The 54,112-nt window shown below is 70.8% G+C and carries 52 protein-coding genes; 24 read left to right on the top strand and 28 right to left on the bottom strand.

All coding sequences use genetic code 11. From position 1 onward, the window contains the following. The first annotated feature begins 371 nt into the window (after positions 1–371). On the top strand, positions 372–1,334 hold the full coding sequence (locus tag ACFV2X_RS47340; protein ID WP_385628557.1) for a zinc-binding dehydrogenase: 963 nt from the start codon (positions 372–374) through the stop codon (positions 1,332–1,334). Positions 1,335–1,358: 24 nt separating this feature from the next. Here the strand turns inward: ACFV2X_RS47340 and ACFV2X_RS47335 are convergent, their stop codons facing one another. The 4 genes from ACFV2X_RS47335 to ACFV2X_RS47320 all read right to left on the bottom strand — a co-directional run bounded on the left by ACFV2X_RS47335 (position 1,359) and on the right by ACFV2X_RS47320 (position 5,198). Further along, a complete protein-coding gene (locus ACFV2X_RS47335) occupies positions 1,359–2,084 on the bottom strand; it encodes an antibiotic biosynthesis monooxygenase (RefSeq protein ID WP_385628554.1) in 726 nt (241 codons plus the stop codon). A 170-nt stretch (positions 2,085–2,254) separates the two neighbouring features. Continuing rightward, complete coding sequence (locus tag ACFV2X_RS47330) at positions 2,255–3,136, bottom strand: hypothetical protein (RefSeq protein WP_385628551.1); 882 nt, start codon at positions 3,134–3,136, stop codon at positions 2,255–2,257. Positions 3,137–3,237: 101 nt separating this feature from the next. After that, a complete protein-coding gene (locus ACFV2X_RS47325; RefSeq protein ID WP_385628549.1) occupies positions 3,238–4,323 on the bottom strand; it encodes a helix-turn-helix transcriptional regulator in 1,086 nt (361 codons plus the stop codon). Continuing rightward, on the bottom strand, positions 4,323–5,198 hold the full coding sequence (locus ACFV2X_RS47320) for a DUF4097 domain-containing protein (RefSeq protein WP_385628548.1): 876 nt from the start codon (positions 5,196–5,198) through the stop codon (positions 4,323–4,325). The genes ACFV2X_RS47325 and ACFV2X_RS47320 overlap by 1 nt, the downstream gene beginning before the upstream one ends. A 279-nt stretch (positions 5,199–5,477) precedes the next feature. Here ACFV2X_RS47320 and ACFV2X_RS47315 point away from each other — a divergent pair, with 279 nt between their 5' ends. The 3 genes from ACFV2X_RS47315 (at position 5,478) to ACFV2X_RS47305 (ending at position 9,725) form a co-directional block, all read left to right on the top strand. After that, on the top strand, positions 5,478–8,276 hold the full coding sequence (locus ACFV2X_RS47315; RefSeq protein WP_385628546.1) for an AMP-binding protein: 2,799 nt from the start codon (positions 5,478–5,480) through the stop codon (positions 8,274–8,276). Between the two features lie 73 nt (positions 8,277–8,349). After that, positions 8,350–9,294: an NAD-dependent epimerase/dehydratase family protein gene (locus tag ACFV2X_RS47310; RefSeq protein ID WP_385628544.1), complete on the top strand. Its 945-nt coding sequence runs from the start codon at positions 8,350–8,352 to the stop codon at positions 9,292–9,294. A 32-nt stretch (positions 9,295–9,326) separates the two neighbouring features. Continuing rightward, positions 9,327–9,725 (top strand): nuclear transport factor 2 family protein, encoded by a 399-nt coding sequence (locus tag ACFV2X_RS47305; protein WP_358627806.1) that lies wholly within the window; start codon positions 9,327–9,329, stop codon positions 9,723–9,725. Positions 9,726–9,820: 95 nt separating this feature from the next. On the opposite strand, the gene ACFV2X_RS47300 is transcribed toward ACFV2X_RS47305, so the two are convergent. Then, positions 9,821–10,441, bottom strand: coding sequence for a malonic semialdehyde reductase (locus ACFV2X_RS47300; RefSeq protein ID WP_385628540.1), 621 nt, complete (start codon positions 10,439–10,441; stop codon positions 9,821–9,823). Positions 10,442–10,580: 139 nt separating this feature from the next. Here ACFV2X_RS47300 and ACFV2X_RS47295 point away from each other — a divergent pair, with 139 nt between their 5' ends. The 4 genes from ACFV2X_RS47295 to ACFV2X_RS47280 all read left to right on the top strand — a co-directional run bounded on the left by ACFV2X_RS47295 (position 10,581) and on the right by ACFV2X_RS47280 (position 15,670). Beyond that, positions 10,581–11,297, top strand: coding sequence for a TetR/AcrR family transcriptional regulator (locus ACFV2X_RS47295; RefSeq protein WP_385628537.1), 717 nt, complete (start codon positions 10,581–10,583; stop codon positions 11,295–11,297). A gap of 23 nt (positions 11,298–11,320) precedes the next feature. Beyond that, complete coding sequence (locus ACFV2X_RS47290; RefSeq protein WP_385628534.1) at positions 11,321–12,136, top strand: BTAD domain-containing putative transcriptional regulator; 816 nt, start codon at positions 11,321–11,323, stop codon at positions 12,134–12,136. Between the two features lie 28 nt (positions 12,137–12,164). Continuing rightward, the gene (locus tag ACFV2X_RS47285; protein WP_385628532.1) at positions 12,165–13,313 is read left to right on the top strand and encodes a hypothetical protein; all 1,149 of its coding nucleotides are present in this window, start codon (positions 12,165–12,167) and stop codon (positions 13,311–13,313) included. A 188-nt stretch (positions 13,314–13,501) separates the two neighbouring features. After that, positions 13,502–15,670, top strand: a complete 2,169-nt coding sequence (locus ACFV2X_RS47280) for a hypothetical protein (protein ID WP_385628529.1) — start codon at positions 13,502–13,504, stop codon at positions 15,668–15,670. Here the strand turns inward: ACFV2X_RS47280 and ACFV2X_RS47275 are convergent. Further along, on the bottom strand, positions 15,658–16,323 hold the full coding sequence (locus tag ACFV2X_RS47275) for a TetR/AcrR family transcriptional regulator (protein ID WP_385628526.1): 666 nt from the start codon (positions 16,321–16,323) through the stop codon (positions 15,658–15,660). The two genes, ACFV2X_RS47280 and ACFV2X_RS47275, sit on opposite strands and share 13 nt — an antisense overlap. A gap of 112 nt (positions 16,324–16,435) precedes the next feature. On the opposite strand from ACFV2X_RS47275, the gene ACFV2X_RS47270 reads away from it, so the two are divergent. Continuing rightward, positions 16,436–17,188, top strand: coding sequence for a 3-oxoacyl-ACP reductase family protein (locus ACFV2X_RS47270; protein WP_385628524.1), 753 nt, complete (start codon positions 16,436–16,438; stop codon positions 17,186–17,188). A gap of 26 nt (positions 17,189–17,214) precedes the next feature. Here ACFV2X_RS47270 and ACFV2X_RS47265 read toward each other — a convergent pair whose 3' ends face one another. Then, a complete protein-coding gene (locus ACFV2X_RS47265) occupies positions 17,215–17,397 on the bottom strand; it encodes a DUF6104 family protein (RefSeq protein WP_385628522.1) in 183 nt (60 codons plus the stop codon). 156 nt (positions 17,398–17,553) lie between these two features. On the opposite strand from ACFV2X_RS47265, the gene ACFV2X_RS47260 reads away from it, so the two are divergent. Then, the gene (locus ACFV2X_RS47260) at positions 17,554–18,615 is read left to right on the top strand and encodes a methyltransferase domain-containing protein (protein WP_385628520.1); all 1,062 of its coding nucleotides are present in this window, start codon (positions 17,554–17,556) and stop codon (positions 18,613–18,615) included. A 77-nt stretch (positions 18,616–18,692) separates the two neighbouring features. Beyond that, positions 18,693–19,694, top strand: coding sequence for a helix-turn-helix transcriptional regulator (locus tag ACFV2X_RS47255; RefSeq protein ID WP_385628518.1), 1,002 nt, complete (start codon positions 18,693–18,695; stop codon positions 19,692–19,694). Between the two features lie 16 nt (positions 19,695–19,710). Here the strand turns inward: ACFV2X_RS47255 and ACFV2X_RS47250 are convergent, their stop codons facing one another. Then, positions 19,711–20,124: a hypothetical protein gene (locus tag ACFV2X_RS47250; protein ID WP_385628515.1), complete on the bottom strand. Its 414-nt coding sequence runs from the start codon at positions 20,122–20,124 to the stop codon at positions 19,711–19,713. Positions 20,125–20,478: 354 nt separating this feature from the next. On the opposite strand from ACFV2X_RS47250, the gene ACFV2X_RS47245 reads away from it, so the two are divergent. Further along, entirely contained in the window at positions 20,479–20,946 is a 468-nt protein-coding gene (locus ACFV2X_RS47245; protein ID WP_385628513.1) for a Pycsar system effector family protein, read from the top strand. A gap of 16 nt (positions 20,947–20,962) precedes the next feature. Here the strand turns inward: ACFV2X_RS47245 and ACFV2X_RS47240 are convergent, their stop codons facing one another. Genes ACFV2X_RS47240 through ACFV2X_RS47225 form a run of 4 tightly spaced genes read right to left on the bottom strand, consistent with a single transcriptional unit; the run spans position 20,963 to position 22,976 of the window. Beyond that, entirely contained in the window at positions 20,963–21,634 is a 672-nt protein-coding gene (locus tag ACFV2X_RS47240) for an SDR family oxidoreductase (RefSeq protein ID WP_385628562.1), read from the bottom strand. Continuing rightward, positions 21,519–21,770 (bottom strand): SDR family NAD(P)-dependent oxidoreductase, encoded by a 252-nt coding sequence (locus ACFV2X_RS47235; RefSeq protein WP_385628510.1) that lies wholly within the window; start codon positions 21,768–21,770, stop codon positions 21,519–21,521. The genes ACFV2X_RS47240 and ACFV2X_RS47235 overlap by 116 nt, the downstream gene beginning before the upstream one ends. Positions 21,771–21,801: 31 nt before the next feature. Continuing rightward, positions 21,802–22,605, bottom strand: coding sequence for an NAD-dependent epimerase/dehydratase family protein (locus ACFV2X_RS47230; protein WP_385628509.1), 804 nt, complete (start codon positions 22,603–22,605; stop codon positions 21,802–21,804). Further along, positions 22,605–22,976 carry a DUF6204 family protein gene (locus ACFV2X_RS47225; RefSeq protein ID WP_385628507.1) on the bottom strand — a complete coding sequence of 124 codons (372 nt, stop codon included), beginning with the start codon at positions 22,974–22,976 and terminating at the stop codon, positions 22,605–22,607. The genes ACFV2X_RS47230 and ACFV2X_RS47225 overlap by 1 nt, the downstream gene beginning before the upstream one ends. 64 nt (positions 22,977–23,040) lie before the next feature. Here ACFV2X_RS47225 and ACFV2X_RS47220 point away from each other — a divergent pair, with 64 nt between their 5' ends. Further along, complete coding sequence (locus ACFV2X_RS47220; protein WP_385628506.1) at positions 23,041–23,877, top strand: DUF4037 domain-containing protein; 837 nt, start codon at positions 23,041–23,043, stop codon at positions 23,875–23,877. Between the two features lie 106 nt (positions 23,878–23,983). Further along, positions 23,984–24,394, top strand: coding sequence for a RidA family protein (locus tag ACFV2X_RS47215; protein WP_385628504.1), 411 nt, complete (start codon positions 23,984–23,986; stop codon positions 24,392–24,394). Between the two features lie 18 nt (positions 24,395–24,412). On the opposite strand, the gene ACFV2X_RS47210 is transcribed toward ACFV2X_RS47215, so the two are convergent. Beyond that, positions 24,413–24,790 (bottom strand): ClpX C4-type zinc finger protein, encoded by a 378-nt coding sequence (locus ACFV2X_RS47210; RefSeq protein ID WP_385628501.1) that lies wholly within the window; start codon positions 24,788–24,790, stop codon positions 24,413–24,415. Positions 24,791–24,851: 61 nt separating this feature from the next. After that, on the bottom strand, positions 24,852–25,706 hold the full coding sequence (locus ACFV2X_RS47205) for an alpha/beta fold hydrolase (protein WP_385628499.1): 855 nt from the start codon (positions 25,704–25,706) through the stop codon (positions 24,852–24,854). A gap of 103 nt (positions 25,707–25,809) precedes the next feature. Here ACFV2X_RS47205 and ACFV2X_RS47200 point away from each other — a divergent pair, with 103 nt between their 5' ends. Further along, positions 25,810–26,202 (top strand): winged helix-turn-helix transcriptional regulator, encoded by a 393-nt coding sequence (locus tag ACFV2X_RS47200; RefSeq protein ID WP_385628497.1) that lies wholly within the window; start codon positions 25,810–25,812, stop codon positions 26,200–26,202. Positions 26,203–26,267: 65 nt separating this feature from the next. Then, positions 26,268–26,822, top strand: a complete 555-nt coding sequence (locus ACFV2X_RS47195) for a DUF3558 family protein (RefSeq protein WP_385628559.1) — start codon at positions 26,268–26,270, stop codon at positions 26,820–26,822. Between the two features lie 101 nt (positions 26,823–26,923). Here ACFV2X_RS47195 and ACFV2X_RS47190 read toward each other — a convergent pair whose 3' ends face one another. The 3 genes from ACFV2X_RS47190 to ACFV2X_RS47180 all read right to left on the bottom strand — a co-directional run bounded on the left by ACFV2X_RS47190 (position 26,924) and on the right by ACFV2X_RS47180 (position 30,816). Next, the gene (locus ACFV2X_RS47190; protein WP_385628494.1) at positions 26,924–29,059 is read right to left on the bottom strand and encodes a tetratricopeptide repeat protein; all 2,136 of its coding nucleotides are present in this window, start codon (positions 29,057–29,059) and stop codon (positions 26,924–26,926) included. After that, on the bottom strand, positions 29,056–29,466 hold the full coding sequence (locus tag ACFV2X_RS47185) for a hypothetical protein (protein WP_385628492.1): 411 nt from the start codon (positions 29,464–29,466) through the stop codon (positions 29,056–29,058). Before ACFV2X_RS47185 ends, ACFV2X_RS47190 begins: the two co-directional genes overlap by 4 nt. Before the next feature lie 90 nt (positions 29,467–29,556). Beyond that, a complete protein-coding gene (locus ACFV2X_RS47180; RefSeq protein ID WP_385628490.1) occupies positions 29,557–30,816 on the bottom strand; it encodes a helix-turn-helix domain-containing protein in 1,260 nt (419 codons plus the stop codon). A 439-nt stretch (positions 30,817–31,255) separates the two neighbouring features. On the opposite strand from ACFV2X_RS47180, the gene ACFV2X_RS47175 reads away from it, so the two are divergent. Beyond that, on the top strand, positions 31,256–32,395 hold the full coding sequence (locus ACFV2X_RS47175; protein WP_385628487.1) for a methyltransferase domain-containing protein: 1,140 nt from the start codon (positions 31,256–31,258) through the stop codon (positions 32,393–32,395). Between the two features lie 88 nt (positions 32,396–32,483). On the opposite strand, the gene ACFV2X_RS47170 is transcribed toward ACFV2X_RS47175, so the two are convergent. Continuing rightward, complete coding sequence (locus ACFV2X_RS47170; protein ID WP_385628485.1) at positions 32,484–32,699, bottom strand: DUF397 domain-containing protein; 216 nt, start codon at positions 32,697–32,699, stop codon at positions 32,484–32,486. A gap of 277 nt (positions 32,700–32,976) precedes the next feature. Between ACFV2X_RS47170 and ACFV2X_RS47165 the strand changes: the two genes are divergently transcribed. The 6 genes from ACFV2X_RS47165 to ACFV2X_RS47140 all read left to right on the top strand — a co-directional run bounded on the left by ACFV2X_RS47165 (position 32,977) and on the right by ACFV2X_RS47140 (position 39,081). Further along, a complete protein-coding gene (locus ACFV2X_RS47165; protein WP_385628482.1) occupies positions 32,977–33,489 on the top strand; it encodes a cupin domain-containing protein in 513 nt (170 codons plus the stop codon). A 238-nt stretch (positions 33,490–33,727) separates the two neighbouring features. Next, positions 33,728–35,023: an RNA-guided endonuclease InsQ/TnpB family protein gene (locus tag ACFV2X_RS47160; protein ID WP_385628480.1), complete on the top strand. Its 1,296-nt coding sequence runs from the start codon at positions 33,728–33,730 to the stop codon at positions 35,021–35,023. A gap of 18 nt (positions 35,024–35,041) precedes the next feature. After that, positions 35,042–35,626, top strand: a complete 585-nt coding sequence (locus ACFV2X_RS47155) for an MFS transporter (protein ID WP_385628478.1) — start codon at positions 35,042–35,044, stop codon at positions 35,624–35,626. A gap of 418 nt (positions 35,627–36,044) precedes the next feature. Then, the gene (locus tag ACFV2X_RS47150; RefSeq protein WP_385628475.1) at positions 36,045–36,758 is read left to right on the top strand and encodes a hypothetical protein; all 714 of its coding nucleotides are present in this window, start codon (positions 36,045–36,047) and stop codon (positions 36,756–36,758) included. Continuing rightward, positions 36,755–37,918 (top strand): S8 family serine peptidase, encoded by a 1,164-nt coding sequence (locus ACFV2X_RS47145; RefSeq protein WP_385628473.1) that lies wholly within the window; start codon positions 36,755–36,757, stop codon positions 37,916–37,918. Before ACFV2X_RS47150 ends, ACFV2X_RS47145 begins: the two co-directional genes overlap by 4 nt. A gap of 194 nt (positions 37,919–38,112) precedes the next feature. Beyond that, positions 38,113–39,081 carry a ferritin family protein gene (locus ACFV2X_RS47140; protein ID WP_385628472.1) on the top strand — a complete coding sequence of 323 codons (969 nt, stop codon included), beginning with the start codon at positions 38,113–38,115 and terminating at the stop codon, positions 39,079–39,081. A 107-nt stretch (positions 39,082–39,188) separates the two neighbouring features. On the opposite strand, the gene ACFV2X_RS47135 is transcribed toward ACFV2X_RS47140, so the two are convergent. The 6 genes from ACFV2X_RS47135 to ACFV2X_RS47110 form a co-directional block, all read right to left on the bottom strand. Then, positions 39,189–39,743 carry a hypothetical protein gene (locus ACFV2X_RS47135; protein ID WP_385628469.1) on the bottom strand — a complete coding sequence of 185 codons (555 nt, stop codon included), beginning with the start codon at positions 39,741–39,743 and terminating at the stop codon, positions 39,189–39,191. Between the two features lie 156 nt (positions 39,744–39,899). Next, entirely contained in the window at positions 39,900–42,227 is a 2,328-nt protein-coding gene (locus ACFV2X_RS47130) for a heavy metal translocating P-type ATPase (protein ID WP_385628468.1), read from the bottom strand. A gap of 139 nt (positions 42,228–42,366) precedes the next feature. Continuing rightward, the gene (locus ACFV2X_RS47125) at positions 42,367–46,209 is read right to left on the bottom strand and encodes a multifunctional oxoglutarate decarboxylase/oxoglutarate dehydrogenase thiamine pyrophosphate-binding subunit/dihydrolipoyllysine-residue succinyltransferase subunit (protein ID WP_385628465.1); all 3,843 of its coding nucleotides are present in this window, start codon (positions 46,207–46,209) and stop codon (positions 42,367–42,369) included. A gap of 343 nt (positions 46,210–46,552) precedes the next feature. After that, positions 46,553–47,776: a sensor histidine kinase gene (locus ACFV2X_RS47120; protein ID WP_385628464.1), complete on the bottom strand. Its 1,224-nt coding sequence runs from the start codon at positions 47,774–47,776 to the stop codon at positions 46,553–46,555. 50 nt (positions 47,777–47,826) lie between these two features. Continuing rightward, positions 47,827–48,567, bottom strand: a complete 741-nt coding sequence (locus tag ACFV2X_RS47115) for a response regulator transcription factor (protein ID WP_089514274.1) — start codon at positions 48,565–48,567, stop codon at positions 47,827–47,829. Positions 48,568–48,669: 102 nt separating this feature from the next. Further along, positions 48,670–49,416, bottom strand: coding sequence for a spermidine synthase (locus tag ACFV2X_RS47110; RefSeq protein WP_385628461.1), 747 nt, complete (start codon positions 49,414–49,416; stop codon positions 48,670–48,672). A 212-nt stretch (positions 49,417–49,628) separates the two neighbouring features. Here ACFV2X_RS47110 and ACFV2X_RS47105 point away from each other — a divergent pair, with 212 nt between their 5' ends. Next, positions 49,629–50,471 carry a rhomboid-like protein gene (locus tag ACFV2X_RS47105; protein WP_385628458.1) on the top strand — a complete coding sequence of 281 codons (843 nt, stop codon included), beginning with the start codon at positions 49,629–49,631 and terminating at the stop codon, positions 50,469–50,471. Here ACFV2X_RS47105 and ACFV2X_RS47100 read toward each other — a convergent pair. The 4 genes from ACFV2X_RS47100 to ACFV2X_RS47085 all read right to left on the bottom strand — a co-directional run. Further along, positions 50,423–51,034 (bottom strand): hypothetical protein, encoded by a 612-nt coding sequence (locus ACFV2X_RS47100; RefSeq protein ID WP_385628456.1) that lies wholly within the window; start codon positions 51,032–51,034, stop codon positions 50,423–50,425. The genes ACFV2X_RS47105 and ACFV2X_RS47100 overlap by 49 nt on opposite strands. After that, positions 51,031–52,356: a hypothetical protein gene (locus ACFV2X_RS47095; RefSeq protein WP_385628453.1), complete on the bottom strand. Its 1,326-nt coding sequence runs from the start codon at positions 52,354–52,356 to the stop codon at positions 51,031–51,033. Before ACFV2X_RS47095 ends, ACFV2X_RS47100 begins: the two co-directional genes overlap by 4 nt. 11 nt (positions 52,357–52,367) lie before the next feature. Next, the gene (locus ACFV2X_RS47090) at positions 52,368–53,165 is read right to left on the bottom strand and encodes an ABC transporter ATP-binding protein (protein ID WP_385628451.1); all 798 of its coding nucleotides are present in this window, start codon (positions 53,163–53,165) and stop codon (positions 52,368–52,370) included. Continuing rightward, the coding region (locus ACFV2X_RS47085; protein WP_385628449.1) for a zf-HC2 domain-containing protein at positions 53,162–54,112 on the bottom strand (951 nt) is incomplete at its 5' end. The genes ACFV2X_RS47090 and ACFV2X_RS47085, both read right to left, overlap by 4 nt.

Genomic DNA, 54,112 nt, shown 5'->3' with positions numbered 1-54,112 from the left:
CCGGCCGGCTCGTTCTTTGGTTTATACCCTCCTGTGGGCGGTGGGGGCCACCGGGCGGGGGGGGGGGGGGGCGCGGCGCCCCCGGCGCCCCGGCGCCGACGCGCCTGTTGGTGCGGACTGGGATCGCCGCCGTGGCGCCCGGCACGAGGCCGGGCCGCCGCGGCCCGGTCGCTTGGCTGCTGCGGCGAGGGGCGGCGCGGGGCGTGCGCGCCACGGGGGTGCCCGCCGCGCGGACCGCTGCCGCCCGCTGAGGCGGCGGCCGCGCGGGCGCCGGGCGGCCCGGCCGTTGGACCCACCGGGCGTGGCCGCGCGGCGCGTGTCACACCGTGGTGTGGTTCCGCCGGTCGGCTGCCGCGCCTATGGTCGGGATCATGTTCGCTGCCTACGCCGCACGTATCGACCGCGACCAGCCGCTCAACGGCCTCGAACTGGGCCAGCGCCCCGAGCCCGAGACGCGCCCCGGATGGTCGACCGTCACCGTCAAGGCCGCCTCGCTCAACCACCACGACCTGTGGTCGCTGCGCGGCGTCGGCCTCGGCGAGGAGTCCTTGCCGATGATCCTGGGCTGTGACGCGGCCGGGATCGACGAGGACGGCAACGAGGTCGTCCTCCACTCGGTCATCGGCCAGAGCGGGTACGGCGTCGGCCCCCGCGAGCCCCGTTCCATCCTCACCGAGCGCTACCAGGGCACCTTCGCGGAGAAGGTCGCCGTCCCCACCTGGAATCTGCTGCCCAAGCCCAAGGAGCTCTCCTTCGAGGAGGCCGCCTGCCTGCCGACGGCCTGGCTGACCGCCTACCGCATGCTCTTCACCAACGCGGGCGTGCGCCCCGGCGACAGCGTCCTCGTCCAGGGCGCGGGCGGCGGCGTGGCCACCGCGGCCATCGTGCTGGGCGCGGCGGCCGGGCTGCGGGTCCTGGCCACCAGCCGCGACGAGGCCAAGCGCAAGCGCGCGGTCGACCTGGGCGCCGAGGGCGCGTACGAGCCGGGGGAGCGGCTGCCGCGGCGCGTGGACGCGGTGATCGAGACGGTGGGCGCTGCCACCTGGTCGCACTCCATCAAGTCCCTCAAGCCCGGCGGCACCCTCGTCATCTCGGGCGCGACCAGTGGGCCCAGCCCCAAGTCCGCGGAGCTCAACCGGATCTTCTTCCTGGAGCTGAAGGTCGTCGGCTCCACGATGGGCAGCAAGGAGGAGCTGGAGGACCTGCTGAGCTTCTGCGCGGCGCGCGGGGTGCGGCCGGTCATCGACTCGGTGCTGCCGCTGGACCGGGCCCGCGAGGGGTTCGAGAAGATGGCGGGCGGGGACCTCTTCGGCAAGGTCGTGCTGACGGTCTGAGGCTGCTTTCAGGGCTGTACGGCTTTACGGCCGCACGAAGCTTCGCTCGAAGCGGTAGCGCTTGATCGTGCTGCCCCTGAAACCCGGGAACTGACGGATCCGCTCCCACTGAGGGGTCATCGAGCCGACGCCCGGGGCGGCTGACGCGATGGCCGCGTCGTACGCCTCCTCGCTGGTCCACTGGGCGTAGTTGAGCGCCCGGGTGCGGTCGTTGGCCAGATGGCGGGCGCCGTCGACGATCAGGTGGAAGTCGGCGGAGATGAGGTCGGGGCTCGGGTCGGGGTCCGTCTCCAGGGCCTCGATGACCAGGTCGATCCACTGGCGCCGCAGGTCCGGGTCGTCGAAGTCGAGCTCGATGACGGCGATGCACCCGGGCACTCGCGGATCGTCCTCCGTCCGGGTGTCGAAGCCGCGGTAGCGGCGGTAGTTGGCGATGCCGTTGCGCTTGATCCCCGGAACGGCGGCGTCGATCTGGTCGACCCGCTCCTGGCGCTGGGTGCGGACGAACGCGTGGTACGCCTCCTCGCTCGTCCACTGGGCGTGGTGGAACAGCGTGTCGCCGTCCGTTCCCACGTAGAGGTTCTGCGACAGCAGCTCCGGGCTCGGCCAGGGGCGGGAGTCCCAGCTGGCGGCGACGGCGTCCGCCGTCGCCCGCTGCCGCTCGGGCGTGCCTACGCTCCAGGTGGAGAACAGAGCGGCGCCGACGTCGGGGCGCGCGAGGTCGGGGAGGGGGTTGGGGGCGCCGGGCATGGGGGCTCCTTCAGGTTCGCGGACGGGGGCTGACGGGGGCTGCTTCGCCTCCGTCAGCCCCCGCCCGCGATCCTGATACCTCAACTGCGGTTGAGGTCAAGGGCGTTCGCCGGGCCTACGTGACCTGGACGCCACCCTCACCCTGTTCGCGCTCCGTCCCGCCGTGTTCGCTACGCGTACGCGACCTGGACCGCGGCGATGCCCAGCGTGCTCTGGGCGGGCAGCATGCCCGCCTCGAACACCGCCGCGAGCAGCGGATGCACCAGTTCCGCCAGGCGCTCGGCCCGCTCGGCGCCCAGCGCGCGCCAGGGCGCCGCGGCCAGTTCGTCCGTCTGCCGCTCGATCGCGTCGCGGCCCTGACGGCCGCGCTCGGTCGCGTTCCCGTCCGCGTCGAGCCAGCCGCGCTCGGCCAGCCGGCGGGCCGCGGCGCTCCACTCCTCCGCGGTCCAGCCGCGGCCGTCGAAGTTCTCCTTCGGGGCGGCGCCGACCCCCGCGAAGGACACCAGCGCCTCGCACGGGTCGAGACCGGCGGTGAGCAGCGCGGCCAGGTGGCCGTCACCGCGGTGCTCCCGGAGCACGGTGATGGCCTGCCACAGGGCCAGATGCGGCTCGTCGGACCAGCCGAGGCCGCGGTTGGCGGCGCCGAGGGGGCGGGCGCCCAGGGGCGCGGCCCCGGCCGCCTCCTTGGCCAGCGCCGCGGCCTCGGCGATGTCCTGCCCGCCGACCCGGTCGCCGAGCAGCGCGCGGAACGTACGGTCGACCGCGCGCAGCCGAGCCGCCACCACCGCGTCGGGGGCGGCCGTCGCCCAGACGGCGGGGATGTACTCGGCTATCGTGCGCGGGCTGAAGCTGTAGAAGGTGGCCGTCACCAGCTCGGGGCCGACCGCGCCCAGCGGGGCGGCCCGCCACGCGAAGTAGCTGGGCCAGCGGGACTCGACGTCGTAGCCGAGCGCCGCGGCCTCCTCGTACGCCTGCGGGGCGAAGTAGAGGCTGGCGTGCACCGGTTCCAGCTGGTGCCACATGCGGCGGGCGAGGGCTTGGTACTGCGTCACTTTTACCTCTTCGGATGAGACTCGGACGAGAACCTGGCGAGGCGGCGGAAGCGGGGGGAAGCCGAGGGCGAAGGATAGCCAGCGCATGGGGAGGGCGGGGCCTATTCCTTCACCTGCCCCCGCAGCAGAGCCGTGATCTGCGCCGCGGTCGCCGCGAGCCGCCGTCGGGCCTCGGCCGCGTGGGCGGCGCTCACGCCGTGGTCGCGGGCCGTGTCGCGGATGTCGTCGCGGAAGCGGTCCAGGAGCCGGTCCAGATCGCGGGCGGGGTCGCCGGACGGGGTGAAGTCCCGGGCCCATTCCGGCTCATGCCCTGCCCACTCCGGCTCGTGCCCGGCCGCCGCCTTGGGCGCGTCCGCCTTGGGCTCGTGCCCCGCCGCCTTGGGCGCGTCCGCGCGCTCGACGACGTACTCCGGCTCAGCGTGCTCCGCGGCCCCCGCGCCCTGCCGTGAGATACGCCCTATGCCGCGCGACACCTCGGCCAGCCCCTCGCGTACGGCGCTCTGCCAGTCGCCCGTCCTCAGGTGTTCCTGCGTCTGCTCCTGCAGCCGCCGGGCCATCCGCTGGACCTCCTCGCGCGCCAAGTCCTGGGCGTCCTTCGCCTGCTGCCGGGCGCGCTGGGCGTCCTGCCGGGCGCGGCGGCTCTCCTCCTTGGCCCGGCGCGCCTGCTCCTTCCACTCGTCCTTGGCGCGCCGCATCTCCTCCTTCGCCAGCCGCCATGCCTCCTTGTCCCCCCACGGGCCCTCCCACGACCCGCGCTTCCCGCCCTTCCCGCCCTTCGTGCCGGAGGTGTTGCCCGAGGTGCGGGCCTGCTGCGCCGCCTCCCGCATCTCGCGCCGCAGATCGCTGGCGGAGCCGCGTACGTCCTCCCGGATCTCGGCGGCGAGCTCGGCGACGGACTCGCGGATCTCGACCTCCAGGTCGGCCAGCTCGCCGCCGCGGTCGGCCAGTTCGGCACGGCCGGCGTCGGTGATGGAGTAGACCTTGCGGCCGCCCTCGGTGGTGTGCGTGACCAGGCCCTCGGCCTCCAGCTTGGCCAGGCGGGGGTACACGGTGCCGGCGGAGGGCGCGTACAGGCCCTGGAAGCGCTCCTCCAGCAGGCGGATGACCTCGTAGCCGTGGCGCGGTGCCTCGTCGAGCAGCTTGAGGAGGTAGAGCCGCAGCCGGCCGTGGGCGAATACGGGGGCCATCAGAGGACCTTTCCTTCGGGGCGGTCAGGGCCTTGCGTGGGGGCGTCCTCTTCGGTGGGCGGGCGGCGCAGCAGCGCTATCGCGCCCGTGACGGTGGTGGCCTTGAGCCGGCCGCTGCCCGCGCCGAGCCGGCCGGAGACACGCTTGGCCCCCCACTGGCCGGTGACCCGCAGATCCTCGAAGGCGTTGGAGACCGCTCCGCTGGTGGTGTGCGCCTCGACCTCGGCGTCGGCGGGGTGCGGCAGCCGGATCGCGATCTCGCCGGACACGGTGTTGAGGGCGATGTCCGCGCCGCCCGAGGTGGTCGTGGCGGCGAGGTCGAGCACGATGTCACCGCTGACGGTGTCCGCGTGGACGGACTGACCCGAGCCCTCGATGACGGTCAGGTCGCCGTTGACGGAGTTGAAGCGCAGCCGGCCGGTGACGGCCTGGGCTTCGACCCGCCCCGAGACGGTGTCGGCGTGGACCGGGCCGGTCAGCCCGAGCAGGGTGACGTCGCCGGTGACGCCGTGCACTTCGGTGCGGCCGGTGAGCCCGGAGACGACGGCTCCGGCGCCGATGGTGCCGACCGAGGCGCTGGTGTCGGTGGGCACGGCGAGGGTGAGATGGACCGTACGGTTCCAGCCCTTGTGGTCGAGCCACTTGAGCCAGCCCTTCCATGGCACGTCGTCGTATCCGACCTTCAGCGTGCCGTCCTCGTGGGTGACGGTCAGCGGCGGGCCGTCGATCTCCGTGAGCTCCAGGCGGGCGGGGCCGGTGTCGGTCCCGACGACGTTGACGGTGCCGCCCACGACGCGCACCTGGAGGGTGGATACGAGGTCGTCGAAGGTGAGCTTCTGTGGTTCGGTCAACGACCACTTGGACTGGCCTGACATCCCTGGCCTCCCCTGGCTGGGCGCTGGCGGGACCCCTGACCGGACCCCGCGGCAGACGCGACGCAACATATCGCGTCTTCTGGTAGACACGATATATCGCGGACCCGGGGAGTCAAGCGGTGACCCCAGGGGTGCCGGGGTGGCTGATTCGGTGCGGGTGGCGGCCGGCCGGGATTCGCTAGAGCGCTGCTAGAGCCTGACTGGAGAGTCATGGAGTGCGAATGTTCGAGGCTGTTACCTTCAGGGCCTCAGAATCGGGGGGGAAGGGTCAAATGGGTCATGTCGAGACAGTCCTTGAAATACTCAACGCCCGAAGATGCCCAGGAACTGCGTTCCGTGGCCCAGCTGCTGGTCAGAGCAGCGGTGGAGTACCCCTATTCGGGGGTAGGTTACTTGCCCGACGGTGCGGAGGGCGAATCCATACGCCAGCCCTATTCCGAACTCCTCGATTCCGCGCTCCGATTGCTCACCGGCCTGCGGTCCCGTGGGCTGAGGACCGGCGACAAGGTCGCGCTGCTGCTGGATGACCAGCGGGAATTTCTCTCCGTTTTCTGGGCCTGTCTGCTGGGCGGGTTCGTCCCCTGCCCCATGGTGCCGGTGCTGGGCGACCCCGCCCGCTGGGCCGCGCAGCTCGCCCATGTCGACCGGCTGCTCGACCGTCCGCTGCTGGTCACCACCGAGGCGACGCGCGCCGAGCTGCCCGATGTGCCGGGGCTCGCCGTGGCCCCGGTGGAAGGGCTCGGTGGCGGTGAACCCGCGCCGGACATCCACCGGGCCGCGCCGGAAGACCTCGCCCTGCTGGTCCTGACTTCCGGCTCCACCGGAAATTCCAAAGCCGTGATGCTCTCCCATGGAAACCTTCTGGCGTCCATGGCAGGGAAGTCGGACAAGCAGCAGCTCACCGCCGCCGACACCACCTTCAACTGGATTTCCTACGACCATGTCGCGGCGCTTCTGGAAGCGCATCTGCTGCCGCTTTACGTGGGCGCGAACCAATTGCACGCCCCGGCCTCCGTCATCCTCGAGGAGCCGCAGCGGTTCCTGCGCATCATCTCCCGTCACAAGGTGACGATGACCTTCACCCCGAATTTCCTCCTCGGCCCGCTTAATTCCGCGGCCCATGAATTCGCAGACGAGGAGCGGCTTGATCTGAGCGCGCTGCGCCACATCGTGAGCGGCGGCGAGGCCAATGTCGTCGCCACCGGTGAGGCGTTTCTCGCCAACTACGCTCCGTACGGCCTGCGGCGGTCCGCGCTGTGGCCCGCCTTCGGCATGACCGAGACCTGCGCCGGCAGCATCTACAACCGCGACTTCCCGGACGTCGACGCGGGCCAGGAGTTCGCCAACCTCGGCACGCCCGTCAAGGCGCTGACCATCCGGGTGGCCGACGACGAGCATCGCGCGCTGCCCGCGGGCGAAGTGGGGGAGTTGCAGCTCAGCGGCCCGATGATCACGGCGGGCTACTACAACAACGAGGAGGCCACCCGCGAGGCCTTCACCCCCGACGGCTGGTTCCGCAGCGGCGATCTGGGCCGTATCGACGACGGCCGGCTCACCCTGGTCGGGCGCAGCAAGGACAGCATCATCGTCAATGGCGTCAACTACTTCAGCCATGAGATGGAGGCGGCGCTCGAGCAGCTGGACGGCGTGGCCGGCGGCTATGTCGCGGCCTTCCCGACCCGGCGGCCGGGCAGCGACACCGAGCAGCTGGTGATCGCGGTCAGCCCCGAGATGGTCAGCCCCGAGGTGGCGGAGGGCGACGAGGCGGGCCTGTACCGGCTGCTCACCGCCGTGCGCTCCACCGTGGTGATGCACTGGGGGTTCCGGCCCTCCCTCATCCTGCCGCTGCCCAAGGAGGCGTTCCCCAAGACCAGCCTGGGCAAGACGCTGCGCCGGCGGATGCGTATCCGCCTGGAGTCCGGCGGCTTCGACGACGTCATCGCGCGCGTCGCCGAGCTGACCACCCGCAGGCTCGGCGGGTACACCGCACCGGAGGGCGAGACCGAGCGGGTGCTCGCCGAAATCTATGCCGAGATGTTCGACCTGGCCCCGGACGAGGTCAGCGTCACCGCGAGCTTCTTCGACCTCGGCGGGACCTCGCTGGACATCCTGCGGCTGCGCCGCCAGGTGGGCCGCCGCCTGGGCGTCGTGGACCTGCCGATCATCACCGTGCTCACCGCCCCCTCCGTGCGCGCCCTCGCGGCCCGGCTCGGCGAGGGCGGATCGGCGGCGGCCGTGGCGTACGACCCGGTGGTGCCGCTGCAGACCGCGGGCGACAAGACGCCGCTGTTCTGTGTGCACCCGGGCGTCGGCGAGGTCCTGGTCTTCGTCAACCTCGCCAAGTACTTCGTCGGCGACCGGCCCTTCTACGCCCTGCGCGCCCGGGGGTTCAACGAGGGCGAGCGGCCCTTCGCGAGCTTCGAGGAGATGGTCGCCACGTATGTCGAGGCCATCCGCGCCACCCAGCCGCACGGCCCGTACGCCGTCGCCGGCTACTCGTACGGCGGCGCTGTGGCCTTCGAGATCGCCAAGGAGCTGGAGGCGCAGGGCGAGCGCGTCGACTTCGTCGGGAGCTTCAACCTCCCACCGCATATCAAGTCCCGCATGGACGAGCTGGACTTCATCGAGACCGCGACCAATCTCGCGTTCTTCCTCGACCTGATCAACAAGAAGCAGTCCCTCGACCTCCCCGGGCAGCTGCGCGGGCTGCCCAAGGAGGAGCAGCTGGCGCACTTCCTCACGATCGCCCCGCAGGGCCGGCTGGCCGAGCTCGATCTGGACCTGGACAAGTTCACGGCCTGGGCCGAGCTCGCCAACGGGCTCACCGACCTCGGCCGCAGCTATACGCCCGCCGGCACCACCCGTTCGATGACGGTCTTCTACGCCATCCCGCTGCGCGGCACCAAGGAGGACTGGCTCGACAACGAGCTGCGCAGGTGGGACGAGCACACCACCGAGGCCAACCGCTATATCGACGTGCCCGGCGAGCACTACACCCTGATGGGGCCCCAGCACGTCGCGACCTTCCAGGCCATCCTGCGCAGGGAACTCGACCGCGCGCTGGGCGACGGCGAGTAGCGAGCGACGCCGAGTAACGAGCGGCGGCGGGTAACGAGCGCGCGAGTAGCGCCGGCAAGAGGAGAAGAGCACGTTGAAAGGCAAGAAGATCCTGGTCACGGGCGGCAGCGGGCAGGTCGGCCGCCCGGTGGCCGAGGCGCTGGCCGAGCACAACGAGGTGTGGTGCCTGGGCCGGTTCGCCACCCCGGGCGTCGAGGAGGAGCTGAGAGCCCACGGGATCAGGACGTACCACTGGGACATGAACGATCTCGGCGGCGCCGCGTACGACGGGCTCCCCGACGACTTCACCCACGTCATCCACTCGGCGGTGCGGCGCGGCGAGGACGGTGACTTCAACGCCGCGATCGAGGTCAACTCCGTCGCCTGCGGCCGGCTGATGACCCACTGCCGCGGCGCGGAGGCGTTCCTGTACGTCTCGACCGGCGCGCTCTACAAGCGGCAGACCCTGGACCACCCGTACGCCGAGGACGACCCGGTCGACGGCGTCGCCGACTGGCTGCCCGCCTACCCCGTGGGCAAGATCGCCGCCGAGGGCGCCGTACGGGCCTTCGCGAGCGTGCTGAACCTGCCGACCACCATCGCCCGGCTCAACATCGCGTACGGGCCCGGGGGCTACGGCGGGGTGCCGATGCTCTACTTCAAGCGGATGCTGGCCGGTGAGCCGATACCGGTGCCGCTGGAGGGCCAGAACTGGTGCTCGCTGCTGCACACCGACGACCTGGTCAGCCAGGTGCCCGAGCTGTGGGCCGCCGCGTCCGTGCCCGCCACGCTGGTCAACTGGGGCGGTGACGAGCCGGTGGGCATGACGGACTGCGTGCGCTACCTCGAAGAGCTCACCGGCGTCGAGGCCAAGCTGGTGCCCAGCGAGGTCACCCGGGAGACCTACCAGTTCGACCCCGCGCGGCGGCTGGAGCTCACCGGCCCCTGCCGGGTGCCGTGGCGCGAGGGCGTACGGCAGACCCTCGAGGCGCTGTACCCCGACCACGTCAAGCCGCGCCCGGGCGCTTCCGCCGCCTGAACCGAGAAGACACCGAGGAGATGCGAACAACCGTGGCGTCACAGAACATCGAGGCCATCCGGGCGTGCTACGCGGGCTTCCGCGACCGGGACGTCGAGGGGATCCTCTCGGGGATGCACCCGGACGTGGAGTGGGTCCACCCGGACGGGATGGCCAAGTACGGCCTCGGCGGCACCAAGCTGGGCCATGCCGGGATCAAGGAATTCCTGGCCCATGTCCCGACCGTGCTCGGCGGGATGAAGCTCAGCCCTCAGGAGTTCATCGAGCAGGGGGACCGGGTCATCGTCCTGGGCACCCGCGAGGTGACCTCGCGTACCGGCACCACCGCGACCTTGGACTTCGTCCACTCCTGGACGATGCGGGACGGCAGGGCGACGAGGATGGAGGACATCTTCGACACCGTCGCGTTCCATGAGCTGATCGAGAGCTGAGTTCCAAGAAGTTCCAAGAAGTTCCAAGAAGCAGAAAGACGACCGCCTGCGCCCCGCCGTCGGGGCACAGGCGGTCTGTTCATGAGGCGGCCCGGTCAGACGGTCGTGACGACCTCGTCGTACTCCAGGCGCGGCAGCCGGCCCATCCAGGCGTCGGGCCCCGGCATGCCGATGTTGACGACGCACACCGCCCGGTGCCGGCCGTCCTCGAAGAACTCCTTGGACACGGCCTCGTGGTCGAAGCCGATCATCGGCCCGGCGGCGAGCCCGGCCGCGCGTACGCCCAGGATGAAGTAGCCCACCTGCAGCGCGGCGTTGAACCGAGCGGAGGCCTCGCGGAAGTTCGGCTCCGCGAAGACGTCCTGCGGGTTCTCCATGAACGGCACCAGCTTGGGCAGCTCCTCGTGGAAGTCCAGGTCGGCCGCGAGGACCGCGACCAGCGGCGCCTTCCCCGTCTTCTCTTGGTTGCGCCCCGTCATATGGGACACGAGGCGGGCGCGGGCCTCCTCGGAGCGCACCAGGACCACGCGCAGCGGCTGCTGGTTCATCGAGGTGGGGGCGAACTTGACCAGTTCGTAGATGGCGCGGACCTGTTCGTCCGTGACCGGCTCGTCGGTGAACGTGTTGGCCGTACGGGCCTCCAGGAACAGCTGGTTCTGCGCCTCGGGCGCCAGGGTGAGATGGCGCAGGGCGTCGCTGTTCTCCGGTGCGCTCATGGAGCTCTCTCCTCGTGGGACGTGGGGTCGTAATTTTTTGGACTGGACCGACTAGTCCAGTGAAGTGATGGAAGGCTAGACTCGCAAGTCCATCCGGGGCAAGTGCGCATCGGAGTCGGTGAGTCAGGAGGACGGAGCCTTGCGGACGGACAGCGCGCCGCGGCCACGCGGCGCCGTGGGCCGGCCGGCGGGCCCTCAGCCCGCCAAGCGGCAGGCCATATTGGAGGCGGCCGTCGCCGTCTTCCTGCGCGAGGGATACACCCGGGCGAGCGTGGACGTCATAGCCGACGAGGCCCATGTGTCCAAGCAGACCGTCTACAACCACTTCGGGGACAAACAGCGGCTGTTCCTCGCGGCCGTCGAGGGCGAACGGGAGCGGGTGGCCGCCCGCTTCACCCCCGATCTCGCCGACGACCTCACTCCTGAGCTCGCCGACGAACCCAGAACCGAGGGCGAACCCGGAGGCGAGGGCGCGGTGGACGCCGAGGCCGACGTCTCGACTGCCCTGGTCTCCTTCGGTCACCGGGTGCTCCAGGTGCTGCTCGACGAGCGCGCCTCCGCACTGCGCCGCCTGGTCATCTCCGAGGTGGCCCGCCATCCCTCGCTCCGCCCGGCCTGCGCGGACGGCGAGCCCCAGCAGCTCGTGACGTACCTCGTCGATCTGCTCACCCGCCGCACCGAGCGCGGCGAGCTGAGCGTCGACGACCCGGCCACCGTCGCCCGCCAGTTCGTCGCCCTGCTCGTCCAGCAGGGCCTGCACCAGTCGATGTACGGCACCCGCCCGCTGCCCGGGCACGAAGCCGCGGCCATCTGCGAGAGGGCCGCCGACCTGTTCGTACGCGCGTACCGCAGGTGATGTGTGAGGAGGTGGCTCCACCCATGCATGTGAGCGTCCTCGGACCGCTGACGCTGCGCCACGGCGACCAGTCGGCGGTGCCCAGCGCGATGAAGCCGCGCAAGGTCCTGTCCCTGCTGCTGCTCAACGACGGCCGGATGGTGCCCGTACAGTCCCTGATGACCGAGCTGTGGGGCGAGCGGCCGCCGCGCACCGGGCTGACCACGCTCCAGACGTACGTCCTGCACCTGCGCAAGCTGCTCGCCCAGGCGCTCGGCGTCCCGTCGGCCGCGGTCGCCCGGGACGTGCTGCAGACCAGGCCCGGCGGCTACGCCCTGGCGCTGCGCTACGGCCAGCTCGACGTCCACCGCTACCGCGACCGCGTCGCCGAGGGCGAACACGCGCTGGAGGCAGGCGACGAGCGGGCCGCCGATACGGCCTTCCGGCGGGCCCTGTCGGTCTGGCAGGGCCCGGCCCTGGTCGACGTCGCGCCGCACGGACGCCCCCTGCAGGCCGAGGTCGCCCGGCTCGAACAGTCCCGGCTCACGGTCACCGAGCGCAGCATCGAGACCCGGCTGCGGCTCGGCGGCCACCAGGAGGCGCTGAGCGATCTGGCCTCGCTCGTCGTCGAGCACCGCTTCCACGAGGGCATGCACGGTCACTACATGCTCGCCCTCCACCGCTCCGGCCAGCGCACCCGCGCCCTCGCGGTCTACCAGCGGCTGCGCCTGGCCATGACGGAGGAGCTGGGAATCGAGCCGTCGGCGAAGCTGCAGCGCCTCCAGCAGGCGGTGCTGGCGTCCGACCCCCGGCTGGACCACGAGGCGGGGGCGCCGGGGCGGGGCCCGGTGGTGGCGTAACAGATGGAGTTGTTGCCGAGGTGAAGTGGTGAGCGGCGAGCCGATCCCCGTGCTGTGGCTGTGCGGTCCGCCGGGGGCGGGGAAGACCGAGGTCGGCTGGGAGATCTACGCCGAGCTCGGGCGGGCCGGTGTCGCGGCCGGCTATGTGGACGTCGACCAGCTGGGCATCTGCTATCCCGAACCGGCCGCGGACCCGGGCCGCCATCTGATGCAGGCGCGGAACGTCGGCGCGGTGGTGGCCGGCTACCGGGCGACGGGGGCGCGGTGTGTCGTCGTGTCCGGTGTCGTCGACACCGCTCGCGGCGTGCACGCCGACCGGATCCCGGGCGCCGCGCTGACCGTATGCCGGCTGCGCGTCGGCCAGGACGAGCTGAGGCGGCGGCTGTTGGGGCGTACGGGGTCGACCGTGGCCATCGCGGACGCGCTGCGGGACGCCGAGGCCATGGACGCGAGCGACATCGGCGATGTGTGCGTGGACACCAGCGGGCTGTCGGTGACCGAGGTGGCGCGGCGGGTACGGGAGCGCACCGGCGGATGGCCGGTCCCGGCCGCCCCCGCCACCGCCTTTGAACGGCCGTCCCCGCCACTCAGGCCCGCCGAGGGTTCGGTCCTGTGGCTGTGCGGGGCCACGGGCGTCGGGAAGTCGACGGTCGGCTTCACGCTCTTTCAAAGGGCCCTGGCCGCCGAACATATGGCCGCCTACCTCGACCTCGACCAGATCGGCTGCTGCGCCCCCGCCCCGGCCGACGACCCCGGCAACCACCGGCTGAAGGCCCGTAACCTGGCCGCCGTATGGCAGACGTACCACGCGGCGGGGGCGCGGTGCCTGACGGTCGTCGGCCAGGCCGAGGACGAGTCCGCGATCAGGACGTACGCCGATGCGCTGGCCCCGGCCACCGTGACGGTCTGCCGGCTCCACGCGGGGCGTGAGGAGCTGGTGCGGCGGATCCTGAGCCGCGGGCGGGGCGGCAGCTGGGCGCAGCCCGGCGATCCGCTGAAGGGGCGGCCCACCGCGCGGCTGCTCCAGGCCGCCGACGCCGCGGCGGCCGACGCCGATGCGCTGGACCGCGCCGCCCTGGGGGACCTGTGCGTCGCCACCGACGGGCACACCGTCGAGGAGGTCGCCGACGCGGTCGCTGCCGCCGCCGACCGCCTCAGATCGTCCTCAAGCTTTTGAGCTTTGAACAAGGTATGTACGCGGCGCTGCTAGCTTCGTAGGGTGCAATCGCCGAATATGGCGTTCCACTTGATGACTGGTCACGGGGGAATCATGCCGTTCGTCCCGCTTGCTCCATACCCGCAAGACACGCTGTTCCCGTCCCGCGCCTCGGAAATCCGCTGAGAAGAACCGCTGAAGGGGAACTCGTGCTCACGTACCACCAGGTCATGACCATCGACCTGTCGCTCCTCGAGTCGGCCGCCACCAAATGGGACGAGGCCGCCAAGAAGTTCGAAGCGGTCCAGAAGATCTACGACAGCAAGGTCAAATCGGTCGGGCTCGACGGGACCTGGAATGGCGTGTCACATCTGGTCGCGCGCCCCAATATGCAACTGACCGATGAGCAGTTCACCGCGGCACCCAAGGAGGCCCGCGCCGTCGCCTCGATCCTGCGGGACGCGCACAGCCAGTTCGTCGAGCTGCGCGGGAAGGTGAAGTCGGCTGTCGCGGACGCCGTGAAGGCCGGTATGAAGGTCTCGGACGCCGGTATCGCGAGCTATGACTACTCGAAGGCCAGCGCGTCCGCGGCCAATGCCGCGCACCACGACCCCGGGATGCGCGACGTCGAGCGGACGTGGACCCGGCATATCGAGGCCGCGGTCAAGGCGGTCGACGACGCCGACCGGGGAGTGAAGCTCGCGCTCAAGGCGGCCGTGGCGGATCCCGATCTCGTCGACGGCGCGGTCAATGGGTTCAACGGCGCGGCGGAAGGCGATATCGAGAAGGTCGAGGCCAAGGAGGCCAAGGACCTCGCGACCAAGCTCAACTCCGGCGATGAGCTCGACAAAAAGGAGATGGCCGAGTTCCAGCGGCTGTTCCGGGACAACCGACACGACAAGGCGTTCAGCCAGACGTTCCTGGACAGTATGGGCCCCAAGGCCACCATCGAACTGAACAACAAGTTCAACAGCCTCGCCAAGGGCGATGACAAGGACGGCAAGAAGGACTTCACCGCCCTCCAGGAAGGCGTCGCCACTTCCCTGGCCACCGCCACCAAGTCGCCCTCCGACCCCTTCTACAAGAAGTGGCAGGACGGGCTGCGCAAGGTCGGCACCGAGAATTTCGGGCGTCCGGGGGAGAGCCTTTACGGCTACCAGTCGTTCCTCAACCTCATGACGCACGGCAAGGGCTACGGGAAGAAGTTCCTGGTCGACATCGGAAACGATCTCATCGCCGTGGAGAAAAAGGACGGGACGGACAAGTGGCAGAAGGGCGAGGGCCACAGCCTCAAATCCACCGATCCGCTCGATGATCTGCTCGGCATCATGGGCAAGCAGCCCGACGTCGCCAAGGCATTCCTCGATCCGGGTGCGCACGGCGAGAACGACCGCTTGAAGTATCTGCTGCAGGACCGCAACTGGCCCAAGATAGTGATGCAGACCCCTGACGGCGACATCTACTACCGGGACGACCCCGACAGCCGTACGGGCCTGGGGCCCGCGCTCGAAGCGGCGGCCACCGGAAACGTCCCCGGCACGGATCACGTCCTCGGGTATCACACCGACGCCGAGGCCCGCGTCATGCACGACACCCTCACGCTCCTGGACGACGGCCGCAAGGGGGCCGGTCTGCACCCGAATCTGCGGGACAACATGGGCCGCATGCTCGTCGACTACACCCCCGAAACCCACGAGATCCTGACCCGTACGGGCCCGTACGCGGACAAGGACGGGGTGTGGAACGACGGCACCAGCGACCCCAAGGACGCCCATATGTCCGTCCCCAGGGAGACCCTGACCCGCATCATGCGCGGGGTGGCGGAGGACGGTAAGGCGTTCGGCGAGATGTACGACGCAGAGCGCTTCTACTCCGCCGGGACCCTGACCAAGGCGGACTTCGGCAGCACCAGTGAACGCGCCGCGGCCATCGAAGGGGCGTCCTCCGTCTTCGGTTTCTACGACGGAATCAGCTCCGATATCGCCCGCGACAAGAAGGACGACGCCGTCTCCTGGGCCAACCACGCCCAGACGTCCGAATTCGTCGTCACCGGCGGTATGCAGGCCGCCGCCAGTGCCGGTGCCTCGCTCGCCGGCAAGGGCCCGGCCACCGGATTCGTCACGGACGCCGTCTACCGCGTTCTGTACGCGGGCGTCTACGACTGGAAGGAAGACCAGATCGCCCAGGCGGGGCAGGCAGCGGCGCAGGAGACGGAGTATCACTTCACCACCGGCCAGAAGCAGGTGAACCATCTCGTCGCCGGCTGGGCCAAGGAGAACGGCTACGGCCTCGACAGCGGGCTGTCGCGACATCTCGTCGGCTCCGGGCAGGAGCGTTACGACAGCGCGCGGACGGAAGCGCTCATTTATCTGGACTGATCAGCCGGGGGCTGTCCGGGCCCGGGCTCGACCCTGTGCCCGGCCCCAACCCCGGGTTCGGCGCGCTCCCATGGCAGCCGGTCGAGGGCCAGGTCGACCAGGCGCTCCAGAGCGGCGCGGTCGGCGCCGTACGCGGCCTGGACGGCCATGCCCTCGGTGAGGGCGAGGACGTATCGCGCGGCGTCCTTCGGATCGACGCCGGCGGGGAGGTCACCGGACAGCCGGGCCCGTTCGAAGCGCTCGGTCAGCATGAGCTCGCCCGCCTGGCGCCGAGTGCACACATCGGCCTTCACCTCGCTCGCGGCGTCCCCGGTGACGAGCGCGCCGTGGACGAGCAGGCATCCGGCGGGCGTGGCCGACCCGGTCATGGCCCGGGCCGCGCTCCTGAGCCACCGGCTGACGACCTCGCGGACGGTGGCGGCCTCCAGGGCCTTGGGGCCGTACGAGAAGACCGTGCCGGCGTAAGTGTCGAGCACCCGCTTGAACAGGTCCGCCTTGGAGCCGAAGGCGGCGTAGATGCTGCCCGCCTTGAGGCCGGTGGCGGCGGACAGGTCCGCCATCGTGGTGCCTTCGTAGCCCTTGGCCCAGAAGACGGCGACCGCCGCTGACAGCGCGTCGTCGATATCGAACTCGCGGGGCCGTCCCTTCGCCATGGCGGTGACCCTCCTCACTTTTTAAACGCCCGTTCAAGATATCAGTTGCACGGTCCCCATGCGCCTGACATCTTGAACGGGCATTCAAGAAATACTTCGGGGAGTGATTCGGATGGCACACGCGGCGCGGCGGCTGAGCGGCAAGGTGGCGATCGTCACCGGCGGTTCGCGGGGGATCGGCGCGGGCATCGCGCGCCGGCTCGCGGAGGAGGGCGCCACGGTGGCGGTGACCTACGTCGCCGCGGCGGATCGGGCGGAGGCCCTGGTCAAGTCGGTGATCGCGGACGGCGGTCAGGCGATGGCGGTACGGGTGGACGTCGCGGACCGCGCGGCGCTGCGGTCCGCGATCCCCGAGGTCGTCGAGAGGTTCGGACGGCTGGACATCCTGGTCAACAACGCCGGGGTCGGCGTCATGCGGCCGATCGAGGAGCTGACCGACGCCGACTACGACCTTGTCACCGCCGTGAATCTGCGCGCCGTCTTCGCCGCCACCCAGGAGGCGCTGCGCCACATCGGCGACGGCGGCCGCGTCATCATGATCGGCAGTGTCAACGCCGAACGTGTCCCCTTCGCGGGCGGCAGCCTCTACGCGCTGACCAAGGCCGGGGTTGCGGGCTTCACGCGCGGGCTGGCCCGCGACGTCGCCGCCCGCGGGATCACCGTCAACAACGTCCAGCCCGGTCCGGTGGACACCGACATGAACCCGGCCGACGGGCCGTGGGCGGAGTCCGCCCTCCCGCACCTCGCGGTGGGCCGGTACGGCGCGGCCGACGAGGTGGCCGGTCTCGTCGCCTATCTGGCGGGGCCGGACGCCGGTTACGTCACGGGCGCCACGATCAACGTCGACGGCGGCTATACGGCCTGAGTGCTACCGGCTACCCGGCTACTCGGCTAGTCCTCTTCGTCTTCGTCGTCGAGCCGGGCCAGCCAGGTCGCAAGCCGCTCCACCGGGACCTCGAAGTCCGGGTTCAGGTCCACGAATGTGCGCAGCTGCTCGGCGAGCCACTCGAAGGTGATCTCCTCCTCGCCGCGCCGCTTCTCCAGCTCCTCGATGCCGCGGTCGGTGAAGTACAAGGGGTCGCTCCGGGTCGGGTTGAGGGGGTGTGTACGGGCCCAGGATAGAGCGGCCCGGGCCCGGTTCCGGCGAATACTACGCATCGCGTAGTACGCGGTGCGTAGTATTGGCGACGGGCGCGAAACGCGCCCTGTTCGCCGGAGACGAGGAGCCTCATGCGCACCAATGACGCCCAGATGCTGGTGCTCTGCACCCTGGCCGATGGACCCCTGCACGGCTACGCCATCAACGCGGCCATCGAGAAGCTGTCGGGCGAGCGCCTCGGCCCCGGCAGCCTGTACGGAGCCCTGACGCGCCTGGAGGACAAGGAGCTGATCGAGTCCCTGGCCGGGGAGGGCCGCCAGCGCCCGGTGCGGCTGACGGCCAAGGGGCGCGAGGTGCTGGAGCGCGAGTTGCGGTCCCTGTCCGAGGTCACGGACCGGATGTTCGAGGCGGCGGTGCCCGACCGGATCGGCTATCTCGACCGGCTGGCCGGGACCGACGTCGGCCGCTCGTACAAGCAGCTCGTGCTCGACGCGCTGGACATCCGCCCCGGCCACACCGCGCTCGACATGGGCTGCGGCCCCGGCACCGATCTGGCCGCCCTCGCCGAGGCCGTCACCCCGTCCGGGACGGTGGTCGGCATCGACACCGACCCGGAGATGGTGGACCGGGCGCGCGGGCGTACGGCCGACCTCCCCGCCGTGGACGTACGGCTCGGCGACGCCCACGACCTCCCCCTCGCCGACGCGAGCGTCGACCGCGCCCGCACCGACCGGACCCTCCAGCACGTCACGGACCCGGCCCAGGTCCTCGCCGAGGCGCGGCGCGTGCTGCGGCCGGGCGGGCGGCTGGTGATGGCCGAGCCCGACTGGGACTCGCTGGCCGTCGACCACCCCGACCCCGCCATCTCCCGCGCGTACACCCGCCACATCACCGACCGGATCGTCCGCAACGCCGTGATCGGCCGCCAGTTGCCCCGGCTCGCGGCGGAGGCCGGTTTCGCGGTGCCGACGGTCGTCCCGGTCACCTCCGTCTTCCGCGACGTACGGTCGGCCGACCGGATCCTCGGCTTCCAGCGCAACGCGGAGCGCGCGGCGGCGGCCGGGTACTTCAGCGAGGAGGCGGCGCGGCGTTTTCTCGACCACCTTGCCGAGGGGCCGTTCTTCGCGGCGGTGACGCTGTACGTGGTGGTGGCGGAGGTGGGGGAGGGGCCTTCGGCTCAGGTTTCGTCGTAGTGGATCCTGGGCGCAGTATGGATTCTGGGCGGGGTATATGACAGATCGCGTCATATACGGCAGGAATTCTTGAAGCCATGAAATCCGACCGACTGCTCTCGATCATGCTGCTGTTGCAGACCCACGGACAGCTGCCCGCCGGCGTGCTGGCGGAGCGCATGGAGGTGTCGGTCCGCACGATCATGCGGGACGTCGAGGCGCTGTCGGCGGCCGGTGTGCCCGTCTACACCACGCGCGGGCCGCAGGGCGGCATCGCCCTGCTGCCCGGCTTCCGCACGGACGTCACCGGGCTGACCGCCGACGAGGCCCGCGCCCTGTTCGTACTGCTGGCCGGCCGCGCCCACGCCGATCTGGGCCTGGGGCAGGCCATCGGGTCCGCGCTGCGCAAGATCATGGCGGCCCTGCCCGCCCCGCACCGGCCGGACGCGGACCTGACCAGCCGCCGCATCCTGATCGACCCCGCCCGCTGGCGCGGCCGCCCCTCGCGCCCGGGCGCCGACCTGGCCGTACTCCAGCAGGCCGTGTTCACCGACCGGCGTCTGCGGCTGCGCTACCGGCACGGCCGTGACAACCGCGTCCGCTCGTACACCCTCGATCCGTACGGGCTGGTCAGCAAGGCCGACGTCTGGTACCTCGTCGCCGACCACCGCGGCGAGCCCCAGCTCTTCCGCGCCGACCGCACCGTATCCGCCACCGTCCTCGACCAGCCCGCCCAGCGGCGCGACGGCCTGGAGCTGACCGGCGTATGGAACACCCTCCGCCGCCGCATCGACGACATCCCCGCCCCCGTCTCCGTCACGGTCGGCGTCCGGCGCGAGATCCTGGCCAGATTCCTGCGCATCCACGAAGCCGATCTGGCCCCCGACGCCCCGCGGCACGCCGACGAAGGGGACAGCGTCGAAGGGGACGGCGGCGATCCGGAACGGCAGGTGGTCGAGCTGCGCTTCCGGTCGCTGGGGGCCGCCGAGGCACTGCTCATGTTCGGCGCTGACGCGGAAGTCCTCGCCCCCGAAGAACTCCGCCAGGCCCTGGCCCGTAAGGCGGCCGAGGCGGCCACCCTCTACACACACCAGCCGTGATGCAGAAGTCCGGAATTCAGAATTCCCAGAAGTCCGGAATATCGTCCAGCCGGCTCAGGAAGCGTCCGGGCCACGAATACAGCGCGCCACCGAAGGTCAGATTGCGCGTGTAGACGCCCTCCATCAGGATCGCAAGACCGAGGTCCAGCCTGTCGCAGCCGCCCTCCCCCGCACCCGAGATGGCCTGCGGATGCCGCCACTCCGAGCGCGACATCGTGACGACGGCTCCCTCACGCCGCAGCTCATGCCGGAGCTTGCTGCCGAGAACCTGATAGCGGTACGAGCGCTCGGCGATCTCGATCCGCAGCGCCCGACCGCGCGCCGTCACCGCCAGGTGGCGGCGGCGCAGTTCGCCCGTCCACCCGTCGGCCGTCAGCGTCGTCCTGGCCAGGCGCGGCAGATCGCGGAACTCGATGCCGGTGAACGACATGGGGGGTACGCCGTGTCCCGACAACCAGGCGGTGACGGTTTCCCGGGAGAGGTCCTCCTCCGCCGGACACACCAGCTCGACCGGCCCGAAACCGGGCACGGTCCCGGCCCAGGTGTGGGTGGCCCTCTTCCTGAGACGGCCTCGAACCGAGCCCCGATGGGTGAGTTCAAACTGGATGCCGTGCTGGCCCGAGTGCTGGCCGGTGTTCATATGTCGCCCCCTCGACAGCTGTGCTGGTGAGACTACTTGCCGTGCCCTCGTGCGGCCGGTCGGGCGCGGGTCAGCCCGCCGTGGCGGAAACGGAGTGGCGGAGCGCGGCGTCTCAGACCTCAACAGAGGGAGAGGGATGCATCCATGGCAACCACCACACCTGACCCGCGGCCGGACCGCACGCACGACCGTATCGCCGCGACGGTGGCGGCCCTGCAGGCCGACCTGGCGCGCTCCGAATCGAAAGCGAGCCTGTTACTGGCCCTGGCCGGAGCCGCGCTCGTGGCACTGGGCACCATGGCGCCCGACCTCCACCCGACCGCCCCGGCCGCCGTGACCGGCGCCCTCGGCACCGCCGCGCTGCTGGCCACCACCGTGATCCTGCTGCTCGCGGTCCGTCCGCACGTCGGGGGCAACGACTGGACCAGCTGGACCGCGTTGAGCGATGACCAGCTCAGCGAGAGTCTGGCCTCCGGCTACCAGGTGGACCAGGTGAGGTTCATGGCCGAACTCGCCACGCGGAAGTTCCGCCTCATCCGGGCCGCGGTCGACTGCCTGTTCACCGGGATCGGACTGCTGGCTCTCGCGGCCGTCCTCGTCGCAGCGGCGTGAGCACGTGCCGTGGCCTTCAGCGAAGGGCGATCACATTGCCGGTGACCAGCGCCGCATCGTCGGAGGTGAGGAACACGATGGTCTTCGCGACATCCGCCGGATCGGCGACATGGAAGTGTGTGGCGCTCGACGCGACGAACTGGCGCACCTCGTCCGTGACCCAGCCGGTGTCGGTCACGGGCGGGTGCACGACGTTGGCGGTGATGCCGAGAGGGGCCAGTTCCACGGCGGCGGACAAGGTGTAGTTGGTCTGGGCCGCCTTCGCGGCCCCGCAGCACACCTCTCCCGGAAAGCCGAGGTCGGCACCCGAGGTCAGCCCCACGACACGTCCCCAGCCGGCGCCGCGGGCCCGATGGCGATGGGCCATCTCGCTGATCAGCAACGCGGATGCCATCGCGTCCACCGAAAACTGCTGGGACCAGGTCTGCGCGGTGACCGGACGCAGCGGTCGGCCGAACTGGTCAGCCGGATCCGGGGTAAAGGTGTCCTGGATCCACCCGGACGCGTTGTTGATCAGGATGTCGACGGGCCCCAAGCGCTCCTCGGCGACGTCGAAAAGTGTCCTAGGGGTGTCAGGGTCGCCGAGGTCCGCCTCGAATGCCTCGGCCCGCCCCCCCGGCCCGGCGGATTTCCTCCACCACTTCCGTGCAGTCGGCGGCTCGCTCGCGGTGGTAGCGGTCCGCCGTATCGGCGTCGCGTAGCCGCAGACAGGTGCAGAGCACCGCAACGCCGCGGGCGGCGAGCTCCTTTGCCGTCGCGGCCCCGATTCCCTGATTCGCACCCGTCACGATCGCGACATGGCTGGTCACGGGTGTTTCCGGCATGCCGTCACTCCTGGCAAGTGAATGGTCTTGGTCAGGGCCGGAGGTGTTCGAGGGTGAACTCCGGCAGGGCGTACGGACCGGCCTGGGGTGCCGTGGGGTCGGCCGGGTGGTCCGAGCCGGGGATGTCGGCGGCGTGGCGTTCCGCGTCGTCGACGGGGACGTAGTCCAGCACCGCCGGGTCGGGGAGCTCCCAGAAGCGGCGGGTGTTGCCGGAGACCGCGTACACCGTGGCGAAACGCGTCGACGCCGGGGCGGTCAGCGCGGCCCGGACGAAGCCGATGGCATCGCGCGGGCTCAGCCAGGTCGCCAGATGCCGGGGCTCGGTGGGCGCAGCCTCGAAACTGCCGATACGCAGGCACACCACGGACAGCCCGAACTTGTCGGCGTACAGCTGCCCAAGAGCCTCGACGGCCACCTTGCTCACCCCGTAAAGACCGTCGGGGCGGGCCGGCTCCCGCGGCCCGGTGAGATGCCCGGCCGGATAGAAGCCCGTCGCGCGGTTGCTGCTCGCCAGCACCACCCGCTCGATCCCGGTGCGCCGCGCCGCTTCCAGGACGTGGTGCGTGCCGAGCACATTGGCTTCGAGCAGAGCCGGAAGCGGCGCCTCATCCGCCACCCCGCCGAGATGAAGCACACGGTCGACCCCCGCGAGCGCCGCCTCCACGGCAGCCGCGTCCCGCAGATCGACGGTGTGCACCTCCTCGTTCCCGGCCTCCGGCCGAAGCGGCACCCGGTCGAGCAGAACCAGCCGCTCCGCCTCGCCCCGCAGCGCCTCCCGCACCACGGACCCGATGTTCCCCGCCGCGCCCGTGACCGCTACCGTCCCCAGACCCATCACGCCCCCTCCTGGGTGGCAGCGCGAGCGGCTTCGCGCCGCTGCCGCTTGCCCAGCGGCGCCTGGGACAGGTCCTCGGCGCTTGACCTGAGGTTCTTGTAGCCGTAGCCGCGCTCCGCCAGCCACGCCTTTGCCGCCTCCTCGGCGCGCTCGGTCGCGTCCAGGATGTCCTCCTCGGCCTCCCCCGAGTCCTGGAAGCGGAAGGTGAAGGCGGGCCGAGCCGTGATGTCGTAGCTGAGATGCCCCTCCGGGGTGAACGCCGCGCGCAGCACATCGTGCTCGGCGGCGCGAGCCTGGAGCTCGGACCGCTGGTCATTGCTCAATCCGTCGAACACACCGCGGACGGTGATACGGAACGTACGAGTGGCCATCCCGCGAGCCTATGCAGCGGGATCGGTGTGGCTCCACCGGGTTTTCGCGGCGGAGGATGGGCCGATGACGATCGGGAGTTCCGGGAGTATCGGGATTGAGGACATGGCGGCGCGGCTGGTGGAGGTCCCGGGCGTGGCCGGCGTCATGCTCGGCGGAAGCCGCGCCCGCGGCGAGCATGCGCCGGACTCGGACTGGGACCTGGGCGTGTACTACCGAGGTCCGCTGGATGTGGACCGGCTGCGGGGGCTGGCGGCCGAGGTGGTCGGCGGGCCGGTGGAGGTCGCGGGGCCGGGCGGGTGGGGGCCGTGGGTGAACGGCGGGGCATGGCTGGACGTGGACGGGCAGGCCGTGGACTGGATCCTGCGGGATGTGGACCGCGTGCGGACGGTGTGGGAGGACTGCCGCGCCGGGCGGTACGAGGTGGGGATGCAGATCGGGCATCCGCTGGGGTTCTGGTCGCCTTGCTACGTGGGCGAGGTGGCCCTGGGGCGGGTGCTGGCCGATCCGGGCGGGGAACTTGGCAGGCTACGAGCCGAGTTGGTGTGCTATCCGGAGCCGCTGAGGGAGGCTCTGACGGCGGGGGCGGTGTGGGAGGCGGGTTTCCTGGTCGCGAACGCCGCCAAGTCGGCCCGGCGCGGTGACGTACTGCACGTCTCGCTGTGCCTGTCGCGGGCCGTCGGGCTGCTCGTGCAGGCCCTGTTCGCCCATCACCGCCGCTGGTGCCTCAACGAGAAGGGCGCGCTGGCTGCGGTGACGGGGATGCGGGAGGCGCCTGCCGGGTTCGTGGGGCGGGCGGCAGCGTTGCTGGGGGAGTTGGGCGGCGGGGCGGGGGAGTTGGGCGCGCGGGTGGCCGGAGCGGGGGTGCTGGTGGATGAGGTGCGGGCGGTGGTGGGCGGGTAGCGGGCGTTGCGAGGCGCTGGGGGCGAGGTAAAAAGGGCAGGCGGGTTCCCACGGGCTGCTGGCAGGATGTCCGCGTTCAACGCTCGATGGGAAAGGACCCGACGACGTGGCTCGTGCCATCACGCTGATCCGCTCCGCCTCCTTGTCCGATGTCGCCGAGTACGCCTATGCGGCCACGGCGCCCGCCGAGTCCCGCCTCATCTTCCTTGCCGGGGCGTGTCCACTGAACGAAGACGGCTCGACGGCGGCGATCGGGGACTACGCGGGTCAGGCGTTGAAGGCCGTCGAGAACATGCAGACTGCTCTCGCTGCCGCCGGCGCGTCCCTCCAGGACGTCATCAGTACCAGGGTCCTCGTCGCATCGGCCCGGCAGGGGGACCTGGTGACTGCCTGGCAGGTGGTCCGGGACTCGTTCGGTGACCACGATGTCCCCAGCACTTTGATGGGTGTCACCGTGCTCGGCTATAAGGACCAGCTCGTCGAGATCGAGGCCGTCGCCGCGGTGCTCGATTCCTGAGGGGCCCGGCTCTCGGCCCTATTCCTCGCCGGAGAAGCGCCCCCACGCGGACTGGCGGGTCATCCCCAGCGTCTCCCCGATGCGCGCCCAGGTCACCCCCAGCGCACGCGCCTTGAGCACCCATTGGGTGAGGTTTCGCTCGACCTGCGCCCCTGCGGCTGCGATCAGCGGCAGGCTCGCCAGCACCACCTCGGGGCTTGTCACCTGGTCCCACGGGGCGAGTTGCGGTCCGCCCTCCGCGGGCTTCCCCTCGATCACTGTCGAGCAGAGAGCCACGCACTCATCACAGATGAACACGCCCGGTCCGGCCACGAGCGTCCCGACCTCGGTGTTCCGCTTCTGACAGAACGAGCACGCCGCGATCACGGACTCTTTCTCTTTTGCTGCGGACGACATCCGGTCACCTTCCCCTCCGTGTCAGGTACTTCCTGACGGCGTCAGGCGTGACCTTACTCCGTCAGGAAGTACCTGACAACTCCTCACCGGCCAGGAACGGATGCAGCAGCGTGAGCAGGGCGCGCGGCCGGTGCAGCGGGATGATGTGGCCGCAGTCTTCGATGACGTGTCCGGTGAGATCGTCGGTGACCGGGCGGAGTTGGCGTTCCAGCGCAGCACCGACGGGCCGGGCGCCCAGCGCCATCGTCGGCACCGTCAGGCGGGCAGTGGTGACCGCCTGCTCGATCTGCGCCGCGCTCTCGGGCAGGGCCCGGTAGTACGAGAACGCGCAGCTCAACGCGTGGCGGCCGGTGTACGCGCGGACGAAGGCGTCCCGGAGGGCGGGGCGCACCCCGTCGCCGAGCGTGCCGGCGCGCAGAAACCAGTCGACGTAGGCGGCCTCGTGACCCTCCAGTACGGTCTCGGCGAGGCCGGGCGCGGCGGAATGGAAGCCGAACCACCATGGCGGCCCGTCGACGAGGAAGTCCTCGGCGCCGGGCAGCCTGCCCAGCAGGGACTCCATGACGACCAGGCGCCGGACGAGACCGGGGCGGCGCAGGGCGAGGAGGAAGGCCGGCGCGGTGCCCGCGTCGATGCCCACCACCGCGGCCGAGGACACGCCGAGCGCGGCGAGCAGCGCCGCGGCGTCCTCGGCCAGGGTGCCCGCGTCGTACCCGGAGACGGCCCGGCTGCTCGCGCCGAACCCGCGCAGGTCCGGCGCGATGACGCGGTAGCGGCCGGACAGGTCTGCCATGACGTCCGTCCACAGCTCCCAGGTATGCGGGAAGCCGTGCAGCAGCAGGACGGCCGGGCCCGATCCGGCGAGGGCGACGTTCAGTTCGACACCGTTGGCGAGTACGCGTCGCAGCTCGGGCATGGCGGGGCTCCTGATGAGTGGTGAGTGATGGTGACCAGGTCACGCTAGGGAACTATCCTGGTCCGCCCAAGACGGCACTTTCCCTACAGGTGGTGAGCCCCGGGTGACCACGTCGAGGCCCGGTGACCGCGGTGACCTGCTGGATCCGCGCTGCCCGACGCGCCAGTTGCTCGACCGTATCGGCACCAAGTGGACGTCGATGGCGGTCAAGGTGCTGGCCGAGGAGGCTCCGGGCGAGCTCCGTTTCGCGGAACTGCGACGCCGTATCCCGGGCATCTCGCAGAAGATGCTGTCCGTCACCCTCCAGAGCCTGGTCCGCGATGGCCTGGTCGCGCGCCGCGTGGAACCCACCGTGCCGCCCGCCGTCCACTACCGGCTCACAGAGCTCGGCCTGTCCCTCGAAATCCCGCTCTCCGCCCTGCGGGTGTGGGCCGAGACGCACATGCCGGAGATCAACCGCAGCAACCAGCTCGCCGACGAATCGCCCCCCGACTAGGGCGGAACTTGTGACAATCTTGGCCCGTGCAGACACACAAACGACAAGTGGCCGCGACCGCGGCGATGGCGATCGTGTTGGCGGGGGCTGCAGCGTGCGGCGGGAGTTCGGGCTCCTCGCCCAAGTCTTCGGGATCCACCACATCGGCGTCCAAATCATCAGGTCTTCCCGGAAGCACGTCTGATTCCAACACGGGTTCCGCGGACGAAAGCGATTCGACCACGGCAACGTTGAAGGGACTCGACTACTGCAGCGTGCTGGATCCGGCAGCCCTGGCGGCGGCCGGAATCCAGGATCCGAAGGGGCAGCTCCCGGCCGACTACCCGAACGTCCTCGGCTGCTGGTGGATGCAGGACAGGACCATCGTCAGCCTCACCGTCAGCGTGGGCCTTCAGGTCAACGACCTGGACAAGGGAGAGAAGCAGGACTTCTCGGGCTTCGAGGGCGCGTCGCAGTACAACGAGATCACGAACGAGTGCCTCGTCGACGTCAACGTCGGCCTCGACCAGTTCCGGGTCGGCATCGCCGACCCCAGCAGGGAGAACAAGGCGCTCACCGGCAAGAAGTGCGACGTGGGGGTCCAGTTGGCACGCCAGGTGGTGGCCAAGATCAAGAAGTAGGACGGCGCCCGTTCCCGACACGGCAACCTTGCGGATCTTGAAGCGTGGAGAACCGGCGATTACCTGGCCAAGTCGGCATCCTGACTCGGCACTCACCGAATTCATTGTGAGCGCCGATATTGTTCCAAGAGGTCCTTGGCGAAAAGTGTCCAGGGATGAGCTGGGCCGAGCGCCCTGGTTCGTCTTTCCACAAGGTTCTCTGCGAGCTCGATAGCCTCTGCGTATTGGCCCAGTGCTGCCAGAGTCATGCTGAGTGTTGCCCGGGCGTTCAGCGCGATCGGGTAATCAGGGCCGAAGCGTCGTACATACTCCGCGAAGGCGGGGCGAATGTGTGGTAGAGCCTCCGCGGATCGCCCTCCTTGATTGAGCGCGTATGCATAGTTGAGCCGTGTATCAAGCGTGATGGAATGGTCTTCTCCGACCTCACGAAGGCAATCCGCGACCAGGTCCGAGCCTGCGGCTACGTCGGCCGACTGGGTGGATACCTCCAGGAGAGACGACCTCGCGAGAAGCGTAAGGGGGTGCGTAGGACCCAAGGTTTGGGCGTGGCCCTCGGCCGCTCGACGCGTCAGCGAGGTGCCATCCTGCTCACGGCCAAGATTGAAGAGCGGACCGGCCAGCTTCAGGCAAGTTTGCAGAGTATCCGGTGCTGTTGGGCCCAGGATGCGTTCGCAGTCTTCCAGCACGTGCCGATACAGGGCCTCGGACTCCTCGAATCGGCCAAGCCGAAAAAGAGCCCGCCCCACACGCCGACGCAACCTGATAACCAAGACATGGCCCTCGCCCAGCCGGGGAGTCACCAGCTCCACAGCTTCGCTGCCCAAGCTGAGAGCTGAGGCATAGTCGCCGGCCCTGTGGACAGCAGTGACGAGCCGAAGAGCGCACTCCGCCGCCGCTTCCACTGTCGGTTGACCGGGCGCCCAATTCGCTGTTCTCCGCAGTAGCGCGATCACATGCGGCGCGAGCAGGTTCACCCGGGGTTCCTGCGCCCCTCGGTCGGGCACCTCAGGCAGGACAGCGAGAAGTAGGCGGGCGGCTGTGGCCGAGAGCTGTTCGCGCTGGTCAGCGGGCGTGCTTCGGGCCACGCTGTCGAGGAGTACGCCGTGGGTGCGCAGGCAGCGCATCTGCCCAGACACGAGCTCGGTCAGGGAGTGATCAAGCAGTCCGCGCAGGGCTGATTCAACGCGAAAAGCCGGGAGTGTCGGTCCGAGCTCGGCTCCGGAGAGGACCGACAGCGGCAACGGATCATTGGACCAGCAAGCGAGGAGACTCAGCAGGCGGCCCGCTTCGGGCAGGCCCTGGGTGGCGAGGGCATCGAGGGACAGCTGCCAGGTGTGGCTGAGCAGATGACGCGAGTCACCGCCGATGGCTGCGGCGCCCTGGTCGATGAGCTCGATGGGATCGGTGGGGCTGATGCCGGAGCCGCCGCCGTCCAGTCGGCGACTGTAGTCCGCGAGAGTCCATGGGTCGATCACCTGGTGGGCAAGGAAGCCGCCGGCCAGGGTGAGCGCCAGGGGCAGCCGTCCGAGGCGGTCGGCAACCTCAGCGGCGTCCTCGACCGACCCGGCATGTGGAGCAAGGTCGCGGAGGACGAGAGCGGCGTCCTCACGTGGAAGTACGCCGAATTGCAGGAGTTCGGCACCGGGCCACCAGTGAGCTGCCGCTTGCCGGGTCGTGACGACGACAGTGCCGGCCGGGCTGGTGCGCAGCCAGCCGCCGTCGCGGAGGATGGCGGGGGTATCGGCATTGTCGAGGACCAGCAGCCAGGGCTCGTCGGAGTGGTCGAGATAGTGCCACACGAGGTCGGCGGCCGGACGCAGCCCGCTGCGTGCCCCCACCAACTCGCCGTCAATGGCTCCGCGGTCGGCTGCGACGGCGAGCATCCCGGCCCGCAGAGAGGCGGGATCGGACGCGTTGACCCACAGCCCGAGTCGACCGGCCTCGCCGGTGGCGTGGTGGAAGAGCGCATAGGCAACAGCGGTCTTGCCACATCCGCCGAGGCCGTGGAGGACGTAGACGCGGTTGCCGACACCGGGTTCAACGGCGGCCCGCAGCCGGTCCATCTCCCCGACCCGGTCGCGAAGCACTGCGGGAGCACGGCCGACCGCCGGGAGGCGTACGGAGTCGGGCCCCGACCAGTCGGGGGCGTGATGGTGGTGCTCGGTGATGTGCTGGTCACCGGAGGCTTGGTAGATGCGGCTTTGGCCATCGGCCCGGGCGTCATTGCGGCCGCTCATCGCTGACCGAAGTTCTGGTCGCGGCCGGCCTGGTAGACCCGGGCTTGGCCGGAGGCGGTGGCGTGCTGAGTCACCGACGGGACTTCGGGCGTGTGCGGAGCCAGTTCGTTCAACAGCGTCCGCAACGCCTCCATCTCCTCGGGATGTGCCACGAGTAGCCGCCGGACGCGCCCCTGCCACTCTGCGCCCAACTCCTCGCGGGAGTCGAGGTCACCATTGGCCTGCGCGGTGAGCAGGTCGCTGCGCGTCGCTTCGAGCTCGGCGGAAATTGCGTCGGCCCGGTCCGGCTGAGCACGATGCCACAACGAGGCGAAGCCTTCCCTGACGCTCTGCCACGCCTCGGTTGTCAACATGGTGACCAGGGTCGTCCCTGCCGTACCCGCCAGCGCGACCATCTCCGGATCCACGAACTCGCCCCTCCAACCAGCCGCTGTTCCGTCGCCCCAGCCTAGCCAGCGAGCCGGGCAAATGCAGCGGAGCTGCGGCCGTCGAGGGGGTCAGTAGTCGCGCAAGGCATCGACCAGGGTGCGTGCTTGAGGTGCGCCGCGCCCCAGGAGCAGCGCTGCGGTGGTGTGCAACTCGTTCCAGGCGTGGGGGCGGCTGACGGTGGTGGCGTCGGCGATGAAATCGAAAGCGGCCTGTGTGGCTTCCTCGAAGTGACCGGCTGCGGCGAGGGCGTGGGCAAGATAGGCGCGGTACCGGGATCGGTCGCGCCGATATTGTGCGGGGAGGGCGCTGATCCCAGTACGCAGAAAATCGGCGGCGGCATTCCAGCGACGTAGGTGTAACTCGGCCATGCCGCGTTGCAGCGTGAACCAGTTCTCCCCGTAAAAGTACATCCACGGTGGCTCGTCCTCGGGCTCTTCGGCGGCACGGTTGATGAGGTGCTGTGCCTTGTCGAGCAAATGGCGGGCGGTGTTCGCGTCGCCGCTTAATGCTTGGCCACGGGCCTCCATCTGGACAGCCATGCCCTGCATGCCGAGAGACGTTCCGTTGTAGGCACTCCCTGCGGCCTGGGCCAGTCGGATGCAACGGCGAGCGTTGCCCGCCGACCAGGCGAGGTGGGACTTCATGCTGAGGGCTGTAGCCGCCATGTTGGGGTCGAGGGCTTCTAAGGCCCAGTCGGAGGAGCGGTCGTACCAAGTGAGGGCCACTGGCGCGTTGCCTTGGTCCTCTGCCATCCAAGCGAGGAATTGGGCGTGCTCCGAAGCGAGGCGCACCACACGGGTCGCCAACTCGCCTGACGCGCCTGCGTACAGATCTGTCACGGTATCCAACTGCCGACGCACCATGCCAATGAGTGGCCTCGACCCGAGTGTGTCTTCTGCCCGGCGATGCTCGGCGAGAAGGCGTTCGAGCCAGTCCAATGTCGTGTGGTCGACGCGTGTTGGAGATGCCACGGTTTGGGTCAGCCGGTCAAGCAGATCAGGATCGGGAGCGAGGCTGTCCGACCTGAGTGAGGGGACGGGCGTCGGAGTCGGTCGCACACCGCCGGTGAAGAGCTCGACCGGGATGCTCAACCCTTCGATGATGCGCTGCCGGACCTCTGTCGAAGTGACGCGGCGCCGTCCGCGTTCGATCTCGGAGACATCTGACTGAGCCAGTCCTACGAGCGCGCCGAGTCGGGTCTGGCTGGTGCCGGTCAGCTGACGCCACACGCGGAAGAGCTGCTGCCAGTTCTCGTCGCCGGCTGCGGCGGCCAGCCGGGGGTGCGTCCACAAGTTCGATGCGGGTTCTGGTGCCGACTTGTTCACCATGGTTTCGACTATAGGGCGGTGCTATAGGGAACTGGGCTGGTCGGCGATGGCTACCCCTCGAAAAGGTGGATCTGACGCAAGACAGCCCGAACCAGTCCGGAGCCGCCATCTCATGTCCGCGATGACGATCAAGGTGTACAAGGTCAATCCCTGGACGGGGAAGCGGACGAGTGTCTGCTCGTGGTCGTGCCCGCCGATGGCCTACGGCGATCCATTCAGCCTGTCGTCCGTCTGGCCGCCGTGCGAGTGCCCGCGCTGCCGACAGCGGGACCGGGGAGGCGCCTGGAGCCGTGCGTTGGAATCGACGAAAGGAAGGAAAGCCGATGGGTAACCACGGAAAGCCACCAGCCCCCAACCCTCAGCCGAAGGAGCCGTCGCCGAGTGACAGCGACAGTCAGCACCCGGATGTGTCGAATCCTGGGAGCGGGACGCACCGCAAATGATCCTCGATGAACTGCGCGTTCAGGCCGCCGAGATCATTGGCGGCCTGGACGGGTTTCCCGCGCCCTGGATGCGCGAGACCTTCCTCAAGGTGCCGCGCCATGCGTTCGTGCCCGACACCGTATGGGTGTGGTGGGAGGACGCTTACCGACCGCTTCACGCCTCCGATGAACCGGACACCTGGGCCGCGTTGGTGTACGACCCGCTGCACCCCTTGGTCACACAGGTGGACGACGGGCAGGTCGACGGCAGAGACGCGGACGCGCGAGGAGCCCTGCCCACCAGCTCGATCAGCGCCCCGAACGCGGTGTTCACCATGCTCGCCGCCGCGGATGTGCGCCCCGGTCTGAAGGTGCTCGAAATCGGCACCGGCACCGGCTACAACGCCGCGCTGCTCTGCGAGCGGGCCGGGGAGGCGAACGTTGTGTCGGTCGAGGTGGACGCTGGGCTGGCGGAGGGGGCCGTTCGGCGGCTGGCCGCAGCCGGGTATCTGCCGCGCGTGGTGGCGGGCGACGGTGAGTGCGGTTGGGCGGGCGGCGCACCGTACGACCGAGTGTTGTGCACGGCGTCGCTGCACCACGTTCCGTTCGCGTGGGTCGAGCAGACCCGGCCCGGTGGCCTGATCGTCACCCCGTGGAAGACGACGCTCCAGCCTCATGGGATGGCCTGCCTGCGGGTGTCGGAGGACGGCGGTTCCGCGAGCGGACACTTCGGGCACCCGATGTCGTTCATGGATCTTCGGGGGCAGCGGCGCCCGAAATCCCTGCTCAGGGACGTGTACACCGTCGAATCCTGGGAGGAGAGCCGCGACAGCCGTACCGACCTCGACTTGTCGTTCCTGGACGACAACTTTCACGCACGGTTCGCGTTGGGCCTCCGGCTTCCCGGTGTGCATGCCGACCGGGAGGGCGACGCGTGGTGGTTCACCACGGCCGACTCGTGGGCGTACGTATGCGACGGAAGCGTTCAACAGTGGGGCCCGCGTGACTTGTTCGCGGATGTGGCAGGCGCGTATCAGTGGTGGCGGGCGGCTGGGGAGCCGGAGCTTTGCGAGTTCGGGCTCACGATGACCGCTGACCAGCAGGTCGTATGGCACGCGGACCCGGATCGTGGTCATCAGTGGGAGCTGCCCGTCTGAAGTGGCGGTGGCCGGACCAGGACACGGACACGCCGACGCCACGGCGTGTCCGCGTCCCATCCGCCGCAAAGCCGTCCAGGCGCGAGGATCAGGCGGGGCGGAACTCCCCGTGCTTGACGACCTGGACGAACGAGGCCCAGGTGGCGGCTTCGAAGATCAGGGCAGGGCCCTCGGGGTTCTTGCTGTCGCGGAGCGGGACTATCCCGGGTATGCCGTCGGCGACCTCTATGCAGTCGCCCCCTTGGGTGTTGCTGTAGCTGGACTTGCGCCACACAGCCGTGCTCAGGTCGGGGGTGGTTGGCATGAGTCGCAGACCTCCATGGTGGTTTGGATCAGCCTCGTCGAATTCTTGGGCGACGGTCGTACGCCCGTGCGAATGGTAGGCCTGCTAGCACCCATCGCGTAATAGATGTGCGACGGAAGCATCCAACAGTGAGGCCCGCGCGACGGCCGGGGAGCTGCTGGCGCCCCCCAAATTGACCCACTGAATCGACGCCTTAATGAACCATCCAGTGGGTCTTTCGGCGACCTAGCTTTGTTGGTGTCAAGGGGACATCCGCCACGAGCAGCTAGGAGCCACCATGAACATCAACACCACCCCCACCGCCCCCGTCCTCGTCCGCGCCGACCAGGCCAAGACGCTTCAGGACGGCGCCACCAGCCTGATCACGCTGCTCGCCGACGCGGGCGTGACCGACGGGGCGCTCACCGCGAACAAGGCGACCTTCGAGAAGGGGTCGCCCGGGGCTCCGGCGCACTTCCACACCAAGGCCACCGAGATGTTCTTCGTGCTCGACGGAACGATGCGCATCCTGGTCGGCGACGAGGTGCACATCCTCGGCAAGAGTGACTTCCTGACCGTGCCGCCGACCGTCCCGCACGCGTTCGCGCCGGCGGCGGACAGCACCGCGGAGTTGCTGGTGGTGTTCACGCCGGGGCTGCACCGCTTTGACTACTACCGGCTGCTGGAGCGCGTGTACCGGGGCGAGGCGAGCGTGCAGGAGATTCGCGCGAGCTCCGAGACGTACGACAACCACTACTTCGAGAGCCCCGTGTGGCAGGACGAGCTCGCCGGGCGCCGTACGAGCAACTGAGCCGGACCCGGAGCCACGGCTCCATCACGTACCGCCGCCACTCCACGATCGACAGCGGAGCACCGCCCACCGGCCTTCGGTGGGGGAGTTCACGCATGCGCGTCAGGTGCGCGTCGGTGAACATTTTGTGTCGTACTTCATTGCGCAATCCAAAAGCACATGCGAGAGAAAGGGCAATGGCTGCCAGTTCTGATCGATCCATGCTGGGTCATAAACCAGCCGTCGTACGGTGATCGGTATGAAGCTCAGGTACTCCTTCCGTGCGTACCCGAGCGCTTCGCAGTGCGGCAGGTTGGCGAGGGCGTTCGGGTGTGCCCGCGTCGTATGGAACGACGCCCTCCGCCTGCGCCGCGACGCCCACGCCAAGGGCCTGCCTCGTCCGAAGGCGGCCGAGTTGTCCAAGCGGGTTATCACCGAGGCGAAGAAGACGTCCGAGCGGGCGTGGCTCGGTGAGGTGTCTGCGGTGGTGCTTCAGCAGTCCCTGCGCGACCTGGAGAGTGCCTACAGCAACTTCTTCGCCTCGAAGAACGGCACCCGGCGCGGCCCGGCGATGGGCCCGCCGAAGACGAAGAAGAAGACCGCCCGGCAGGCGATCCGGTTCACCGCGAACGCCCGCTGGTCCATCACCGAAGGCGGGAAGCTGCGGCTGCCGAAGATCGGCGACCTCCAGGTGCGCTGGTCCCGCCAGCTGCCCTCCGAGCCCTCGTCCGTGACCATCATCAAGGACCCGTCCGGCAGATACTTCGCCAGCTTCGTGGTCGAGGCGGAGGACAAGCCCTGGCCCGAGCTGGATGTGGAGGAGACGGACACCGGGATCGACGTGGGCCTGTCCTCCTACGCGGTGCTGCGCCGCCGGAAGATCGCCTCCCCGAAGTTTTTCCGCCGTCAGGAACGCAAACTCAGGCGCGCCCAGCGCGCTGTGTCCCGCAAGCAGAAGGGATCGAACAACCGGCGCAAGGCCCGGCAGACCATCGCCAGGATCCATGCCCGCATCGCCGACCAGCGGCGCGACTTCATCGAGCAGGAGACCACCCGCATCGTCCGTCAGAGCCAAGCGGTCTATGTGGAGGACCTGAACGTGAAGGGCATGGCCACCCGGCGCGGCAGGCTCGGCAAAAGCGTCCACGATCAGTCTCTCGGCACCTTCGCCCGCACCCTCGAAGCCAAGTGCACACGGTATGGGCGGACTTTCGTGAAAGTGTCACGGTGGTTCCCCTCCACCCAACTGTGCTCCAACCCGAGGTGCGGACGCCTCACCGGCCCCAAGGGCCGCCAACAGCTCCACGTCCGCGCCTGGACCTGCACAGGGTGCGGCACTCGCCATGACCGGGATGAGAACGCCGAGGTCAACATACGCGCCGCTGGACGGAAACGCGCCGCTGAAATGCGGCGCGAGGCGGAGCGTCAAAACGCCTGTGGAGAGCACGTCAGGCCCCGCACGCCGGGGCAGCGCTCGTCGAACCAGGAACCCACCCGAAGCCCCACCGCCGCACGCGGCCGGGCAGGCGGGAATCACCCACGTTCACGTGGGTGAGGACGTCAATTCCAGGGCGTGCACGGCTACGACGCACTGCCCGCCGGGCTGGCGTGCCTGGTCCCCATGGTCGCGATCGCGGTGGGCTCGCAGACCGCCGGACGCCTGGCGACGCGGTACGGCATTCGCGCGGTGCTGATCGCGGGGCTGGTGGTCGGTGCGGTGGGCACCGTGGTGGTCGGGGCCTCGATGGCCGTCGACGCCTCGTACCTCGCGCTGGTCCCCGGGCTGGTGGTCATGGGTCTTGGCCAGGGCGCGGGCTACACCCTGATGTTCGGGGCCGCCGCCCTCGGGGTGGCGCCCCAGGAGCAGGGCGCCGCGTCGGGTGTCGCCTCGACCAGCCAGCAGGTCGGCGGCGCGGTGGGGCTCGCCCTGCTGGTCGCGGTCGCGGGCGCGGGCCTCGACGGGCAGCGCGGCGAGGCGCTGCGCGCGGCCACCACGGATGGGCTGCGTACGGCGGTCTTCGTCGCGGCGGCGGGGATCGTGGTCACTGCTCTGGTCGCGCTGGGGCTGCGTCGGCCCGCGCCGGAGCGGGTGGGCGAGCCGGTGGCTGAGCGCGCCACCGAGGCCGTCGACTCCCGGCCCGCCGCAGCCCATGTCTGACGTGGTGACGGCCACTTCCCCGGCGAGGACCAGAGGACCAGGGGCAACGCCTTCGGCCGCCACCGCCTGCCGTATCCTCGCCGGGAACGTCGCGGCCGGGCCGGTGAGCTGAGCATTTCCGCAGCTAGGGGAGGGCGGCCGCTCCCATCAGAAAGTCTTTATGGGGGGATTGGGAGTCCAGATGTCCTACCCGCCGCCTGTCACCCCGGGCAGTCCGAATCCGAATCCGTATCCGTATCCTCAGCAGCCGCCGATGCCGTCCGCGCCGCCCCCGGGCGCTGCCTTCTTGCCCCCGGGCGCCGCCGTGCCGCCCCCTGGCGCAGCGGTCCCGCCTCCCGGACAGGCGCCCTGGCCGCCGCAGCCCCCGCCGAACCGGGGTTCCGGAGATGGTGGCGGTGGCCGGAAGGTGCTGGGTTCGGTGCTCGCTGCCGTCGGAGCGCTGCTGCTCATCGGCGGTGGCGCGCTCACCGCTCACACGTACAGCAACTACCAGCAGAAGCTGCCGAATTACGCATACGGCAACGTGATATGGCGTGACGAACCGGTGGACAAGGTGTTCCCGGCGACGCTCGGCGGCCGTGGTGGCTACAACGGTGGGCTTTACGACCGTAAGCAAGCGTTGTGGAACCGCGTGGGGATCTCACCGGAGACCGACTGCGACAAGGGCCTCACGCGCCACACGCTGAAGGCTGCCAAGGACAATGGCTGCAAGGCGGTCCTGCGCGCCACATATGTCGACTCCACCGGGAACATGGTCGCGACGGTCGCGCTCGTGGTGCTACCCGAGGGCCCTGCCGAGGGCGGGCCGAAGGAGAAGGTCGTCACGGCCTTCGAGGACAAGCGCAGCTCCGACGGCGCGGTCGCTCCGTACGCGGTGCCCGGCACCCTGGCCGCCAAGTGGAAGGACCGCAACGGCGCCTACGTCACCGCGGCCTACGGCGAGAACCTGCCGTACGTCCTGGGTGCCAGCATCGGCTCCGTGGACGGCTACGTCGCGGGTGTTCTGCCCGGCGAATGGGGTGAGTACGGCGGCAACGACACCGACCGCGAGTCCTGGCACGCCAATGCCGAAGACCTCGTCGGTCTCTTCCGCGCCCATATCGATCGCCTGCAGACGGGAGACCCGCGGTGAGCACCCGATCCATACGCAACACCACCGTCAGCGGTGCCGCCCTGACGGTCCTCATAGGCGCGGCTCTCTCCTGGGGCGCGGTCCCCGCCGCAGCCGCCGAGAACGCCCCGGCCGGCTGGGAGTCGGCCGCCCTCGGCCTGCCCGCGGCGCACAAGGCCACCCAGGGCGAAGGCGTGACCGTGGCGGTGCTGGACAGCGGCATCAATCCCGACCACCCGGCGCTCAAGGGCCGGGTGACCAAGGTCGGCCCCGATTTCTACGACTCCGACGGCCTCAAGTCCGGTGACGCCGGGTACGGCGAGCACGGCACCGCCATGGTCTCGGACGTCCTCAAGGTCGCGCCCAAGGCCAAGATCATCACCGCTCGGGTGATCAACGACAGCAAGGAAGAGAAGTTCGAGCGACTGAAGGACGGTGTCAGTCCGCTCGCGAAGGGCATCGATTTCGCGGTGGAGAACAACGCCGACGTGATCTCGCTGTCCCTCGGCGGAGGCCTGTTCGGCGACCTGGACGGAACCGAAGTGTCAGCCATAGCCCGTGCTGTGCAAAAGGGCGTCACCGTACTGGCCAGCGCGGGCAACAGCGGAGACGAGCTCAACGACGGCAACTTCCCCGCGGGGTACGCGGAAGTGATCTCCGTCGCCGCGACCAAGCCCGGTGGTCAGCGCGCCGACTTCTCCACGGTGCGCACCCACAACACCATCGCCGCCCCCGGCGTCGGCATCACCAGCGCCGACAAGGACGGCGGCTACCAGCAGATCAACGGCACCTCCCCGGCCGCGGCGCTCGCCGCCGGTGTCACCGCGCTGATGCTGGCGAAGAACCCGGACCTGACCCCGGCGCAGACCCGCGCGATCCTGATGCGCACGGCCGACCATCCGGCAGGCGGGCACAACGCGCTCGTCGGTGCCGGCCAGATCAACGCCGCGGCCGCGGTGCGCGCGGCGGCGAACCCGCCGGAGGTCGACACCGCGCCGAAGCCGTACAAGGGAAGTGTCAAGCACTTCGCGTCGCCGACCGGCACCAGCAGGACCTCCCATCCACCGATGGAGACGGAGATGCTCGCGATCGGCCTCGGCGCGGCCGGCGGCGGCGTGCTGCTGGTGACGTGGGGCCTGCTGCTGTTCCGCAAGAGCAGGAGACAACGAGCCGCGGCCTGAGGCGGCGCGGGCGTGGGAAGCGGGGGCTCCGGCAGGAACGCGGCCTGCTGAGACGAGCGGAGCGCATCGGTGAAAGGCACACGATTTGACCGTGCGTATTCCGTCGTAAAGGTCGCTGATCGGCGGTGGTGCGGCTGTGCGAGTGGCATGAGGAGGGGGCACCCGCACCCAGAAGTGCCCCGAAGGAGGACGTCATGTTCCGCCACTCGATACGCACGCTTGTGATCGGCCTGTGCACGCTGACAGCGACCGCGCCGGCTGCCACCCCCGTGGCCCTGGCGGTGGCGGTCGGTCACCGGCAGGTCACGCACACTGCCGCCCGGGCCGTGCACCCGCGGACTCTCTCCGACCTGGCCACCGCCATGAAGGGGGAGGCGTTCGCCTACGCCTCCTACAGCCTCTTCGCTGTCGAAGCCGACCGCCAGGCATACCCGGCCGTCGGCAAGCTCTTCCGTGGCACGGCGCGGACCGAGCTGAACGAGCACCTGCACCAGGCCGCCACCCTGGCCGGAACGGTCGGATCGAACGCGGCCAACCTGCGCCAGGCCATCAACGGCGAGACCTACGAGCACCAGGTCATGTACCGCGGCTTCGCGGCTCAGGCCCGCACGGACGGAGACCTGGCGGCTGCCAAGCTGTTCACCGAGATCGCCGCGGACGAAGGCCGCCACCGCGGCGCCTACCGCACCGCGCTCACGGTCGTGACCACCGGCCGCGGCACCATCCCGGCGCCGCCGAAAGCCGACATGGTGCCGGTGCCCGCGGGGCCGCCGAAGGTGAAGGCCAACCGGACGAAGGCCAACCTCGACACCGCGATGCACGGTGAGGCACTCGCCCACGCCAAGTACAGGCTGTTCGCCGCCCGTGCGCGGCAGACCGGCAACATCGCGCTGGCCCGGCTGTTCGAGGGCACCGCCCGCGTCGAGTTGCATGAGCACTTCGCCGGCGAAGCGGTCCTGGCCGGTCTGGTCCGCACCACGAAGACGAACCTGCGCAAGGCCGTCACCGGAGAGCGCAACGAAGCCACCGTCCTCTACCCGGGCTTCGCCAAGCGGGCCACCGCGGTCGGCGACACCGCCGCCGCGCGCTACTTCCGCGACACCGCCGCCGACGAAGCCAAGCACGCGGCGGCCTTCCAGCAGGCACTCAACCGGCTGCACTGACGGCCTCGGCCGCGCTCGGAGACCGGTCGCACATCACGCGAGGCGGTCCGGCCGGCCGACGCCGCGCACAGGCCGGCCGGACCGCCCCTGACGCGGCTGCTGCCGCGTTACCGCCCGGGGCCGGACCGGCTTGTCGAGAAACGGCCCTGCCAGGCCGCCCTCGCACCCGAGTCGCCGATCCGGTACACCTGGATGACCGCGCCGACGGCCACGACCAGGGCGATCACCAGCGCCACGACACGCACCGGCAGGGCAGAGGCCACCCGGGCCACCGTGGACGCCCCGCCCCCGGTGGGGCTGTCGCCCTCCCCGCTGCGCTCTCGTTCCCGGCGAAGGCCGAAGTGGCCGAGCAGCCATACGGCGACCGTCAGCACGAACAGGGCGATCGCCCATGGAGTGAGACTGGGTCCCATCTCGGCATGTTCCTCCAGCGCCGAAGTCTCCCGCACTCGGTCCTCCAGCCACTCGCCGGATTCGGTGGTCAGCACGACCAGAACAAGAGTGACCACCCCCATGATCGGAAGCACCAGGCTGAGCCTGCGCGCCGCCGCAGGCCACGGCGCACAGATCACGAGCGCCAGCGCCGTCAGCGGGACCAGCACCGCTGCGCCGTGAACGAAGAGGGGATGGCCGGGAAGGCCGTTGATCAGCCCAACATTCACGGGATCTCCTCCGGCGGGTGCGCACAAGGCGCGTTCGGTCACATATCCATTGCTTCGGGCATTGTGTGGCAGATGTGTCGACGTGCGGAGGGCGTGCGCGCGTATGGAGCAGTGCCCGGAGGGCGGTGAACGGTCGGTTGCCGCCGACGCTTCATGTCATGGGGCCAAGGAGAAGTAGCTCTCCTCCTCCTGGGAGAAATGCAGTCGCAGGACGGTGTGCAGTCCGTAGAGACAGGAGCGCAGATCGTCGAGTTGTCCGGCGTCCAGGCCGCCGCGGGCGTGGGCCAGGTGCAGGTGCGTGGCGATACGCCGGGAAAGACGCTCGATCTCGGTATGGGCGCGGCTCATGGTGGCGGTGGTCTCGGGACCGCCGAGCGTGGGAGCGAGCGCAGGGTAGAGCTGGTGCTCCTCGGCGTACTCGTGCGGCAGGAGCCGTTCGGTCAAAAGCCGGTGCGTCTCCTCGACGGCGGCGAGTGCCTTCGGGCCGGGGCTGTCGGAGAGGCGGTCGGCGGCGGCGCGTACCGCCTCGAGGACGTCCTGAAGGTCATCGTGTTCGGCCGCGAAGCGGTGGATGAGCGCTTCGGCGGCCGGGGTGAGAGCTGGTCGCGCCGCCTGGTCGACGCGCAGGGCCCGCAGGGCGTTGAGGATGACCGCGACGTCGATGCCCTCCTGGAGCAGGGCGCCGGCGGCGGGCGGGAGCAGGCCGGCGGCGGCCGCGGCCATGGCGGCGAGCGACATCAGCATGCCGCCCAGCGCGCTCTGCACGGCGATGCGCCGGGCGCGTTCGGCGATGGCGACGGCATCGGCGAGGCGGTCCACGCGGTCGGTGGTCAGGACGATGTCGGCGGCTTCGGAGGAGGCGGTGGAGCCACGGGCGCCCATGGCCACCCCGACGTCCGCCGCGGCGAGCGCGGGGGCGTCGTTGACGCCGTCGCCGACCATGACGGTGACGGCGCGGTCGCGTTCGGCGCGGACCGCGGCGACCTTGTGCGCGGGGCCGAGCTCGGCCCGTACGCCGTCGAGACCGAGGACGGCGGCGACCTCGTGCGCGGGCTCGGCCCGGTCACCTGTGAGCATCATGATCCGCTCGATGCCCGCCGTCCGCAGGTGGCGCAGGGTTCTGGGGGCGTCGGAGCGTATCGGATCGCGAAGGAGGACGGCGCCGGCCACGTGCCCGTCGACGGTCAGCCAGGCGACGGCCGCACCGTCGAGCAGTGCGCGGTTGTCCACGCCTCTGGCCCAGGACGGCGCAGCACCCGCGGTGTCGATCCGGCCGATGGACGCCCGATGCCCGTCCACGGTGCCCGAGGCGCCCCGGCCGGGGTCCTCGGTGACGTCCGCCACCACGGGCAGCTCCAGTCCGCGTTCCCGGGCGGCGTCGACGATGGCATGGGCCAGCACATGCGGGGAGTACTGGTCGACTGAAGCCGCCAGGCGCAGCACCTGCGCCGGCTTCCACCCCGGTGCGGCAGCGACGTCAAGGACACGAGGACGGCCGCCGGTGAGGGTGCCGGTCTTGTCCAGCAGCACGGTGCGGGCTCGGCCGAGGTTCTCCAGCGCGCCGCCACCGCGGATCACCACACCCAGGCGTGAGGCGCGGGACAGGCCGGAGACGATCGCGACCGGCGCGGCCAGCAGCAGCGGGCACGGGGTGGCGACCACCAGGACCGCCACCGCCCGTACCGCGGAGCCGCTCAGAAGCCAGGCCAGCCCGGCCACCGCCAGGGACAGCGGCAGGAACCAGGCCGCGTACCGGTCGGCCAGGCGAACCACGGGAGCGGACGCCGCACCGGCCTGCCGAGCCAGCCTCACGATCTCGGCATAAGCGCTGTCCTGCTCAGTGGCGGTGGCCCTCAGATTGAAGGCGCCGCCCGCGTTGACCACCCCGCTGCGTACGGCTTCGTCCCTCGGTCGCTCGATGTGCAGGGCCTCCCCGGTGAGCACCGACTCGTCCAACACGGCGATGGCGCTCTCCACGCGGCCGTCGACCGGGACCACTTCCCCTGGGCCCACCACGAGCAGGTCACCGACTTCCACCTCGGCAAGCGGAACCGTGCGCGCCCCGGCGTCGGTGAGGCGCCGGGCCGTGCGCGGCGCGCGTTCCACAAGGGCCCGTACATCGTGGGAGGCGCGCCGCCCCGCTGCGGCTTCGAGAGTGCGGCCGGTGGCCAGCATCAGCGCGATCAGCGCGCCGGCCAGGTACTCGTGCACGGCCAGGGTGCCGCCGAGGGCGAGAACCGCGATCAGGTCCACGCCCGCGCGACCGCGCCGCAACGCGGCCACGACCCACCCCACCGCCGGGACAATGGCGGACACTGTCCCCAGGCCCCACAACAGGTCCGCGAGGCTGCCGGCACCGACGGCCCAGGCCACACCGCCGGCCGTCAGAGCAGCTGCCGTGACGGCGAGGAGGGACGGCTCCAGACGCGCCGAGACGGCGGCTGCCGAACGGCGAACCGGCCCTGCGGCGGCGAAGTAGTTCATGGGCGCACCTCTGCTCCCATCCTCGGCCTGAGCCCGGTCCGTCACATCTCGGCGTCGGCCCGGAAGCCGGAAGGCCCGGCCCCGCATCGCGCGGGAGCCGGGCCTTCCGTACAGCTACGGCTGACAGCCTCAGGGCAGGTCAGATCTCGAAGACCTCGTTGACCAGCGCCTGCTGCTCCGCCTGGTGCCGCTTGTTCGACCCCACCGCCGGGGAGGAGGAGTGCGGCCGGGACACCCGGACGAGCCGCTCGGAGGCCGGCAGGTCCGCGCCCACCGAGAGCTCCAGGTGGTCGATCAGGTTGAGCGCGACGAACGGCCACGCGCCCTGGTTCGCCGGCTCCTCCTGCGCCCAGACGAACTTCTGGACGCCGGAGTACTTGGCGATCTCGGCCTGCAGCTCGGCGCCCGGCAGCGGGTACAGCCGCTCCAGCCGGATGATGGCCGTGTCCGTCAGCCCGCGCTTGTCCCGCTCGGCGGCCAGGTCGTAGTAGACCTTGCCGGAGGTGAAGACGACCTTGCGGACCGCGGCCGGGTCGACCGTCTCGTCCCCGATGACCGGGCGGAAGGCGCCGTTCAGGAACTCCTCGGTCTTGGAGGCCGCCGCCTTCAGACGCAGCATCGACTTCGGGGTGAAGACGACCAGCGGCTTGTGGTGCGGGTTGTGGACCTGCCAGCGCAGCAGGTGGAAGTAGTTCGACGGCAGCGTCGGCGCGGCGACAGTCATGTTGTTCTGCCCGCACAGCTGGAGGAAGCGCTCGATACGGGCCGAGGAGTGGTCCGGGCCCTGGCCCTCGTAGCCGTGCGGGAGCAGCAGCGTGACGCCGGAGGTCTGGCCCCACTTCTGCTCGGCCGAGCTGATGAACTCGTCGACGATCGTCTGCGCGCCGTTGACGAAGTCACCGAACTGGGCCTCCCACATGACCAGCGCGTCCGGCCGGGCCAGCGAGTAGCCGTACTCGAAGCCCATCGCCGCGTACTCGCTGAGCAGCGAGTCGTAGACGTTGTAACGGGCCTGCTCGTCGTTGAGGTAGAGCAGCGGGGTGTAGTCCTCACCGGTCTCCCGGTCCACCAGCACCGCGTGGCGCTGGCCGAAGGTGCCGCGGCGGGAGTCCTGGCCGGCCAGCCGGACGGGGGTGCCCTCCATCAGCAGCGAGCCGATGGCCAGGGTCTCGCCCATGCCCCAGTCGATCGTGTCGTCCTCGATCATCGCCGCGCGCCGCTGGAGCTGCGGGTACAGCCGCGGGTGGACGGTGATCCGGTCGGGGATGTTGACCTGGGACTCGGCGATCCGCTTGACGACCTCCTGGCTGACGGCCGTGGAGACCGCCACCGGGAACTCCGGCTGAGGCTCGGGGACCGCGGTCGGGGTCGGCTGCGAGGTGGCGTCGCGGACCTCGGTGAAGACCTTCTCCAGCTGGCCCTGGAAGTCCTGCAGCGCCTGCTCGGCCTCTTCCAGGGTGATGTCGCCGCGACCGATCAGCGACTCGGTGTAGAGCTTGCGCACCGAGCGCTTCTTGTCGATCAGGTCGTACATCAGCGGCTGGGTGAAGCCGGGGTTGTCGGTCTCGTTGTGACCGCGGCGGCGGTAGCAGATGAGGTCGATGACCACGTCCTTGTTGAACGCCTGGCGGAACTCGAAGGCGAGGCGCGCGACGCGCACCACGGCCTCCGGGTCGTCGCCGTTGACGTGGAAGATCGGCGCCTCGATCATGCGCGCGACGTCCGTGGCGTACATCGAGGAGCGGGACGCGGCCGGGGCGGCGGTGAAGCCGACCTGGTTGTTGATGACGATGTGCACGGTGCCGCCGGTGCGGTAGCCGCGCAGCTGCGACATGTTCAGCGTCTCGGCCACGACGCCCTGGCCCGCGAAGGCGGCGTCGCCGTGCAGGGCGACGGGCAGGACGGTGAAGTCGGTGCCGGCCTTGCCGATGATGTCCTGCTTGGCGCGGACCACGCCCTCCAGGACCGGGTCCACCGCCTCCAGGTGGGAGGGGTTGGCGGTCAGCGAGACGGCGATCTGCTCGCCGTCCAGGCCGGTGAAGGTGCCCTCGGCGCCCAGGTGGTACTTCACGTCGCCGGAGCCGTGCATCGACTTCGGGTCGAGGTTGCCCTCGAACTCGCGGAAGATCTGCGCGTACGACTTGCCGACGATGTTGGCGAGGACGTTGAGCCGGCCGCGGTGGGCCATGCCGATGACGACCTCGTCCAGGCGCGACTCGGCGGCCGCGTCCAGCACCGCGTCGAGCAGCGGGATGACGGACTCGCCGCCCTCCAGCGAGAAGCGCTTCTGGCCGACGTACTTCGTCTGCAGGAAGGTCTCGAACGCCTCGGCCGCGTTGAGCCGGCGCAGGATCCGCAGCTGCTCGTCGCGCTCCGGCTTGGCGTGCGGGCGCTCCACGCGGTCCTGGATCCACTTGCGCTGCTTCGGGTCCTGGATGTGCATGAACTCGATGCCGGTGGTGCGGCAGTACGAGTCGCGCAGCACGCCCAGGATGTCGCGCAGGTTCATCATCGTCTTGCCCGCGAAGCCGCCGACCGCGAACTCGCGCTCCAGGTCCCACAGGGTGAGCCCGTGCTCGATGATGTCCAGGTCAGGGTGCTTGCGCTGGCGGTACTCCAGCGGGTCGGTGTCGGCCATGACGTGGCCGCGGACCCGGTAGGAGTGGATCAGGTCGAAGACGCGCGCGGCCTTGGTGACGTCGTCGTCGTGCGAGACGTCGATGTCGCGCAGCCAGCGGACCGGCTCGTACGGGATCCGCAGCGCCTTGAAGATCTCGTCGTAGAAGTCGTTCTCGCCGAGCAGCAGCTGGCTCATGATCCGCAGGAACTCGCCGGAGGCGGCGCCCTGGATCACCCGGTGGTCATAGGTGCTGGTCAGCGTCATGACCTTGGAGATGCCCAGCTTGTTCAGGGTGTCCTGCGACGTGCCCTGGAACTCGGCCGGGTACTCCATGGCGCCGACGCCGATGATCAGGCCCTGTCCGGGCATCAGCCGCGGCACGGAGTGCACGGTGCCGATGCCGCCCGGGTTGGTGAGGGAGGCCGTGACGCCGGTGAAGTCCTCCATCGTCAGCTTGTTCGCGCGGGCGCGGCGGACGATGTCCTCGTAGGCCTGCCAGAACTCGAAGAAGTTCAGCGTCTCGGCCTTCTTGATCGCCGCGACGACGAGCTGGCGGTCGCCGTTGGGCTTGACCAGGTCGATGGCGAGGCCGAGGTTGACGTGCTCGGGCTTGACCAGGGTCGGCTTGCCGTCCTTCTCGGTGAACGAGTGGTTCATCGAGGGCATCGCCTTCAGCGCCTGCACCATGGCGTAGCCGATCAGGTGCGTGAAGGACACCTTGCCGCCGCGGGCGCGCTTGAGGTGGTTGTTGATGACGATGCGGTTGTCGAACAGCAGCTTGACCGGGACGGCGCGCACGGAGGTGGCCGTCGGCAGCTGGAGGCTGGCGTTCATGTTCTTCGCGACGGCGGCCGAGGGGCCACGCAGCGTGACGTACTCCGGACCGGCGCCCGGGGCGGCCGGTTCGGCGGCCTTGGCGGCGGGCGCGGCTGCGGCCTTCGCGGGCGCGGCCTTCGCCGGAGCGGCGGCCGGGGCCGGAGCCGCGGGCTTCACCGGCGCCGGGGCCGGGACGGCCTGAGCGGCGGGCGGCGCGGCCGGGGCGGCGGGCTTCGCCGGAGCCGGCGCGGCACCGTTGCTCACCGGGGCCGGCGCGGCGGCGCCGGTACCGGCCGCCCCCGCAGCGGCCGGGGCCGGCGGGGCCGTCGCGGACTCGGCCACCGCGGAGCTGGTGTCCTGGCCCGGCTTGTAGTCGGCGAAGAAGTCCCACCAGGCTCGGTCGACCGAGTTCGGGTCCTGGAGGTACTGCTGGTAGATCTCGTCGACGAGCCACTCGTTGGGGCCGAACGCGGCGGCAGGGTTACTCCCCTGACCGTCCTGCTGGTCGGTCGAGACGCTCGAACTGTTGGGGGACTGTGGCGACACGGCGGCAACCGCCCTCTTCCGCTTCCTAAAGGTGGTGGACAGCGGGAATAAAGGCTACGCCTCTCGGACCCTTACGTGCAGGCCGCACTGGTCATCGTCGCGCAAGTCACATTGATCGGCTGGTTTCGGGGCCTGAGGTGGCGGGAATCACCGCTGGTTCTGGTGCGCGATGGGAACGCGAAAATGCGCCCACACCCGCTCGGATGTGCGCGACCGTCGACGCATGTGCGCCGTCGTTGACGACTTTACGTCAATTTTGATCTCTGTGGGGCTCGGGTTCGTCTAGAAGATCTGCCAGAGACCAGCGGCCCGTCAGTGGTCTGCCGGCGGCCGCTGGGTGGTCTCAGGGCTCTTTGGAGTGGGTCCCCGGCAGGCTGACCTTGATCCGGCAGCCCCGGGGCGACTCGGCCACGCCTATCCGCCCCCCGTGCAGATCCACCGCCCACCGTGCGATGGCCAGCCCGAGACCCGTACCGCCGTCGCTGCCCTGTCCGGGCCCGCGCGGCGCGCCCGGCTTTCCGCCCTGAGCGGACGGGCCGCCCCGGTTGAAGCGCTCGAAGACCCGGTGGCGCTCCGCCTCCGGGATCCCCGGGCCCTCGTCCAGGACCTCCAGCTCCAGGCTCTCCGGCCCCTCGCCGCGCCGCGCCCGTACGGTGACGCGGCCGTGCGCCGGGGAGTGCTTCACGGCGTTGTCGATGAGATTCGCCACGACCTGGTGCAGCCGCTCCACATCGGCGTGCCCGGCCAGGTCGGACGGGAAGACGTCCAGGTTGAGGTGCACGTCCTTGCGGGCGTGCGCGCCCGAGCTGCCGGCCGCGTACGCGCTCTTGGCCATGCTGGCCTCCTTGAGGATCCCGGCCAGATACGGCCAGACCTCGAAGCGCCGCGCGTACAGCGGCACCACACCCTTGTCCAGCCGGGACAGGTCGAGCAGCTGCTCGACCAGCCGGCCCAGCCGCTCGGTCTGGCGCAGCGCGATGCGCATCGTCTCCGGGTCGGCCTCCGATACCCCGTCCACGACGTTCTCCAGGACCGCGCGTAGTGCCGCGATCGGCGTGCGCAGCTCATGGGAGACGTTCGCGACCATCTCCTTGCGCTGGGTGTCCACCGCCTCCAGGTCGGCGGCCATCCGGTTGAACGAGGTCGCCAGGGCGCCGAACTCGTCCCCCCGCTGGGCCGCGCTCACCCGGCGGGTGTAGTCGCCGTGCGCCATCGCCCGGGTGACCTCGGTCATCTCGTCCAGCGGGGCGGTCAGACCGTGCGCCACGAACTGGGTGATCAGCAGTGAGGCGATGATCGAGAAGATGGTGATGATACGCAGCTCGGTGTCCGAGTGCATCGCGGCGAACACCAGCAGGGTCGTGATGATCACCGAGCCGATGACCAGCGCGCCCAGCGCGGCCTTCACCGACCGGTACGGGTCGAACGGCTTCAGGGCCTCCCACAGCCGGTCCCACAGCCGGTCCCACTGGCGGCCCCAGGCGGCGCGCCAGGTCTCACGCCAGGTGTGGCGCCATTTCTCGCGGCGCCAGACCTCACGGCGCCAGGTCTCGCGGCGCCAGGTCATGCGGCGCCATTTCTCGCGGCTCCAGACGGCCGTCCGGCGGCCCGAGGGCCTCATGCCGCCGGGGTCTCCAGGGCGTATCCCACGCCGTGCACCGTACGGATCCGCTCCGCGCCGATCTTCCGGCGCAGCGCCTTGATATGGCTGTCCACGGTCCGGGTGCCCGAGGCGTCCGCCCAGTCCCAGACCTCCGCGAGCAGCTGCTCCCGGGAGAGCACCGCACGCGGCGTGTTGGCCAGACAGACCAGCAGATCGAACTCGGTCGGGGTGAGGTGCACATCCACGTTGCGCACCCGCACCCGGCGCTGCGCGTGGTCGATCTCCAGCTCGCCCAGGCGAAGAATGCCGCTGCGCGGGGTGTGCGCGGCAAGCGCCGCCCGCTCGACGCGTCTGAGCAGCACATGCACCCGCGCGGCCAGTTCCCGCATGGAGAACGGCTTGGTCATGTAGTCGTCGGCGCCGACACCCAGGCCCACCAGCATGTCGGTCTCGTCGTCGCGCGCGGTGAGCATCAGCACCGGCACCGGGCGCCTGGCCTGCACCCGGCGGCAGACCTCCAGACCGTCGAACCCGGGCAGCATCACATCGAGCACCAGCAGATCCGGCTGCCACGCCTCGGCCGTATCGACGGCCGCCGGGCCGTCCCCGGCCGTCTGTACCTGGAACCCCTCGGCGCGCAGCCGGGCCGCGATGGCGTCCACTATGGTCGGATCGTCCTCGACGACCAGGACCCGGCGCTGTGCTCCCGGCGTGGTCGTGGCGGCTCCGTTGTGGCTGCTGTGAGTCTGCTCCATGCGCCCGCCCCTGCTTTGTTCCGTGAAACCGCGGCTCCTGGCTGGTCAATTGCCCGGCCGCGCGCGCTGGCAAGCAGCGTAAAGGCAGCCTACGCGGCTCGGCTACGCGCCTCGAATCGCGAGGTGAACCACGTCCGGGACACCTCGGGCAACGCTGATCTCTTCGGTCCGCACCCCCGTGAAACCGGCATTCCGGAGAGCCTCCTCGAAGGCGGACGAGGGCTGGGCGGACCATACCGCGAGCACTCCGCCCGGGGCGAGGCGGGTACGGCAGGCGGCGAGACCCGCGGGGGAGTAGAGGCCGTCGTTGTCCTCGGTGACCGTCCAGTCGGGGCCGTTGTCGATGTCCAGGCAGAGCGCGTCGTAGCGCTCGGCTGTCGTGCCCGAGTGCAGATGGGCGACCAGATCGGCCCGGATGACCTCGGTACGGGGATCGGCGAGCGCGGCGGCGGAGATCCGGCCCAGCGGGCCGGTGCGGTGCCAGTCGATGACCGCCTCCTCGCGCTCCACCACCGCGATCCGGCCCCACCGCGGCTCGGCCGCCGCCTCGGCCAGCGAGAACCCGACGCCCAGGCCGCCGATCAGCAGCGCGGGCGCCTGGCGGCCGGCGGGCAGGGCGTTCAGCGCGGCGCGGATCAGAAGGCGCTCGGAGCGGCCGTCGGAGGTGTCCATCAGGAAGCACCCATTGGCGATGATCTCGAAGACGGGCTGTGCGGTGCCGGTGCCGGTGCCGGTGCCGGGGTCCCCCGCGCCGCGCCGCCGCAGCACCACCTCGCCGTACGGGCCCTCGCGACGGTCGAGGGTCACGGGGCGGTCGGGGTCGGCTGCGGTGTCGTACGGCGGGTGCACGGGGGGCGAGGTCCTTCCGGGGCTGCCGGGGCTTGGGGGCTGCTGGGGCTTCGGGCTGCTGAGGGCGAATCTACCCATCGGGGCCGAGCCGGCCCAGGACGGTTGTGGCGGCGTTCACAACTGCGGGGCTGGTGACATGAAATGCGACCCGGCCGTTGTTGTGACGGGATGGCGAGGAGAGGGCCGGGACGGCAAGAGGAAGGAGCGTCGGCGTGACGGAGACACGAGCGGCCGGTACGGCGGCCGGTGAACCACGCCGGGCTCTGCGCCCGCCGAAGCGTTGCCGCGCCGCCGCGCGCCGCGCGGCCACGGCCTCCCTCTCCGGCCCAGCGGCCCCCGACGCCGCCACACCACAGCTCTCCCCGGCCCCGACCCGGGCCCCGCGCGCCGTACGTACGTGGGCGCGGATCGTGCCCAGTCCGGCGCGGACGCCGTTCACGCTCGGTTACGCCGTGGTCCTGGTCGTCACCGGGCTGTTCGCCCGGCTCGCGGACCCGGACCTGGTGCACGACATCCTGACCCACTCCAGCACCGACGTCGTGAACCTCGCCGATCGCCCGGTGCTGGTGCTGGTCGCCAGCGCGGTGTGGGTCGCGGGCGGGGTGCTGATGCCGTACATCCTGGCCTTCCTCCTCGTGGTCGGGGCGCTGGAGCGGCGGCTGGGCGGCTGGCGGACCGCCGGGGTGTTTCTGCTCGGGCATGTGCTGGCGACGCTGCTGACCGAGCTGCCCGTGGCCGCCTCGGTCGCCGCCGGACACCTGCCCGACAGCTCGCTGCGCCGGCTCGACTACGGCATCAGCTACGGGCTGCTCGCCTGCACCGGCGCGCTCGCCGGGCTGCTGTGGCCCCGGCTGCGCTGGACGCTGCTCGGCGGGATCACGCTGGCGCTGGTCCTGGACCTGGTGGAGTTCGCCGATCCGCTCACCGACTGGGGCCATCTGCTCGCCCTGACGACCGGCGTCCTGTGCTGGCCGTACGTGCGGCGGGCCGTTCAGCGGCGTGAGGTTCAGCGGCGCGAGCCGGGGCCCTCCGGGCGGGCGCCGCGCAGCGCGTAGAGGCAGCTGCCCGCGGCGAACAGCGCGGCCGCCGTCCACCACGCCGCCCGCTGCGGCCCCGGCTGGACCGACCAGGCCCAGACCGCGCCGGAGCCACCCGGTTCGGCCCGCGCGGTGAAGTAGACCGCGCTGGTGTGCACCAGCATCGGCAGCCAGCTCAGCCGGGCGCCGATGAGCGCGGCGGCCAGGGCGGTGACCCCCACGGAGCCCAGGACGTTACGGGCCATGGCGTACGCCCCGTACACCTGCGAGTCGCCCGGGACGGCCATCGCCAGCAGCCCCGCCGCCACCGCCGTGAGCAGCAGCAACTGGCAGGCGCGCCGCGGCCACCAGGGGCGTACGGCCGTCCGGTCCAGCTCCTCGCTGTGGGTGTACAGGCTCGCCCCGATCGCGGCCGAGACCAGCAGCGGTGCGAGGACGACGACAGGCAGCCGGGCCCGCGGGCCGAGGTCGGAGTGCGCCACGACCCAGTCCGCGAGCCAGGCGGTGGTGGGCCAGGCAGCGGCCAGGACGGCGACGGTCATGGGCAGGGCACGCGAGCGCGCGTACAGCAGCAGGCTCATGGCGCCGTCACCTGCTCCAGCCGGCAGGAGCGCGCGGCGGCGAAGTAGGTGCCGAGCCAGCGGGTGCGCTCTCGGTCGGGCATCGCTTTCAGCCTCTCCAGATCACGGGTGTAGCCCGGTGCGTCCTGGCCGACGGGCGGCTCGGGCCGGGGCATCGGCGCCAGCCACTCGGCCACGGCCTCGCTGAGATCGTTGTAGCGGTCCTCGTCCGAGATGCCCGGGCAGGACGGCGCCGTGGTGGCGCCGAGGGCGGCGTTGGCCGCGAACATCTCCGGCTCGACGATCCGGTTGCGCCGGAAGTAGTACTCCACGCCGGACAGCGGGGCGTCGGTGCGGCGCGCCTCGCTGTCGTCCAGGCTCTCGACGATGCGGGTGGGCGCGTTCGGTACGGTGCGCAGCTTCGCCGTCAGCCCGGCCAGTGCCGCGGACGCGTCCGGCAGCATCCTGCTGTGCGCCCGCGTGACGCAGACGCGCGGGGCGCCGTCGTCGCAGACCAGCGCGGCGCTCGCCGGGTCCGGGCGCCATACGCCGTCGCCCGTCTGCGCGATCAGGACGGCCGCGGCGGCCGCCGCGGTGAGCGGCGCGAGCGCCAGCGCGCGGGCGCGGCGGCGGGCGGCGTAGGCCAGCAGCGCCGCCGCCGCGAGCCCGGCCGTCCACACCATCGAGGCGGGGCCGAACCACCACACCGGCCGGTCCCAGGAGTAGATGTGCTCCTTGCCGGGGCTCAGCCATGCGACGGGGGAGTCCTGGTTGGCGATAAAGGGGTCGACGGCGAAGACGACGAAGGCCACCAGGGGCGGGGCCAGCCGCCACGGCACGAGCCGGCCGGCGAGGAACCCCAGCGCGGCGATCGCGGCGATCGCCGTCGCGTCGGCCGCGATCAGCGATGCGTACGGGCCGCCGTAGCTTGCGTACTGCCAGGTCACCGACAGGCACACGGCGGTCGTGAGCAGATATCCGGCGACCGGCCACAGGATGGCGGGCGCCGCGGCCAGCAGGGTCCGCCGGAGGCGCGGGCGCGCGGCCGTGGCCAGCAGCTCCTCCGTACCTCGTCGGCGCTCCCGCCCGCCCTGCCAGCATGCGGCCGCCGCCGCCAGCGGTGCGCCGAGCAGCAGCCCCGCCGTGCGCAGCATGTCCGCCGTGTCCGACCAGCCGGTCAGCCAGTCGTCGGCCTTTTCGTACGCGGCGAACAACAGGGCGGCCAGCGTCGCGACGCCCACGGCCGGGCCGATGCCGCGGCGGAGTTCGGTGCGCAAGGGGCGCGCGGTGCGCGGGAGGGCGATGGCGCGCCTGGAGTGCGTGGCGCGCGGGGGGCGGATCATGGTCGTCCGGCTCATCGGGTCACCGACCATCCGGAAGCCGTAGCGGCCGCGCCGGACCGGTGGCGCCGCAGGGCCACGGCGTAGCCGCGCTCGATCGGGTTGTCGCCGAAGTCCTCCGCCCCCGCCTCCTCGCCGAGCGCGGCCAGGGCGTGCGGCGTGCCGCGGTAGGCCACCCGGCCCGCGCCGATCAGCGTGACCTCCGTACAGGCCGCGGCGACGTCCTCGACCAGATGGGTCGAGACGATCACCGTCGCGTCGCGGCCCAGCTCCCGCAGCAGCGCCCGGAAGTCCACCCGCTGCTCCGGGTCGAGCCCGGCCGTCGGTTCGTCGAGGAGCAGCAGATCCGGGTCGTTGACGATCGCCTGGGCGATGCCGACGCGGCGCACCATGCCGCCCGACAGGGTGCGGATCTTCGCGTCGATGCGGTCGGCCAGCCCGACCCGCGCGACCGCGCGCTCCACGGCGGCGGGCGCGGCGGCGCGCTCCATCTCCTTCAGCCACGCCACGTACGCGACGAATTCGCGCACCGTGAAGCCCGGGTAGTAGCCGAACTCCTGCGGCAGATAGCCCAGCCCGCGGCGTACGGCGGTGCGGTGCGCGGGCGCCGAGACATCGCCGCCGAGCAGTTCCACCCGCCCGGAGGTGGGCGGGGCGACGGTCGCGAGGACGCGGATCAGGGAGGTCTTGCCCGCGCCATTGGGGCCGAGCAGGCCGTGTACGCCGGTGCCGAAGGCGAGGTCGACGGCGTCGAGGGCGGTGGTCCTGCGGTGCCGGACCGTCAGCCCGTGCACGGAGACGGCGCTGTTCACATGCGCTCCAGGTGGTCGAAGGAAGTACGGCGCAGGGCCAGCAGCCCCGCGCACAGCGCCGCCGTCGCTGCCCAGCAGCTCTGGGCGGCGGGGCCGGAGAGGACGGCGGCGAGGGAGTCGGACACGGCCTCCGCGAGGGGGACGCGTTCACCGTCGGCCGGGCCCGCGAGGAGCGCCGGGGCGCCGACGGCCAGCAGCCAGCCCGCGGTGACCGCGCAGGTGGCGATCCGGCAGCCGACGTACGAGGCGAGGGCGAGCGCGGCGAGCGTGAGCGCGAGCCCCGGCAACAGCCAGGCCGAGGCGGCGGGCGCCCCGGCGGCCGCGGGCAGCAGCTGCCCGACGAGGGTCAGCAGCGGCACGGACACGGCGAGCACGGCCGCCGTACGGGTCAGCAGCAGCCGCAGCCCGCCGGACGGCGTGGACGCGGCGAGCTCATGCATCGGATCGGCGTGCCGCCCGTACGAGACGGCCACCCCGGCGGACGGCAGTACGGGCGCGAGCACCAGCAACAGCGGCCGCACCCCGGAAACCCCCGCGGCCCGCGCGGCCCCGGCCGCGACGACCCCCGTCACCAGCATCGCCACCAGCCAGGGCCCCCGCACCGCGGGCCCCGCGGCCCACGCCACCCACCCCCGGGGCGCCCGCGAGGGCCCTCGGCCGAGCGGCGAGCCACGACGCCCGGCGCCCTGCCGCGCGGCAGGGCCCGATACGGCTGGGCTGTCGCCGGGAGTAAGGGGGGCTTTGGTGGCGTGCGGGCGCCGCGCCCACCACCTGTGCCGGGAGGGCCTGATGCCGCCCGCAGGCTCTTGCCGCGCAGCGTCCGGGGCGGCGGCCGTCGCGTTCGAGGCGGCGGCGAGGCCCGGGGCTGCGGCCCCGGCGCCCGGCCGTGGCGGCAGCCCGGCGGTTCCGCGCGCGGCCGCCGCTGGCGCCGCGGCGGCTGCGGCCCC

It is taken from the genome of Streptomyces sp. NPDC059679 (assembly GCF_042734105.1).
In the GTDB taxonomy this organism is placed as follows: Bacteria; Actinomycetota; Actinomycetes; order Streptomycetales; family Streptomycetaceae; genus Streptomyces.
The sequence above is the reverse complement of the archived record's forward strand: the minus strand, read 5'-3'. Positions and strand labels throughout refer to the sequence as shown.

Coding starts and splice junctions, on each gene's coding strand:
- ACFV2X_RS47100 (WP_385628456.1), bottom strand. CDS start 51,034: ATGAGCCTGCTGCTGTACGCGCGCTCGCGTGCCCTGCCCATGACCGTC.
- ACFV2X_RS47165 (WP_385628482.1), top strand. CDS start 32,977: ATGAACATCAACACCACCCCCACCGCCCCCGTCCTCGTCCGCGCCGAC.
- ACFV2X_RS47245 (WP_385628513.1), top strand. CDS start 20,479: ATGGCAACCACCACACCTGACCCGCGGCCGGACCGCACGCACGACCGT.
- ACFV2X_RS47290 (WP_385628534.1), top strand. CDS start 11,321: ATGCATGTGAGCGTCCTCGGACCGCTGACGCTGCGCCACGGCGACCAG.
- ACFV2X_RS47315 (WP_385628546.1), top strand. CDS start 5,478: ATGTCGAGACAGTCCTTGAAATACTCAACGCCCGAAGATGCCCAGGAA.
- ACFV2X_RS47300 (WP_385628540.1), bottom strand. CDS start 10,441: ATGAGCGCACCGGAGAACAGCGACGCCCTGCGCCATCTCACCCTGGCG.
- ACFV2X_RS47230 (WP_385628509.1), bottom strand. CDS start 22,605: ATGGGTCTGGGGACGGTAGCGGTCACGGGCGCGGCGGGGAACATCGGG.
- ACFV2X_RS47160 (WP_385628480.1), top strand. CDS start 33,728: ATGAAGCTCAGGTACTCCTTCCGTGCGTACCCGAGCGCTTCGCAGTGC.
- ACFV2X_RS47220 (WP_385628506.1), top strand. CDS start 23,041: ATGACGATCGGGAGTTCCGGGAGTATCGGGATTGAGGACATGGCGGCG.
- ACFV2X_RS47260 (WP_385628520.1), top strand. CDS start 17,554: ATGCGCACCAATGACGCCCAGATGCTGGTGCTCTGCACCCTGGCCGAT.
- ACFV2X_RS47190 (WP_385628494.1), bottom strand. CDS start 29,059: ATGAGCGGCCGCAATGACGCCCGGGCCGATGGCCAAAGCCGCATCTAC.
- ACFV2X_RS47210 (WP_385628501.1), bottom strand. CDS start 24,790: ATGTCGTCCGCAGCAAAAGAGAAAGAGTCCGTGATCGCGGCGTGCTCG.
- ACFV2X_RS47120 (WP_385628464.1), bottom strand. CDS start 47,776: ATGACCTGGCGCCGCGAGACCTGGCGCCGTGAGGTCTGGCGCCGCGAG.
- ACFV2X_RS47195 (WP_385628559.1), top strand. CDS start 26,268: ATGGCGATCGTGTTGGCGGGGGCTGCAGCGTGCGGCGGGAGTTCGGGC.
- ACFV2X_RS47255 (WP_385628518.1), top strand. CDS start 18,693: ATGAAATCCGACCGACTGCTCTCGATCATGCTGCTGTTGCAGACCCAC.
- ACFV2X_RS47250 (WP_385628515.1), bottom strand. CDS start 20,124: ATGTCGTTCACCGGCATCGAGTTCCGCGATCTGCCGCGCCTGGCCAGG.
- ACFV2X_RS47340 (WP_385628557.1), top strand. CDS start 372: ATGTTCGCTGCCTACGCCGCACGTATCGACCGCGACCAGCCGCTCAAC.
- ACFV2X_RS47325 (WP_385628549.1), bottom strand. CDS start 4,323: ATGGCCCCCGTATTCGCCCACGGCCGGCTGCGGCTCTACCTCCTCAAG.
- ACFV2X_RS47235 (WP_385628510.1), bottom strand. CDS start 21,770: ATGCCGGAAACACCCGTGACCAGCCATGTCGCGATCGTGACGGGTGCG.
- ACFV2X_RS47205 (WP_385628499.1), bottom strand. CDS start 25,706: ATGCCCGAGCTGCGACGCGTACTCGCCAACGGTGTCGAACTGAACGTC.
- ACFV2X_RS47225 (WP_385628507.1), bottom strand. CDS start 22,976: ATGGCCACTCGTACGTTCCGTATCACCGTCCGCGGTGTGTTCGACGGA.
- ACFV2X_RS47335 (WP_385628554.1), bottom strand. CDS start 2,084: ATGCCCGGCGCCCCCAACCCCCTCCCCGACCTCGCGCGCCCCGACGTC.
- ACFV2X_RS47180 (WP_385628490.1), bottom strand. CDS start 30,816: ATGGTGAACAAGTCGGCACCAGAACCCGCATCGAACTTGTGGACGCAC.
- ACFV2X_RS47115 (WP_089514274.1), bottom strand. CDS start 48,567: ATGGAGCAGACTCACAGCAGCCACAACGGAGCCGCCACGACCACGCCG.
- ACFV2X_RS47275 (WP_385628526.1), bottom strand. CDS start 16,323: ATGGCGAAGGGACGGCCCCGCGAGTTCGATATCGACGACGCGCTGTCA.
- ACFV2X_RS47130 (WP_385628468.1), bottom strand. CDS start 42,227: ATGAACTACTTCGCCGCCGCAGGGCCGGTTCGCCGTTCGGCAGCCGCC.
- ACFV2X_RS47175 (WP_385628487.1), top strand. CDS start 31,256: ATGATCCTCGATGAACTGCGCGTTCAGGCCGCCGAGATCATTGGCGGC.
- ACFV2X_RS47170 (WP_385628485.1), bottom strand. CDS start 32,699: ATGCCAACCACCCCCGACCTGAGCACGGCTGTGTGGCGCAAGTCCAGC.
- ACFV2X_RS47140 (WP_385628472.1), top strand. CDS start 38,113: ATGTTCCGCCACTCGATACGCACGCTTGTGATCGGCCTGTGCACGCTG.
- ACFV2X_RS47320 (WP_385628548.1), bottom strand. CDS start 5,198: ATGTCAGGCCAGTCCAAGTGGTCGTTGACCGAACCACAGAAGCTCACC.
- ACFV2X_RS47270 (WP_385628524.1), top strand. CDS start 16,436: ATGGCACACGCGGCGCGGCGGCTGAGCGGCAAGGTGGCGATCGTCACC.
- ACFV2X_RS47095 (WP_385628453.1), bottom strand. CDS start 52,356: ATGATCCGCCCCCCGCGCGCCACGCACTCCAGGCGCGCCATCGCCCTC.